We start from the raw sequence: 56,219 nt of genomic DNA, 5'->3' as shown, positions 1-56,219 counted from the left end.
CTGCTGCCGGATCCGATTGAAACCTTGAAGGCGTCCGAGGAGCTCTTAAAGGAAGGCTTCATTGTCCTTCCGTATATTTCAGATGATGTGATGCTGGCGAAAAGGCTGCAGGAAATGGGCGTGCATGCCATCATGCCGGGAGCATCACCAATCGGCTCAGGCCAGGGAATCATCAATCCCCTCAATCTCAGCTTTATCATCGAACAAGCTGAAGTCCCTGTCATAGTCGATGCCGGGATCGGCTCCCCTGCAGACGCGGCCCTGGCGATGGAGCTCGGAGCGGACGGCGTCCTGCTGAACACGGCTGTTTCTGCCGCCAAGGATCCGGTCAAGATGGCCGAAGCAATGAAGCTTGCCGTGGAGGCGGGGCGGCTTGGCTATGAAGCCGGACGCATGCCAAAGAAAAGGTATGCTTCTGCAAGCAGTCCGATGGAAGGATTGAGCACCGTTTGAACGGCAGATACTCAAGGCAGGAGCTATTTGCCCCGATCGGCGAAGAGGGGCAAGAGAAATTAAGCAGCAAACATGTTCTGATCATCGGCGCCGGGGCGCTCGGGAGCGGTAATGCCGAAGTGCTTGTGAGGGCTGGAGTTGGAAAAATCACAATCATCGACCGCGATTATGTAGAGTGGAGCAATCTGCAGAGGCAGCAGCTTTATACAGAAGAAGATGCGGCGGGGAGGGTCCCGAAGGCAATAGCTGCAGGCCGCCGTCTTCAAGCTGTCAATTCATCGGTTCAGGTTGAGAGTATCGTAGGTGATGCGGGGCCTGATGAGCTTGAGGCTCTCGCTGGCAGCATCGATCTGATCATGGACAGCACCGATAATTTTGACACGAGGATGGTCATCAATGACATTGCGGCCAAGTACTCAATCCCCTGGATCTACGGAGCCTGTGTAGGAAGCTATGGCATCAGCACAGCTTTCCTGCCCGGCGGCGAGACACCGTGCCTCAGCTGCCTGCTCGAGCAGGTGCCGGTCGGCGGGGCGACCTGTGATACAGCGGGGATCATTGCTCCCGCAGTCGGGATGGCCGTCGCCTATCAGACGGCCGAAGCGCTGAAAATATTGGTTGGAGATTTTAAGTCGGTGAGGCGGAAGCTAGTTACCTTTGATTTGTGGGAAAACCAGTTCTCAGCGGTGTCTACAAGCTCCTTGAAAAAAGAAGACTGCCCTTCCTGCGGGGTGAATGCTGTGTATCCATATCTTGCTTATGAAAATAGGATGAAGACAGCGGTTTTGTGCGGGAGGAATACCGTACAAATCCGTCCGGGTGCTGGAATGGTGATTAGCCTGGATGCTGCAGCAGAGCAGCTTCGGCTTGCAGGCGGGATAGTAGAAAGAAATCCATTCCTGCTTTCTTTTGAAAAAGACGGTCAGCGGCTTGTTCTTTTTAAAGACGGACGGGCGCTGGTTCACGGAACGAAGGATATCCAGGAGGCGAAGCGGTTTTATCATCGGTATTTGGGGTAGTTTGGGGGCTGATTTGGCTGCTTTTTCTATGAGGATGGGGTTAGCTGGGGTAGTTCAGGGGAGGATATTTGCTAGTTCTGGATTTTATTTGCGGGAATTTGAATATATTTGCGAGTTTCGGAGTTTATTTGCGACTTTTAAATTATATTTGCGACTCCTCCCAAGCGCAGGTTTATGCGGCAAACCGGTTATTAGCAACTTTTGGATTTTATTAGCAACTTTTTGAGTTTATTAGCAAGTTTTCAATTTTACTAGCAACTTTCGCAATATACTAGCAACTTCCCCATTTTATTAGCAACTCGCCCCTCCAACAGCCAATAAAAAGGAGCCCTGCCGTCGCAGAGCTCCTTTCTTTTCGCAAGTTAACCAGATTCCTGCGCCAGTCTCTCCTGAAGTCGCGAGTTTCAGCAGGTACAGCGCTGGAAGTTTGTAAGCTTACATCAGGTTTTCGAGTTCAAGACCAAGGTCAAGATCTAAACCTAATGAAGAGAAATCTTCCTCTTCATATTCGCTGGACATGCCTGCAAGGTGAAGGCCAAGCTTTGCCCATAAAATAGCTTCTTCTTCATCGCTTAAAGAGGCAAGTCCCAAATCAGTCATTGCATCCAGGCGGGAAGCAGAGTAATCTTCGTCATCATTATTCATGGCAGAAGCTGAAAGTCCAAGCTTGCTCCAAAGACCTGAATAATCTTCATCGTCTTGTGAAAATAAACCAAGATCGTTCATCAGATCAAAACGGGCAGAAGACTCATCATTTTCGTCATTGTTCATTGTAGAAGCATTCAAGCCTGTTTTGTGCCAAAATGAAGATTTATCTTCGTCATCTTCAGAAACGAAACCTAAATCATTTAAAAAATTTAAGCTGGCAGAAGATTCTTCATCATCCTTGTTCATCGCAAAAGCGTTCAAATCAGTGTTATTCCAAAAAGAAGTCATTTCATCTTCGTCTTCAGAAACAAAACCAAGCTTGTTCATTGCATCAAGATTAGCAGAAGATTCTTCGTCATCCTTGTTCATCGCAAAAGCGTTCAAACCAGTGTTATTCCAAAAAGAAGTCATTTCATCTTCGTCTTCAGAAACAAAACCGAGCTTGTTCATTGCATCAAGATTGGCAGAAGATTCTTCGTTATCCTTGTTCATCGCAAAAGCGTTCAAACCAGTGTTATTCCAAAAAGAAGTCACTTCGTCTTCGTCTTTAGAAACAAAACCTAGCTTGTTCATTGCGTCAAGATTAGCAGAAGACTCATCTTCGTCATCCTTGTTCATCGCAAAAGCATTCAAACCAGTGTTATTCCAAAAAGAAGTCATTTCATCTTCGTCTTCAGAAACAAAGCCCAGCTTGTTCATTGCATCAAGATTGGCAGAAGATTCTTCGTCATCCTTGTTCATCGCAAAAGCGTTCAAACCAGTGTTATTCCAAAAAGAAGTCATTTCATCTTCGTCTTCAGAAACAAAACCGAGCTTGTTCATTGCATCAAGATTGGCAGAAGATTCTTCATCTTCAGAAGTCATCGCACCAAGATCCAATCCAGTGTTCAAATCAGCAGAAGACTCTTCATCTTCATCTTTGTTCATAGCAGAAGCATCAACATCAGTATCCGCCCAAAGAGAAGATTCTTCATCTTCAGGAGTCATCGCACCAAGATCCAATCCAGTGATCAAATCAGCAGAAGACTCTTCATCTTTATCTTTGTTCATAGCAGAAGCATCAACATCAGCACCTGCCATAAGAGAAGACTCATCGTCAGAAGCAGTAGCCCCTAGATCCAATCCAGTGTTCAAATCAGCAGAAGACTCTTCATCTTCATCTTTGTTCATAGCAGAAGCATCAACATCAGTATCCGCCCAAAGAGAAGATTCTTCATCTTCAGAAGTCACCGCACCAAGATCCAATCCAGTGTTCAAATCAGCAGAAGACTCTTCGTCCTCGTCTTTGTTCATAGCAGAAGCATCAACATCAGTATCCGCCCAAAGAGAAGATTCTTCATCTTCAGGAGTCATCGCACCAAGATCCAATCCAGTGATCAAATCAGCAGAAGACTCTTCATCTTTATCTTTGTTCATAGCAGAAGCATCGACATCAGCACCTGCCATAAGAGAAGACTCATCATCAGAAGTGGAAGCACCAAGATCAAGATTAGTTCCAAGATTGGCAGAAGATTGCTCTTCTCCGTTGTCTTCACTTGAGGACGATTGTACATCTGCGTTTGTGTTTGCATCTAAAGATGAACCTTCTTCAGAGCTTTCGAGTCCCAGACCCAGGCCGAGATTGGTATCCAGGCTGCTTGAGTCTTCGGATTGTTCATGTCCATCGGAATTCACACTTTCTTGTCCATTAGCTGTTTTGGCAGCTGTTTCACCGTTTTCAGATGAACTTTCTCCATTGTTTAAATCAGTTGATTTAGACTTAAGATTCACGTTGGCCTTTAAGTTTGAAGTGAGTGAGGAGCTGTCATTCTCCTCGCTTGAATTCAAGCTTGTCAGTAGATTGGTTGAAAGTCCAACTGAATTTTGGTTAGTGTCTTCAGATGCCAGAGTGTAGGAGCCTCCTGCAAAAAGACCTGCTGCAGCAAAACCTGTGATCGCTAATGTTTTCAATAAGTGTTTGTTTTTCAATTGAATTCTCTCCTTCTTCTTTTTAGTTTTTTATATAAAAACGTGTAAGAAGAAGGTTGTTTGCGGCGGCTGTGAAGGAGGAGCATTTAACCATTGATCATGGAAAAAAGCAACTGCGCTATATCTGGCCGCTTTTTCAGACATTGCATCAATCATAGGAACACCGGCAAAGTATATGGAAGGGAGTGCTGCTCCGCTTGATGCGGATTGTCCTCCGCTTGCCGTTGTGCTGGTGCCATTTGTTCCGCTGTTGGCAGGTACGTAGGCAATTGCCGCTTGTACCGGCTTTTCAGCTGGTGCCTTATCAGTGGCCTTGTTTTGGAACTTGTTTCCGCTTTCAGCAGAAGGCGCTGTTCCAGTCTCTGCTGAAGAACCGAAGAACTGTTCAGAAGCGTCTGCTGCCAAAGGTTCTGGCTGAGACAATCCATCAGTTAAAACTCCATCAGACTTGACAGGTGTTTTATCATTAACCGAATCTGGCTCTGTTTGATTGGCCGGTGTGTCTGCTGCCGTCATACCATCCGGGACGTTTGTATCAGCAGGTGTTGTAATGCTGATAGAATCGGTCCTGCCATTATCGGCAGACGGCGTATTCACCTTGGTGGAATCGCCCGCTCCAATATCAGCCGCCGGAGTTTTAACAGAAATAGAATCAGACACATCTACATCTGCGGCCGGAGTATTCACTTTGATGGAATCGCCCACCTCGGCATCGACAACCGGAGTTTTAACAGAAATAGAATCAGACACATCTACATCCGCGACCGGAGTCTTCACCTTGATGGAATCGCCCACCTCGGCATCGACAACCGGAGTTTTAACAGAAATAGAATCAGACACATCTACATCTGCGACCGGCGTGTTCACCTTGATGGAGTCACCCACTTCAGCATTGACAACCGGTGTTTTAACAGAAATAGAATCAGACACGTCCACATCTGCGACCGGAGTCTTCACCTTGATGGAGTCGCCCACTTCAGCATCGGCCACCGGAGTTTTGACGGAAATGGAATCGGAAACGCTGGCTTCGGTAATCTTTGCGTCCACTTTTATGGAAGGGTCCTCGGAAAGGTTAATATTCACCAGGGATTTTTCTTCCGCATTTTCGTCCTTTTCCACAGTGATGATTGGCTTTGTCACCGTCTTGACTGTTTCTTCTACTGCACCGGTCACTGTGCCAAGAAGAGAGGCATCTTTTGGTTTGGCTTTGTCATTATTCTGTTGTCCGCTTTGATCCTGGCTTTTCTCGCTTCGCTGCAGGGGGACCGTTTCTTTAACGGTGCTTGTGACTTTTTCTGTCGCAGAGCCCAGCAGCCCGTCCGCCAGTGCAGTCGAAGGGATGAAGCAGAAAGCCGCAAGAACAAAGGCTTGTACGAATCTGGCTGACACTCGAATCGCTCACCTCCTTTCAAAATTCCGCCTGAATTGGAACTTATTCCATCCTTTTGTACCCGGCGGAAATGCTTATAAACTTTTCGGTGTTCTGCTGAACTAACGAAAAAGAATTCGTTTTGGATTACTTTTTCATAAAAAAATTTGAAGTTTTTTAGAAAATCCTTTTAGGAGTAAGGGACTGGGGTGATGGGCATATTTGGAAAGCGAAAAGTAAAATAAAATATTCCTGCCAAAAAAATTTTGGAATACTTTTCTGAAAAAACATGTTCCCTTCCTCAGGTAATAGGGTATATCCAAATAGATTCTGGATAGGAGTGTGAGAGATGAAAGCCGTAACTTACCAAGGTTCCAAAGATATTCAAGTCAAGGAAGTTGAAGATCCAAGGATTGAGAAAAATGATGATGTTATTGTCAAAATAACTTCCACAGCGATTTGCGGGTCAGATCTGCATATCTACCAGGGAAATATGCCCCTGAGGGAAGGCTATATTATCGGACATGAACCGATGGGCATTGTTGAAGAGGTTGGCCCTGAGGTTACGAAGGTGAAAAAAGGGGACAGGGTTGTCATTCCTTTTAACGTTTCCTGCGGGCAGTGCTTCTTCTGCCAGCATGACATGGAAAGCCAATGCGATAATTCCAATCCTCACCAGGATACAGGAGCTTACTTTGGCTATACAGAAAGATACGGAAACTACCCTGGCGGCCAGGCAGAGTATCTGCGCGTCCCTTATGGAAATTTTGTACCGTTTGTTGTACCCGAATCCAATGAAATGGAAGACGAGGAGCTGCTGTTCCTTTCCGATGTTCTCCCGACTGCTTATTGGAGCGTTCTTCATTCCGGCGTCAAAAAGGGCGATACAGTTGTTGTTCTTGGCTGTGGACCGATCGGCTTGATGGCACAGAAATTCGCCTGGATGAAAGGTGCTTCCCGAGTGATTGCAGTCGACCATCTTGACTACCGCCTGCAGCATGCCAAGCTCGTCAATAAGGTTGAAACCTTCAACTTCAGTGAACATGATGATATGGGTGATTATCTAAAGGAAATCACAAGCGGCGGTGCCGAGGTTGTCATCGACTGCGTCGGCATGGACGGGAAGAAATCAGCGATTGAAAAAATCGAGCAAAAGCTGAAGCTTCAGGGAGGAACACTCGGGCCTATCCAGATGGCAACGAAGGCTGTCAAGAAATTCGGAACAGTCCAGCTGACCGGCGTTTACGGTGCAACCTACAATATGTTCCCGCTTGAAGCTTTCTTCTCCAGGAACGTAACGATTAAAACAGGACAGGCACCAGTTATCCATCTGATGCCGGAAATCTATAATATGATTGAAGAGAAAAAGATTGATCCGACCCACATTGTCAGCCACAAACTGCCCCTCGCAGATGCGGCACGCGGCTACCATCTGTTCAATGAACATGAAGACGATTGCACAAAGGTTGTATTGAAGCCATAAACAGCAGGCAGGTCCTTTCCGGGCCTGCCTTTCCTTTTGGCATTTTGCAGGATATCCACCTGATGTCAGAGAAATGTAAGTATACTATTTCTTTTAAAGCAGGTGGAAAAATGAACAAACTGTTTTTGGAAAATGATGCCCTTGCGCTGGCAGAGCTGGTCAAAAAGAAAGAAGCTGCGCCGATTGAGCTGGCAGAAGCCGCCATTGAGAATATTGAAGCATTGAATCCTGGGCTTAATGCAGTAATCAATAAAATGTATGACCAGGCAAAAAAGGCTGCTTTATCTGCTGATCTGGAGGGAAGTTTTGCAGGAGTGCCGATGCTGCTGAAAGATATCACGCAGGAAATCGCGGGAGAAAGAATCACTTCCGGCTCAAAGGCGCTGCAGAATTACCGTGCAAAGAGCGATTCTGAATTTGTGGCCAGGCTCCGGCGGACGGGTGCCATTTTTATAGGGCAGACGAATGTTCCCGAGCTTGCCTTGATGGGGATTACAGAGCCTGAATTTTACGGACCGGCCAGGAATCCATGGAATCCTGATTACACTCCGGGCGGCTCAAGCGGCGGTTCCGCTGCAGCAGTGGCGAGCGGGATGGTGCCGATTGCAGGCGCCAATGACGGCGGCGGCTCGATCCGCATCCCTGCCGCTTATTGCGGCCTGTTCGGCCTGAAGCCGGGCAGGGGAAGGACACCGGCCGGCCCTGGGATTGGCCGGCATTGGCAGGGGGCTTCATCCGACCATGTGCTCACCCGTTCGGTCAGGGACAGCGCTGCCATGCTAGATGAGCTGCATGGACCGGAAAAAGGCGGCGCCTTCTACGCTATTCCCCCATCAGAATCGTATCTGGGCTGTCTGGAAAAGCCGCTCCCAAAAACCATGAAAATTGCTTATACCACAGCTTCCCCGCTTGGCACCGATGTCCATCCCGACTGCAGGGAAGCTGTGCTCCGCACGGCTGCTATCCTCGAAGATCTGGGGTACCGGACCGAAGAAGCTGAACCGGATATAGACGGGAAGAAGCTTGCCCAAAGCTATATCACCATGTACTTTGGAGAGGTGGCTGCGGCGCTGGCTGGAATGGAGGCAACACTCGGGCGGAAGGTGTCCAGGACGGATGTGGAAGCATCTACATGGCTCCTCGGGATGCTTGGAAAAACAATCTCTGCCGGGGATTTTGTCCTGAGCATGAGGGAATGGGACAAAGCCGCCTATGTGATGGATTCTTTCCATGAGACCTATGACTTTTATTTGACTCCTGCCACTGCTTTTCCGCCTGCAAGGATCGGCGAGCTCAGCCTTAGAAATGCAGAAAAAACAGCTGTCCGGCTGATCAGCATGCTGAAGCTGGGAAAGCTTGCCCAAAAGGCCGGGCTTGCCGGCCAGCTCGCTGAAAACAGCCTGAAGCGGACGCCGTTCACCCAGCTCGCCAACCTGACAGGGCAGCCGGCGATGAGCGTGCCCCTGCACAGTACAGCAGAGGGCTTGCCATGCGGTGTTCAGTTTATGGCAGCCAAAGGGCGGGAGGATCTTTTGTTCCGGCTTGCATTTGAACTGGAACAGACGCCTCATTGGCTAAGGAAATATTGAGAGGCAGTTAGGGGATTTTTTACTGTGGGACCCAGCTCAGCTGGCATGAAGGCTGGACATCTGGAACATCATAAGCTAGTATCAGAACGGTACACAACTTTTTGTAAAACTGGGCATGCTCTAAAAAAGCAGCTCTGAAATAGATGAGATTTTTTTGCAAAAGAAGGAGATAGTTATGACTGAAAATCAATCTGTAGTTACCGGCCTGAAGCCTTTTATCCAGGAAGTCTGGGAAAAATCCGGCTTTAATGAGCCAACCGCCGTTCAATCGAAGAGCATCCCCCTTATCCAGGAGGGCAGGGACGTGATCGCCGAATCGCCGACAGGGACAGGCAAGACGCTTGCTTACCTGCTGCCGCTTCTTGATAAAATCGATCCCGGCAAAAAAGCGGTTCAAGCCGTTATTGTGGCCCCTTCACAGGAGCTTGTTATGCAAATCTTCTCGGAGGTCCAAAAGTGGGCAGAAGGAAGCGGCATAAAAGGAGCCACCTTCATCGGCGGCGCCAATACGAAAAGACAGCTAGAAAAGCTGAAGAAGCACCCGCAGATCGCTTTGGGCACGCCTGGACGGATGCTCGAGCTGATCAAACAGAAAAAACTGAAGATGCATGAAGTCAAAACTGTTGTGCTCGATGAGGGAGATCAGCTCCTTGTTCCTGAGCATCTTGAGACAGTAAAGACCATTTTAAAGTCAACCCTTGCTGACAGGCAGCTTGCTTTCTTTTCAGCAACACTTCCTGAAAGCACCGCGAAGGTTGCACAGGAGCTCTCCGCTGATGCCGAGCTCATCCGCGTAGGGAAGGAAGAGGCAATCCCTTCAGATGTGGACCATATTTATTTTGCCTGTGAGCAGCGGGATAAAATTAAACTCCTTGAAAAGATCTCCCGTGTGAAGGATATCAAGGGGCTTGCCTTTGTAAAGGATATCGGCAATCTGGCTGTCCTTTCCGAAAAGCTTGATTTTAAAGGCGTGAAGGCCGGAATCCTGCATAGCGACCTGGACAAAATGGACAGGCAGAAGCATTTGAAAAATTTCCGCGAAGGAAAAAGCAGCCTGCTGTTCGCAACAGATGTGGCTGCAAGGGGCCTTGACATCCAGGGTGTCACTCATGTTGTGCACTATGATTTTCCGAAAGACATCAAGCAATATGTCCACCGCTCAGGGCGCACGGGCCGTTTCGGCGCAAGCGGGACGGTCATCTCGCTCGTCACCGAAAGGGAAGAACGCGAACTGAAGAAGTTTTGCCAGGAGCTTGGCATCACGCCGGAGAAGAAAGTGTTTTATTCCGGTGATATCGTTGACGCTGATAGAAGAAGATAATAGGGAGCTGACAACCCGGGTTTGGGTTGTCAGCTTTTTTTGTTGGGTTTTTTTGAAAAAATGTAAGGTGGAAAAAATATCGGCTGTTTTGGGTGGAATAAATGAAAAAGTAGGGTGAATAAACGGAAAAGTAGGATGAATTAACTTAAATTGACCGGGGATCCACCCTAAAGGAATCAGGATCCACTCTAAATTGGTCTGATTCAACAAGATGGAACAGCAGAATTAAACCTAGCCTTAAAGAAAAGAATCATTTCCTAGAAAAACACCACAAATCCACCAGCGAATATTCGATGTCCTCTCTAACCAACCTTCATTATAGTAAAGGATTCAGAAAATATGCTAAAATATGAAAGTAAACTCAATGTGAAAGGAATCGATTCCTATATGAAAAATCCAAGGCTGAAAAAGCTCCAGGAAGAATGGCTCCTGGAGGCCACTATAGATGAGATGCAGGAGAAATTGGAGAAGGGCGAGGTTTCTTCGAAAGAGCTTGTGCTGATGTACCTGCACAGGATTGCGCAGAAGGATAAGAACGGCCCGGCCATCAACTCTGTACTTGAGGTCAATCCGGATGCTGCCCAGATTGCGGCGGCACTGGATGCCGAACGTAAGCTGAAGGGCAGCCGCGGGCCGCTGCATGGCATTCCTGTACTGATCAAGGATAATATTGATACTGCTGATAAAATGCACACCAGTGCCGGATCTCTTGCACTGAAGGAGTCGGTTGCAAAAGAGGATTCCTATGTGGCTGAAGCTTTAAGAAAGGCCGGAGCCGTTATTCTCGGAAAAACGAATATGACGGAATGGGCCAATTTTATGACAGAGGGCATGCCGAGCGGCTACAGCTCAAGGGGCGGGCAGGTGCTGAATCCTTATGGGCCGGGTAATTTTGATGTCGGCGGCTCCAGTTCGGGTTCAGGTGCAGCCATCGCTTCGAACTTTGCGGCAGTGGCTGTCGGAACGGAGACGTCAGGCTCGATTCTCAGCCCGGCAAGCCAAAACTCGCTTGTAGGCATTAAGCCGACGGTCGGCCTGATCAGCAGAAGGGGGATCATCCCGATTGCGCATTCCCAGGATACGGCAGGCCCGATGGCAAGAACCGTCAGGGATGCCGTTTACCTTCTCGATGTGCTTGCCGGCAATGATGACAGGGATCCTGCTGTGCTGAACAATCCAGAGTCAGACTATACCGAGTTTGCTGGTTTTCTTGATGAAAACGGGCTGAAGGGCAAAAGGATCGGCATTGCACGTGAAGTGTATTTTGATTATTTGAGCGGGGACAAGCTTGAAGTGATGAACCATGCGGTTGAACAGCTGAAAGCTCTTGGTGCCGAGGTGGTTGACCCTGTAGAAATCCCTTCTACAAAAAATAATTGGAAGTATGATGTACTTACATACGAATTCAAAGCAGATCTAAACGCCTACCTGCGCGGGGTTGCTCCTCATATAAAAGTGAAATCCCTTGCCGATGTGATTGCCTTTAACCTCGAAAACAGTGATGCAGCCCTTAAGTACGGACAGACCATCCTGGAGGAAGCCGAAAGAACAAGCGGGACTCTGACTGAAGAGGCTTATATCAGCTCGCTTGAGGAGGATGTCTACTTTTCGACTGAGCAGGGAATTGATCATGTCCTGAAAGAGCATCATCTTGATGCAATCGTGACGCCGAACAATTTTGGAGCGGGCATTCCGGCAAAGGCAGGCTATCCTTCCATCACAGTACCGGCAGGCTATTCCTTAGAGAATGAGCCTGTGGGCATTACGTTTACCGGCACTGCTTTTTCAGAAGCCGGTCTGATCAGCATGGCCTATGCTTTCGAGCAGGGGACAAAAGTGAGGAAATCCCCTCTCCTGTAAGGCCGCCAAAGCAGAATAACACATAGTGAAAAGGCCCATACTACCAGAGAAAACGCCAGTAAAGGAGCGAGGCAGCATGGGCAGGACAAAGCTTGGAAATGCAAATGCACAGCGCAACAATAATAAAAAAAGAGAAGGCTGGACAAGCGAAGAGCTGGTGGAATTCAACACCGGCACGAAAAGCAAGAAAGAAAATCAGCCTAAAGACTAAGAAGAAGGCCCCTGTCATCAGGGGGCCTTTTTGTGTAAAAAATATCTTTATTTTTCCTGAAAAGTGATTATAATCAAATTAACAACTTACTGATAAAGGCAAACCTGTCGAAAGGCAGGGACGCAAAGCTATGGGCCTTCCCGCGGATATGCGGCTGGCTGCCAGGCTGCCGGGCTCCTTTTTATGGATGTCATGGCATCATACAAAGGAGAGTATACAATGACTATCAAATTTTTTAAGACAGCTCTTTTGGCTGTACTGCTCGTGTTTGCAGCCTGCCCCGTGAAAGGAGAGGCTGCTGATATGAACCGCTCAACCTGGCTGTGGGATACAGCAGCCATAAAGGACAGGTCTGATGAAATCATTCAATTCCTGGCGGACAGGCAGGCAGATCAGCTGTATCTGCAGATTGACCAGAGCCTGCCGGCCGCTGTCTACCAATCTTTTATAGAAAAAGCAAATGCCGGCGGAATCAGTGTCCATGCATTGGATGGAGCACCTAAATGGGCCACGGCAAAAGGTGAAGCAGCCATGCGCAGCTTCTTCTTCTGGGTAGCTGCTTATCAGGAGCAGGCAAGCCCTGCCCAGCAGTTTTCAGGCATCCACCTGGATATCGAGCCCTATCTTCTGCCAGGCTGGGAAAGCAATTATAAAAGCACTGTGGTGAATTATCAGACCCGGATGCTTCAGGCTGCTTCCTTGTCCGCAGAGCTCAGTCTTCCGTTGGGGGCAGATATGCCTTTCTGGTTTGATGAAATGATGTTCAGCAATAAATTCGGCAGAGATTCCCTCGCAGGCTGGGTCATAAAGAATACTGACAGTGTGACGATCATGGCCTACAGAGATACAGCAGCAGGCCCTAATGGGATGATTGAGCTGTCCAGGAACGAGGTTGAGCTTGCGGCACAATATGGGAAAAAGATAGAAATTGCCGCAGAAACAGGGGCTTCCTCTGAAGCTGCGTATATCACTTTTTATGAGGAAGGCACACTAAGAATGGAAGAACAGCTTTCACTTGTCCGTGACGCTTATTCCTCAGATTCCCATGTGGGATTCGCTGTCCATCATCTTCAAAGCTGGATGGATTTGAGGCCATAATCATCTTTGGAAAATGCCTATTTTTAAAAAATAGGTATTTTTTTACGTTCAGTACCTTGTAATGTTCAATAGTGTATTGTATGATGGGTTTGTGAATGAATGGAAGGATTTACATGACTACTGAATAATGTTCACTACCGGTGGAGGTGCAAGGATTGAATGTTCAATTCAAGAAGGGTGTTCTTGAGCTGTGCGTGCTGCTGCTGATTTCTAAGAAAGATCAGTATGGCTACGAGCTCGCGCAAAACATCTCGGATAAAATCGAGGTGGCTGAAGGGACGCTCTATCCTTTGCTCAGAAGACTGACAAAAGAAGAGTATTTAACAACCTATCTGGCAGAATCAACGGAAGGGCCTCCCAGAAAATACTATTCACTGACAGAAAAGGGCAGGGATTATATGAATATGCTGATCGAGGAATGGCAGCAGTTTTCATTGGCGGTTAATCAATTTGTTGAGGAGGGAAAGTCCAGTGGCAGGGAATGAGTTTTTAGCAAGGCTGGAAAAGCTGCTTGGTAAGGTGCCGGAATATGACCGGCGGGAAATGCTGTACGATTATGAGGAGCATTTTGAAATCGGGCTTGCAAACGGCAGGACGGAAAGGGAAATCATGGAGGAGCTCGGTGACCCGCATGTCATTGCGCGCGACCTGCTTGCAGACTACAGGATTGTCAAAGCGGAGAAAACGCAGTCGGTCTCCAATATTTTTCAAGCTGCGACAGCGGCGGTCAGCCTCAGCTTTTTCAATCTGGTCTTTATACTTGGGCCGCTGATCGGCCTCGCAGGCGTCTATATTTCACTATGTGCGGTGGCGCTCGTTTTGACATTGTCGCCATTTGCCTTGCTGGGGTCTTCGTTTTTTACGGGCTTTGAGGATATGACCCTGAATTTCTTTGCTTCGCTGGCACTGTTCAGCCTGGGCCTGCTGCTTAGCATCGGAATGATTTATGTCGGCAAATTTTTCTACCGGGTACTTCTCGGCTATATCAAATTCAATGTCAGGCTAGTCAAAGGAAAAGGAGAGAAGGCGGCATGAAGAAACTGGTGGCGGGTTTGGTCGTTTTATTCCTGATCGGTGTCGGCGGTTCAGCCATTACACTCAGCGCTTCGGGAGGTCTGAATTTTAACACGGTTGAGATTAATCAAAGCGAGACGATAAAAGCAGATTCCATCCAGCATATCTCAGTAAATAGCGCTTCTACAGATGTGGTCATCAGGGAAGCTGGCAGCGAGAAAGATATAAAGGTGGCACTAACGGGGAAAGTCAGCAAAAAGCTCAAAGATGATTATAAACTGAAGGTCAGCGAAGATAACGGCACCCTGAATGTCGACCTTGATGTGAAGAATATGTTCCGCATGGGAGTGGTTATCATCCGTGATGTGAAAATCGAGGTGCTTCTTCCGAAAAAGGAATATGAGGAACTGGCAGTACAGGTATTATCCGGCGATATCAAAGCGGAAAACATTCAAAGCAAGGACAGCATTTTTGAGACAAAGAGCGGTGATGTTGCGCTGAAGGGAATGGAAGCCGGAGGCCAAATGGAAATCCAGGTGGCGAGCGGCGATGTAAGGGTAGAAGATTCAAAGGCGAAGGAATTGAAGTTTAAGGCAGCAAGCGGGGACATGCAAATCGATGGGTCAGCCGCAGAGTCAGCAGATTTATATACAGCTTCAGGGGATATAAAAATCAGCGAACTTTCCGGGGATATCGCTGCAAAAATTACTTCGGGCGACCTGAACATCAGCAATGATCAGCTGGCAGCCAGCATTACTGCCGAAACGGCAAGCGGGGATGTCAATATTTCATTCAAAGAGGAGCCAAGCGATATGATGGTTGATTTTAAGGCAACCTCCGGGGAGGGCAATGTCCAGCTTGATGGATTTCTTTTTGAAGAAAAAGAAGAAGACAGGATTCTCGGCAAAATTGGTTCAGGCGAGCATGTGGTAAAGGTTCATACTGCGTCCGGGGATTTTAATCTAAACTAACAATAGCGTGTCCAGGCGGAAAGCCCGGGCACGCTTTTATTTTTGGACAGGAATCTGTGTCCTAGTATTCAGCAACCACCATATCCCAGTAGGTTAATGACGGCATGCTGAATATAACATTCCCGTTTTCCTGCCTGAACGGAAGCTCTTCAGGCCTGCCGCCTTTAATATCAGGGGAGGCAAACCATAGGTTTTTGACCTTCCGATCTTCCTCTAAACTAAATGTAAGGTCCCGCCGTTCCTTTGGCTTAGCTTGATCGGCATTTGTATCGCGCCATTCCATATGGACCGCATCCAGGAAGTTGATGAAATGGAGGATTTTCCTGTTTCCGGATTCTTTCGGCAGCACCCAGATCTTTTGCTGTTCAGGATCTCCCATCGCTAATGGCAGCCCTTCATGGGATATGATCGCTGCCTCAGAGTCCCGCGTATGATCTCGCAGGATATTCTCATAAGCTGTTAAAAAATCATAATAACTGGCCATTTCTTGCTGAAGGCCTTCGGACACCTGAAGTTGATTGTGAGGGAAATATTCCTTGGAAAGCATATGCTCGCCCAATTCCAGATGTGCTCCGCCATTGGAAAAGATAACAGCATCTGTAAGCAGGACGCCGGCTTCATTAAACATTCCCTGCTCATCAGAATGACGGTAATTCATATAAGCGGCCAGAACAGAGGCCTGTCCGTTATTTGTAAGGTTCCTATTTTCATCCAGTATCTTCTTGAGATCCCCATAATGCTTATACGGATCCCATACTTCGGTATACAGAAACGCAGCACCTGCTCTGCTGATGGCCGGCTGGCCATACTGATTCACGGCATTCATCACAATCTCTTTTTCAGGCAGCTTCTGTTTGATTTTCTCCAGGAAAGGCTGGAAGCTTTCTGCAAGGTGGATGCTGTCTCCAAGCTCATTAAAAACTTCTCCCCTGTCACCAAGCTGATCGATATGCCAGCCATCAAAGCCCAGGTATTGGTATACCATTTTCTGCTGTTCTATCAGATGGTCCTGCCACCATGGATTGGTGGGATTCATGATCAGCAGATTGCTTTTCCAGCCGCCAGGGAGGGGATGGATGTCAGGCTCCGGGCTGCTCTGATCCTTAAAAAGCTGCCATTCACGGGGCAAGCCGTTATCTTCAAAAGATCCGTACAGTAGATTATATGCCATGGTTTTTATGTTCCTCTGTTTGGCTTCGCCGATATACTGCTGTACTTTCTGCAATGAGATGCGGCGGTTTGCGACATCCTCCCAATGGCCCGCCGGCAGCTTATCCTCCATCTTCAGGGGCTCCTGATGCTCAAAATGCCAGTCATAGAATTGAAGCCCATTAAGATGATAGCGGTTCAAGTCGGATATGATAGCGGCAGCTGTTTCGGGGGAAGAGTCAGCAAAGTCAGACAGAAACCCGTAGCGGGGAAACCGGCTCCAGCTGCTTGAAACGTCTACAGCAATTGTTTCGGTCTGTATGCTGCCGCCATTTTCCACAGATACGACGGCCAAGTAGCCTTTATAATTCTTTTCCGGAGGATTCCAGCTCCATCTGTGGGTGCCGGGAGCCTTCAGTTCTGCAGCCACTGTGTCCAATGGGCGGCCAAGATGATAATAGGTGACCTCCACCGTGCTCCCAGCCTCTGCTTTTATTGAAAATTGGACAGAGTCCCCGGGATTATAGCGGGCTTTATCGGTCTGCAGATTGAAAAATAAATCTTTTGACTCCTGCAGGGAGGGAGCATCATGAGTGGTTTTCTCTTCCTTTTCTTTCAGGCAGAAGCTGGCAAGCGCCGCCAGCAGCAGAAGTCCGAGGATGGCTGCTTTGCCTTTCAATATGATCACCTCTTTCAAAAAAGAAGGGCTAATCCCTGTCAGATTAGCCCCCTAGATCTTTTAGAATTTAATTTGAACCTTTTTGCCTTCTGCTGCAGGCACATTTACATACAATGTTTTTGAGTTTGTTTCATAAAAATAAGATTCTTTTGTTTGTGTCATTTCTTCCAGTGAGAAGACGGCGCGGTATTTCTTGCCGGCTGCCTGGATGCGCTTAGGCGCTTTCTCATTATTAAGCTTCAATGTCACCTGCTGGAGAGCTGAATCGTAGTTATCAGTCTCTTTCTTTTGGGTGAATTCGATCTTATTCGGTTTTTCATTCAGTGTAAAGTTTGTGATATCAAATTCACCGTCCTGATGGTCGAGTGATTTGCCGTCATCTTCATAGAAGCTGTAGCTTGCTTCTTTGTCCAAATAGGTGTCGAGCACCAGGTTTGTCAGTTCCTTTTCTCCTGTATACTGCTGGACTTCACGTGTTGGAATGATGCTGTCTTTTTTCACGAAAATCGGCAGATGCTCTAATGGGGCGCTGACACTGATTGTCTGTCCGCCTTTATATTCCTTCTTGGTCCAGAAGTCCACCCATGTGTCGCCTTTTGGCAGATATACATCGCGGCGTGTCTGTCCTTCTTTTACGACAGGGGCAAGCATCATAGAGTCGCCGAACATGAACTGGTCAGCAATGTCATATGTGTTGGCATCTTCCTGGTAGTGATAAACAAGCGGCTGCTGGACCGGCTTGCCTGTCTCGGAGGAATCCTTGAAGGCATTATAAAGATAAGGCATCAGCTGGTAGCGCATTTCAATATACTTCTTGGCGATTCCTTCAACCTCAGGCCCGAATGCCCATGGCTCCTGTCCCTGCTTTACTTCTGCTTTGGCGTCTGAATCATAATGGATACGGGAGAAAGGAAGGAAGGCTCCAACCTCGATCCAGCGTGTATAAAGTTCTTTATCTGGGCGGGAAGCAAATCCGCCAATATCATTACCGACGAAGGAAACACCGGATAAGCCTAGGTTCATATTCATCGGCAGGCTCATCTGAAGATGCTCCCAATTGCTTTCATTATCTCCTGTCCACAGTGCTGCATAGCGCTGGGAGCCGGCAAACATGTCACGCGTCAGGACAAACGGACGCTCATTAGGCTTATGCATGGCCCAGGCATTGTATGTTGCTTCTGCCTCGTCATGGCCATAAAGATTATGGTATTCCGTGTGCATGATTTTGTCATCTTCATATCCGAAATAAGTATCAAGCGGCATTGTATGATTATACTCTCCGCCATCCACAAAGACTGCAGGCTCATTCATATCATTCCAGATGCCGTCGATTCCTGCATCGAACAGGACTTTATGGTTTTTGGCCCACCAGTCCCGCACTTCCTCTTTGGAGAAATCAGGGAAAGCAGAGTCGCCAGGCCAAACTGGGCCAATGAAGTTTGTGCCATCCGGATTTTTGCCCCAGAAGTCTTTGGCAGTGCCTTCCTGATAGATTTTGTAATTTTCATCCTGCTTGACCGCAGGGTCGTTGATGGCAATAGCATGGAAGCCTTCCATTGATTTCAGCTTTGAAAGGGCATCTTTATATTTCTGATCCCAAGTGAAGACCCTGTAGCCCTGCATATAATCGATATCAAAATGCATGGTATCAAGCGGAATATTCTTATCTCGGTAAGTTTGGGCCACATCGGTAATTTCATCGGCGGTATAGCCCCATTTGCTCTGGTGCAGTCCCAATGTCCATTCGGCAGGCATGTCCATTTTGCCTGTCAGTTCAGTATACCGGTCAAGGACATCCGAAATTTCCGGTCCATACATAAAGTAATAGGTAAGCGGTCCGCCGTTGGCATAGAAGTAGTAATAGTCATCCGACTCGCTTGCCATTTCATAGTAAGAACGGTAGGAGTTATCAAAAAGGATCCCGTAGGCTTTTTTATCTTTCAGGCCCATAAAGAATGGGATGCTTGTATAAACATATTTTGTATCCTTTGTATAAGCATAAGCATCAGTATTCCACATCCCGATGCTTTCGCCGCGCTGGTTCATATTCAGGCCGGCCTGTTCGCCGAAGCCGTAGAAGTTCTCGCCCTTTTCGGTTTTCTTGAAAACATATGGCTTTCCATCTTCATAGCCGGATGAGGCACCGTTTTGAAGATAATCTTCATTGATTACTTGGCCCTCTTTATCAAGGAATTTCACCCCGAATGGCGACTTGCTTACTTTAATGGTCAGCTCGCCGGTTTTGATGGTATATTCTTTTTTGCCGTCTTCAGTGCTGAAGAGAGGAGTTTTCCAATCCTTCTTTGCAATGGCAGGAGTTTCTTCTTCTTTCTGGCCGTCCTTTAAGACAGAAACTTTGACAAGGTCTTCTGAATAAATACGTATAAATGCTTCATAATCGCCAAGGTCGAATTGGACCCCGTTTTTAAGCTTTTTCACACTCTTGGCTGAAAGAGTCTGAAGGTTCTCCTTTTTGAGCGGAGTGTCAGCCTCAGGCTGTGTGACTGCAAGCGCACCTGGTATGCTTGCAGATAGTGCGACACCGGCAGCGATTGCCGCGGCAGCCAGCATCCGGAGGGTTTTCCTGGACTTTGCCATATGTATCTCCCCAATTCTGTATAGTTTTTACAACCTGACTTTAGAGGAGAACGTGGAGGTGGTCAATACTTGTATATACAACTAAACAGATGAAGTCATTGGACCCAGAAGCCCCAGAAATGCTGCTGTGAAATCGTTTGCGTCACTTCGTGAAAGCGTTTTGCTGATTGATGCAAAATGAATCCTTTACACTAAGCCTTTACAGTCTGTCATATTAAAGGGGACTTATGGGTCAAATCCTGTAATATAGTAAAAAAAGGATTGGAACAGAGGAGAAGAGGGAAAGAGTAGAATTTGTTTGATGCGGGAGTTGGAAGTGGAAAAGAAGTGCCGGATTATCTTTTTGAAGCCCCAGCCAGTACCCGATGGCAGGCAGAAAGCCCCCGCAGCAGCCAGCCGCAGGAGCTTCCCAAATCATTCACCCTGGATTTTTTTAAGCGGAATTTCTGCCGGGCCTTCGACAACTTCTCCTGTGTAAGAAAAGCGCGAGCCGTGGCACGGGCAGTCCCAGGTCCGTTCGCCATTATTCCATTCACATTCGCAGCCCATATGTGTACAGGTGGTGTCGACGATATGAAGGGCTCCTTCTTTATCCCGGTAGGCCCCGGCCCTTTTGCCATTTACGATGACAGGTGCACCGTGGTCCGGTTCAATATCATCGAGCTCGGCAGGGATATATTCGAGCTTCCCTTTAATCAGCTGGCCTGCAACATCGGTATTGAATTTAATGAATTCCTTGATGCTTGGATCGGCTTTAAATCGGGAAGGGGTGAATACTTCCTTATAAGGACTTTCCTTTTTGGCAATAAAATCATTCAGCAAATGGGCAGCCGCAATTCCGTTCGTCATCCCCCATTTACGGTAGCCGGTGGCAACATAAATGTTCGAGGCATTTTCAGTGATTGGGCCAACATACGGGATCTTATCCAATGTGATTAAATCCTGTGCAGACCATCTGTATGGATACTCCTCTATGCCCATAACCTCCTCTGCGAATTCCTCCAAAGCCTCGTAATGCTTAAGAGTATCCGATTCGTGCCCGGTTTTGTGGCTGTCACCGCTGATAAGGACCAGCTTCTCGCCATTTACCGGTGTATAACGCAGGGAGCGTGTCGGCTGATCGGCACTGTAGTACATCCCGCCCGGATATTCCTCACGTGTCTTCACAGCGACAATATAGGATCTTTCCGGCTCCATTCTCGCAAAATAAAAGCCCTTGCCATCATAGAATGGGAAGTGTGAGGCGACAATCACATGCTTGGCTGTAACGGTTTGGCCATTCCTTGTTTTAACTGAGGCAGGCTGTCCCTCCTCAATATCGACCGCTGTTGTATTTTCATACACTTTGCCGCCTGCTGCTGTAAATTCCTCAAGAAGCACCTTCAGGAATTTCAAGGGGTGAAATTGTGCCTGTCCCTTCATGACAGCTACCCCTTTGATGTCTATGTTAAATGGGATGCTATCAGCAAAGCTGCTGTCGATTCCAAGCTTCTGGTAGGCTTCATATTCCTTTTGCACCTTGCCGGCAGCCTGGTCGGAAACCGCATAGATATAAGCGTCCTCCATGCTGAAGTCACAGTCGATCTTTTTTTCCTCGACAAGGTTTTTTACAAAAGTGATTGCTTTTGCATTCGCCTGATAATAAAGCTTCGTTTTGTCTTCCCCAAAGTGGCTGATCAGCTCATCATAGATGACTCCGTGCTGGGCGGTCAGTTTGGCAGTTGTATGCCCCGTTGTTCCGTTGAGGACGTTTCCTGCTTCAAGGATCGCTACCTTAAATCCCTCTTTTGCGAGAAGGTAGGCAGCGGTGATTCCTGTAATTCCTCCGCCGACGATTGCGACATCAGTCTCGATATTTTCATTAAGCGCCTCATAGGATGAGAGCGGGGTTTCCCTCCAGTACGGTTCCGGAAACTGCGGCATTTGTGAATGATTCATATCTTTCCTCCTCAGGTTTTTCTTCTAGTAGATAATCTTTCCTTTCCAAGGGGGGCATATTCGTTCTTCTGCATAGCTGCTGTAAATTTCATACCCTTTTGGGCCGGAAGATAATCGCAGGAAAAAGAGTTGCGGCAGGGACGGAATTATTGGATAAAATAAGCAGCAAACTTAAATACTAGAAATGCAACTTTAAAATGGATGGGAAGATATGATGGTCACTCTTTCGTTTATATTGGTTTCCACAGGCTTGTTTGTGCTGACTCTTCTCTTTGATTTATTTGTTTTTAAAAGTACAGTCACTGAAGCAATTCTGAATATTTTTTATGCCGAAATTGCTGCAGGAAGGGTCATTGCATTGTTTGTTTTTTTCCTCGGCATGGGTTCCAGCCTGTTTATCGACATAAGGCTTTATAAAAATAAAAAAGCTGAAAAAGCACAGTCGAAGGGAAGTGGGAGCTGATGTTAAAAGAAAGTATATCGCTCAGCCAGCTGATGACGCTGGTCATCAATTTCCTGCTCGGCAGTGCGATTATCATTGGTGTCGGCAAAGGCGCAGAGCAGGATGCCTGGATAGCCATGGTCATTTCTACAGGCTTTGGAATGGGAATTGTCTACTTTTACTGGTTCCTGATCAGCCGACTTCCCGGAAAAAACCTTTATGAAATCATGGAGCACTGCTTTAAGCGCTATCTTGTCATTCCAATGGCATTACTATATGTCATTTATTTTCTCTACATATCCAGCAGGGTGGTGAGGGATTTTGGCGAGCTGATCGCGTCTGCCATTCTTCCCAATACGCCAATTGAAATGATATCCCTTACCATCGCTTTGACGATGGGCTATATCCTTTACCTTGGCATTGAAGTGCTTGGGCGGACATCTGAAATTTTCTCTCCTTATGTGGTGCTGTTTGTGCTATTGCTGACGATTTTCCTGCTGGCAAGCGGAAACCTGGAATTCAGCCGGATCGAGCCGGTCCTTGGCGAGGGCATCATGCCTGTGGCCAAAGCTGTTTTTCCTTCGCTGTTTGTATTTCCATTCGGCGAGCTTATCGCCTTTACGGTCATCCTCGGAAAAGTCACCAGCTTCAAATATGTCAAAAGAGTCTCATTAATGGGAACAGCGATTGCCGGGCTGCTGCTGACCCATGCGACCATTCTGATGGTCATGACGCTCGGTTCGGATGCGATGGTCCGATCCAATTTTCCGATGCTCAGTGCGGCAAGGCAGGTTTCCATCGGCAATTTCATTGAGCGGATCGATGCCCTCGTCGTTTTCATTATGATGCTCGGCATCCTGATAAAAGGCTCGGTCTTTCTTTTTGGCGCGCTGAAAGGGCTGGAATACGTTTTCCGGCTGCCCTATCGATACTTTGCCCTTCCTATGTCAGCGGTCGTGTCCCTGTTTTCTGTACTGATTTCGGTCAATTTTGCCGACCATCTGGAGGAAGGGCTTGTTGTAGTCCCTTATTTTGTTCATTTGCCGATGCAATTCGGCATTCCATCTGTCCTCCTGGCTGTCTTGCTGTGGAAAAACCGAAGCCGGAAGCGTTTCGGGAAAAATGGGGTGAAATGTTGAAACGCATTAAAACACTCAGCCGCATAAAAAGAGTCGAAAAAGAGAGGGAGGAAAAGACTGAAAGGGAAACTGGCGATAAGAGCCTAGACAGCTATGAGCTAGAAGAACTTAAAGAGGAATTATCCTGCCGTTTCGGGGCTTCAGCCGATCTGAAAATTGAAGAACTCAAGGCCGGAGCGGCTGATGCCCTTCTTTTTTATTTGGAAACCATGATCGACAGCAATGTGCTTAAGGAAATCATTCATTCAATTGCCAAAGAGCCAGGACCTGATTCAAAGGTAAAAACCATTGATGATGTCAAGGGCTACGGCAAAGAGCATTTCGGAGGATCAGGCTATAAGCTTGCAGAGACAGTCTCGCAAATGACTGACTTTATGCTTTCGGGAAGTATTATCCTTGCTTTTAAAGGTGTACCCCGGGCCATTTCCATTCCTGTTCCCACCACTGAAAGCCGGTCGATAGCTGAACCAAGCACTCAGACCGTCGTCAGGGGGCCTAAGGATGGATTTGTAGAAACTTTATCGGTAAACGTCAGTCTGATCCGCAGGAGGATCAAGAATCCCAGGCTTCAATTTGAGGAATTTACTATCGGAAATGACACGCGCACAACGGTCTTTATCAGTTATATGAAGGATATTGCCGACAGCGGGATTGTCGAGGAGGTCCGCAAACGGCTGAAAAAGATTGATACGGGCGCGATTTTTGAAACAGGGAATATTGAAGAACTGATTGCAGATAAAACGGCCACTCTATTTCCGTTGGCCCTCAACACCGAGAGGCCTGATGCAGTAGCGGCCAATCTGCTGGAGGGAAAAGTGGCCATCCTTTGTGACGGAACGCCATTTGTGCTGCTCGTGCCTGCGGTGCTGGTCGACTTTTTTTCCGTTTCAGAAGACTATTACCAAAACTTCCTGATGGGCACATTCATCCGTTTTATCCGCTATATTTCTTTTATGATTGCACTCATCACGCCTTCCCTGTATGTCGGCATTCTTACCTTTCATCATGAACTGCTTCCGACCACGCTGCTTTTGAGTGTAATCGCGCAGCGGGAAGGCGTGCCGTTCCCAGCTGTGATTGAAGTTCTGCTGATGGAAATCACCTTTGAAATCCTGCGTGAGGCAGGCGTCAGAATGCCGCGCGCTGTAGGGCAGACTGTATCAATCGTCGGAGCGCTCGTCATCGGGCAGGCTGCAGCCGAAGCGGGGATCATATCCAATATTATGGTCATTATCGTTGCCATCACAGCCATTGCCAATTTTGTTTCACCCACATACAGCTTCGCCAATGCCTCGAGGCTGCTGAGATTCCTGCTGATCATCACAGCTGCTTTCCTTGGCCTGTATGGAGTCCTGATTGTGCTTGTTCTGATGGTGGCTCACTTAAGCGCTCTCCGTTCCTTTGGAGTTCCTTATCTGGCCCCAGTAGCCCCGTTTATCATTGAAAGCCAGAAGGATGTGTTCTTCCGCTTTCCTTTCTGGAGCATGAATAAAAGGCCAAGCTATTTGAAGCCGCAAAAAGAAGAGAAGCAGCCTAAGACCGGCTCCCCTTCCCCGCCTCCGATGAATGGGGGTCATGGGAAATGAAAAAGATCATAGCTGTTATGGCTTTGTGCTGCCTGCTGACTGGATGCTGGGATCAAAAGGAGCTGGCAGAGGTTACCGTAATTACCGGTATGGCTGTGGACAAGGGGAAAGATGAAAAATACTACCTGTCTGTAGAAGGCATTAATGCTGCGGAGCTGAATAACCGGACTGCCGGCGGTAATGCACCTTCGATTGTGTATGGGAAGGAAGGGAATTCCCTGTCCGAATTGACGAACCAAATGAGTGAGGGCATTTCGCGAAACCTGGTGTATTCGCATATGAGGACTTTGATCATCAGTGAAGAAGTGGCGGAGGACGGGATGCTGGAGTTTCTGGATTACCTGGAGCGCAATAGGGAGATGCGGGATGATTTTAATATCGTAATTTCAAGGGGAGTAAGGGCCGAAGAAGTGCTGAAGGTGACGTACCAGTTCCAAAAGTCCACTTCCCTTAAGCTCCATACACAGCTGGACACGATGGAAGAAACCTGGGGAGGCGACCCCGGCGTGAGGCTGAATGATGTGATCAGCGCCTGGACGTCCCCTGGCCGGCAGCCAGTCATGGCTGCTGTTGCCATTAAGGGGGATCCGGAAAAGGGATCGAGTGTAGAGAATATGAAGAAAGTAACACCGGATGCGCTGGTTGTGCTGGATTCGCTTGCAATTTTTGAAGGCGGCAGGCTGGATGGTTTTCTAAGTCTTGAGGATGCTCGGAATTACCTCTGGACACAGGACAAGATTAAGAGTACAAGCCTAACAATAAGCTGCGGGGAAAACCGCTACATCGACATCAGAATCTATAATACAACAACAAAGACAAAAGCAAGGATTGAGGACGGCAAGGCGAAAGTTAAGATCGACATAAGAGGGGAGAGTTATTTGGAGGGCACCCAATGCGCTGATTCAGTCGACTCTGTATCTACTTATGAAGATTATGAGGAAAAGACAGAGAACCACATTGAAAGAATCGTTGCAGATACTATCAGAAGAGTGCAAAAAGAAGACAAAGCAGATATCTTCGGATTCGGCGATGTGGTCAGAAGAAAAGATTATAAACACTTCCACGAGATAGAAGCCGATTGGGACCAATACTTTTCTGAGGCGGATGTCGAGGTGACCGCTCTCATTAAAATGAGAAGGACGGGGATCAGAACCAAATCATTCTTATCAGAGACCAACTAGCTGATGTTTACAGGATGCGCCTGCGGGTAAAATCACTCTATAGGCTCGCCTGAAAAGCTTGTCTATTTATCTTAGCTTATTAAGGAGGCAAAAGATAATGGCAGAAGAACAGAAGCATATAGTAGGCGTTTATGATACACAAAGTGAAGCCATTGAAGCTGTAGAGGAATTAAGGGCCCAAGGCTATGACACAAAGGATATTTCAGTGGTAGGGAAAAATGATGATGACGTGGAAGCAGTAACAGAGCAGACAGGGACGAAGGCGGAAGAAGGCCTTGCTGCCGGAGCTGCTGCCGGAGGTACGCTCGGCGGACTTGCAGGATTGCTGGCAGGAGCCGGAGCCCTTGCCATCCCGGGCATCGGTCCGGTGCTCGCCGCAGGACCCCTTGCAGGAGCACTCACAGGGGCAGCTGCCGGAGCCGGACTTGGAGGGCTTACAGGAGCCCTCGTCGGTATGGGAATTCCGGAAGATGATGCCGAGCATTACAGCGGCCAAATCAAGGAAGGCAAAATACTGGTGTTTGTTGACGGCAGATCGGACAAGCTGCGTGAGCAGAAAATGAATCCTGGTGAAGCTGGCATGCCGGACAATGAACCAGTTATGCCGGTCGACAACGTCTATGTTCCCCCTCAAGGGACAAGGTCGCCTGTCTCAGATGACCCGGAAATTGTAAAAGACAGAATGAAGGTCGACAACAATAAAATGTATTAAAGAAAGGGCACCCGCTGCAAAGGGTGCCTTTTTCCTTATGTTGAAAAACGGAGCGGCCAGTAGTATAACTAAGAAAAAAGGGGGATCTATATGCAGAATCAGCCATGGAATGGAGAAGTGTCCATTGCTCCCCTTGAGGCGAGGGAACTCCTGTTGAGCCAGTTTCCCGAATTGGCGCCTGCTGAGGTGGAGCACTTTGGAGAAGGCTTTGATAACAGAGTGTTTTTAGTCAATGATGAATATGTATTCCGCTTTCCGCGGAAAGCGGCAGCAGAAGAGCTGCTGAAGACAGAAAGCCGGATACTGCCTGAGCTCCGAATTGCTGCCGGAGTCGATTATCCTGTGCCGGTATTTAGCGGAAAACCTGATAAAGGCTATCCGTGGTTTTTTTCCGGATACAGAAAAATCAGCGGATCAGCTCCAGCCGGGCCGGGCGGGACGAAGTCGGCCATCAGGCTGGCTGAATTCCTGAAACAGCACCACTCTTTTCCAATTGAAAGAGCCGAGGAGCTCGGTGTCCCATATGATACATATAACAGGCTTGATATGGAAACAAGGCTCGTGAAGATGGAAGAGTACGCCGAAAAAGGGAAAGCGGCTGGAATCCTTAAGGAGGAAGAAAGCCTTTTTTCTTATATCAAAAAAGCCATACCCATAAAAGTGGAATGTGATCCAGTTCTTGTGCACGGCGATCTGCATATAAGAAATATCCTGGCCGATCCTGAAGGGGAAATCAGCGGAATCATTGACTGGGGCGATGTTCATCTCGGCAATCCCAGCATTGACCTTTCCATTGCGTACAGTTATCTCCGGCCGGATGCCAGGGAAGAGTTTTTTGGGGCATATGGAGAACCTGGGCCCGAAGCAAGGGATCTCGCAAGATTCAAAGGCATCTATACAGCCTTGCTGCTTGCGGTATATGCCCATGACCGCGGGGATGCAGTTCTAGTTGGCGCTGCAAGTGACAGCCTGGCCCTGGCGCTGGCTGGCTGAACGGGTACATGAAGATCCCCTTTTCATTTCATACTAGTTATATGAAAGGGGGGCATCTTATGCCCGAGCTTCCTGAAATGGAAACCTACCGCCAGCTGCTGGGCCGTCAGCTGACGGGGCTTATGATCACAGAGGCCGAAATCAACAGAGAAAAATCTATCAATGTTCCGCCGGCAGAATTTATCAGGCAGGTGCAGAACAGCACAATCACAAGCATCGATAGGCGCGCCAAGCATCTGATCTTCCGGCTCAGCTCCGGAAAAAATCTTCTCCTCCATCTGATGCTTGGAGGATGGATGTATCTTGGCAATGACGAAGATAATCCTGACAGGACAAAGCAGGTGATCCTGTCATTTGGCAGCAGGAAGCTGTACTTCATCGGCCTGAGGCTCGGCTACCTGCATCTGCTGACTGCACAGGAGCTGGAGAAAGAATTCGAAGAGCTGGGACCGGAACCTTTGGATCCTGGATTTACGGCAGCCTCATTTGCCCAGTTATTGGAGAAAAAACGTGGAATGCTCAAGACATCGCTTGTGAACCAGCATTTCATTGCAGGAATCGGAAACTGCTATTCAGATGAAATCTGCCACCAGGCCGGACTTTTGCCGATGAGGAAAATCGAGGAGCTCAGCGAAATGGAGAAGAGCAGACTGTATCCGGCAATGAAAACAGTGTTTGCAAACGCAATCCAGAGCGGAGGCTATATGGATGAGCCGCTTTTTAAAGGCGATCTGATAACCGGCGGCTATAATGAACGCTGCATGGTATATGACAGAGAAGGGGAAAGCTGCCTCCGCTGCGGCTCACGGATCGTAAAGGAAGAAATTTCATCACGGAAAACCTTTTATTGTCCAGGCTGCCAGTCGTGAATTCTTTTTTATATGCGTAAAAATAGCCCAGGGAGGAGGTCCTTGGGCTTTTTTTGTTATTTACATGAATTGGCGGCCCGATTTTTATGGCAGGCTGGCGTTTTCTAATTGAAGAGCCGGTTAATTTACCAGCTTAAAGATTTTTTCGATCAATTCGCGGAATAATCTACCGAATTTCCGTCTTTTTTAATCAAATGAAAAGATAATCTACCAAGTCCAGCTTACAGCCTATTTCGCCGCCCTGAAGACTTGCATGATCCAGCCCGGCGCTGGACTATATGTCGAGCTGCCCCTTTATTTGATTTCCTCATTAGTTTCCTCCGGCGCCGGGTCGACCGTAACAGAATCATGGGTGTGCATGGCGGCGCGCAGATAATGGACGAACATGCCGCCAACAAGCCCCAGGCAAAGGATAAAGCCGGCAGTAATGATCCATGAAAGAAGCATATGTCCTCCCCCTTTCTTATAGTTGTCCTCACTGAACTATATGCAGGGGCATGAAAGATATTGCCTATCGGCCATAAGCTGCTTCAGAATCTGACAGGCTTCTCCTGAATACATATTTATGAAGAATAGAAATAAGGGGGCGGGCTGCATGCAGCTGGTGAAAAGCGAAATTGAACGGTTAAAGCAGCAGCTTTTAAGTGAGCAGACACCGGACGGTTCCTGGAATCATCCTTTTGATACAGGGTGTATGACCGATATTTATATGATTGTCCTTTTGCGGACGCTTGAGGAAGAGGATGAGGAAGAGCTGATCAAAGAGCTGGCAAAGGGAATCCTGAGCCGGCAGGGAAAGGACGGGGCATGGCGGCTTTTCCATGACCATCATGAAGGGAGCCTTTCACTAACGATTGAGGCCTATTATGCGCTCCTTTACTCAGGGTATTATGAGAAAAATCATCCTGCTCTGGTGAAGGCAAGAAGGTTTATTACAAAAGGAGGGGGCCTGAAGAAGGCAGGAATGTATACGAAAATCATGCTTGCCTTGACAGGGCAGTATCCATGGCCCCTTCTTTTTCCGGTCCCGATGGAAGTGATCCTCCTGCCGAGAAGCTTTCCGCTCAATATGTATGATATTTCGGTCTTTGGCCGCTCCAATCTGATTCCGGTCATTCTTCTGGGCAATAAAAAATTCAGCAGAAAGACGGCCTTGAGCCCGGATCTTGGCGATTTGTCCGTCAGGGATGATGATGATCCATGGCCGGAGCTGAGGAGTGCGGAATGGAGGAGCTTAACTTCTTTTCTTGCCGCCGGGGTTAAGGCGCTTGTGGGCATTCCGCGTCAGATCCGGGCATGGTCGATAGAAAAAGCGAGGGAATATATGCAGTCGCATACAGAGCCGGACGGGACGCTTTATAATTATTTCAGCAGCACATTTTATATGATTTTTGCTCTGCTGGCATTGGGAGGCGGCACGGAGGAACCCGCGATCAGAAATGCTGTTGCCGGCTTGAAGCGGATGACTGTAAAAGCCGACGGCCGTACGCATATTCAATATACAACGGCTGCTGTCTGGAATACAGCGCTGATCAGCCATGCCCTTCAGGAAGCAGGTGTCCCTCCGAAAGAGGATGCCATCCAAAAAGCCAACCAGTATTTGGCCGGCCAGCAGCATCGCCGGTTTGGGGACTGGATTGTCCACAATACAAAGGCAGAGCCGGGCGGCTGGGGATTTTCGCGTTTCAATACAATCAATCCTGATGTGGATGACACAACCGCCGCCCTGAGAAGCCTTCACCAGCCTGCCCGGGAAAAGCCGCATTATGATGATATATGGAAAAAAGGTCTTCTTTGGACACTGTCTATGCAGAACAGGGACGGGGGCTGGCCTGCGTTTGAAAGGAATGTCGATAAGAAGCTGCTGCATCTCCTTCCCATCCAGGGAGCAGAGTTTATCCTGACCGATCCCTCAACTGCCGACCTGACGGGGAGGACTCTTGAATTCCTTGGCAAGGCCGGCTATGCGGATGCTTCTCTTCCGCCTATCAAAAAAGCGGTCAAGTGGCTCAAAAAGCATCAGGAACCGAATGGATCCTGGTATGGCCGCTGGGGAATCTGCTATATATACGGAACCTGGGCGGCAGTAACCGGAATGGCGGCTGTTGGTGTCACATTAGAGGATAAAAGCATGAAAAAAGGGATCGACTGGCTTTTGTCCATCCAGAATGAAGATGGCGGCTGGGGAGAATCCTGCCGGAGCGATATGGAGAAAAAGTATATCCCGCTGAAGGAAAGCACCCTCACCCAGACCGCATGGGCCGTTGATGCCCTTGCTGCTGCCGGCATGGCGGATAGCACGCCATCAAGGAAAGGGGCTGCCTTCCTGGTGAGGGAAGGCAAGCGCAAGGATTGGACTGCCGATTATCCAATGGGTCAGGGGATGGCCAATTTCTTTTATATTCATTACCACAGCTACCGCTGTATATGGCCGCTCCTGGCCTTGAGCCATTATATAGAAAAAAGTGAAGCCCCGGACTGAAATCCGGGGCTTTATCTATTCAACCTTCCATTGGCAATCATCAGTAGAATCAACCTTCTTGTCTCTGATAATCCGGTAAAAGGCTTTGCCGTCACTTGGATTGCCGTCAGGGAAATCCATCGGGAATAGAGCGAAGAACACAAAATAAAAAGAGAAATAGATAAATTGGTACCAAAGCAAAGAAGCCTCAAGTACGCCGGAGCCGATCAGGTAATTGATTAGAAAGATACTGATCATGTTGAAGAGTGTGCCGCCAAGATATATAAAAGAGAGGCTGATTTTATTTTCGTACTTCAGGCTTTGGAACTCGCAGCCGCTATACCAGAAGTAGAAGCGCTTTACCTCAAGGTATTTAAAAGAAAATAAACTTTTACCACAGCCGATAATGACTTTAAGGCTCTTCCCTCCAAAGATTCCGGCGAAAAAAACATGTCCGGCCACATGGATGAGTGTCACGATAGGAAGAACAATAAAAAATGCCTGCATAAACTTTACAAAATCATCGAAGCCAAACACATTGGTGTCCTCCTGATTGTCTCAATTGTAATTCCTCCTTTATCTACCCTTCCTGCCAGCACAATAACAGGTTTTCCCCTTCCAATATTTACGCCTTCCGCAAAGTCTGACCAGCTCCTAAGCCCCAGGTCCTATATGAAAATAAAGCTCAGGCTCGTTATAGGATTTTGGCTGGAAAGGTAAGATGGAAACATGAAAGGAGGAAACGTACATGAAAAAATTTGGCTTACTTTTAGCAGGGGGAATCGCAGGGCTGGTGCTTCTATCCAATTTGGGGCCGATGATCGGCCTGGCCATCTCATTGCTGATTCTATACTTCGTATTCAAGCAGTTCCTGAAGGCTGATTCAACAGGGGCAAAAATCGGCTGGGGCATTGTCGGGGTGTTCGCCCTTACGGCAGCTGCCTCCAATATTCCGGCCATCCTCGGAATTGCCGCTGCTTACATCCTTTATGTGATCTATAAAAAGTGGAATGACAAGAAAACCTTTGTCAAAGAAGACCAGGACCCATTCACTAACTTTGAAAAAGAATGGTCAAAAATCAATCAATATTAATCTGAAAACGAAAGGGAGATTATTATGGCAAACTTATTTACCAGACTGAAAAATACCATCATGGCAGATCTGCACGAGGCAATGGACCAGAAAGAGCAGAAGAATCCGGTATCACTTCTTAACCAGTACCTGCGCCAATGCGAGCAGGAAACAGAGAAAGTCCGCAAGCTCCTTGAGCGCCAGTATTCTCTGAAAGAGGAATTTGCAAAAGAATATAAGGGAGCGGCTGAATTGGCTGAAAAGCGCAAGCGCCAGGCAGAAGTTGCTTCAGAGGCAGGGGAGACAGAATTATCCCAATTTGCAGTCCAGGAACAGCTTCAATATGAAGAGCGGGCTGTAAGGCTGAAGCAGGCCCTCGAGCAGGCTTCCCAGCAGCTGGTTGAGCTGGAAAGAAAATATGAAGAGATGAAGCATAAGCTGAAGGATATGCATATCCGCCGCCTTGAGCTCATGGGAAGGGAAAATGTGACCAGGGCCAACCGCAAGATGGACCAGGTGATTGACAGCAGCTCCCAATCAGGCAAAGCTGAATCCAGGTTTGAAAATATCGAGTCATATCTTGACCGGCTTGAGCAGAAGGTGAACGATGCCTACTATCAGAGCACAATCGATTCAAAAATCGCCCAGCTTGAAAAAGATATGAAAAAGAAAGAAACTCATTCTATTTCATAAAACAAACTGGTATTCTAAAGAGGCGTAGAGTTCCTGCGCCTTTTTTCGCCATTATGCTGAAACAGCTTACAATAGAGAACCGCGTACATCATGCGCCAGTCATCATGAAGGGAGGAAATGATCAATGCTTAAAAAAATCAAAAGCGAATATATCAGCTGGATTCTATTGCTTGGTGCCCTTGTCCTTTTTCTGGAGGTATCTTTTTTTAATCACGGGCTGATTTTCTCCCTTCTGGTTTCGATTGGAATGGTGTATTTCGGAAGGAAACGCCTTCCCCACAGCTCCGGAAAAATCCTCTTCTGGGCAGGACTTGCCTTCTTTGTCATCAGTGTCTTCAATATGATGACCTTCAAATTTTTCCTGCTGGCCATCCTGATCCATTTTGTCATCCAATATGCGCAGTCCAAACGGGACGCCGACCGCATCAGGCCGGTCATCAAGGAAGCAGATCCTTTTGATTCAAAGCCGAGTGAAGAGATCATCAAAGGGCGCCCGCTTTTTGAAAACATTCTGTTCGGGCGGCAGAAAACGCCTGAGCATGTATATGAATGGAGCGACATCAATATCCAGGCCGGCATCGGCGATACGATCATCGATTTGAGCTATACGGTGCTCCCAAAAGGGGAGACGGTCATATTCATCCGCAATTTTATCGGTAATATACAGATCCTTGTTCCGTATGATCTCGAAGTGAATGTGTATCATTCTGTGATTGCCGGATCTGCCGGTATTTTTGATAAACGAGAGCCGCAGATGTTCAATCAGACACTGCAGTTCAAAACACCAGGCTATGAAGAAGCAGAGCAGAAGATTAAGATCTTTACTTCGCTCCTTGTTGGGGATATCGAGGTGAAGCGTGTATGAAGACAATCCAGCGGCAGATTGCGTTAGGACTGTCGGTTGCTCTCCTTGTGTCCATCTTTCTTGGCGTTTCCTATTTTACCGTCTTTCCGCTGGCCGATTGGAGCGGGCTTTGGGAACGGGAGATCATGGATATTCCCTTTCTCCTGTTTGCAGCAAGCATCTGTGCGGCAATCGGCATTCTCTCTGGGCTTGTATCCGGCATCTACAGGAAAAAACAGCTCCAGACGGTTGACGACTGGCTTTACCAGCTGGAGGAAGGCAGGGCCATCAGCCTTCATGATGATAACACCCCTTCAGAGCTTCAGCCCCTATGGATGAGGGTAGGCAAAATCCAGCGGCAGATTTCGGAGCAGGCAAAGATTTCGCAGAAGCTTGCGACAGAAAAGGCAGAGGATCTGGAAAGCCGGATCCAGGAAATCATTTCCCAGGAGCGCAACCGGCTGGCGCGCGAGCTTCATGACTCTGTGAGCCAGCAGCTGTTCGCGGCCTCCATGCTGATGTCTGCCATCAATGAAACACGGATCCAGGAAGACAGGGAAACCAAGCAGCTGAAGATGGTCGAAGCGATGATCCATCAATCCCAGCTTGAGATGCGCGCCCTGCTCCTCCACTTGCGTCCGGCCGCCCTGAAGGGAAAAACACTGCAGGAGGGCATAGAAGAGCTGCTGCTTGAGCTCTCCCAGAAAGTCACCATGAAAATCCAGTGGAAGGTTGAAGAGTTTTTGATGGATAAAGGAGTCGAGGACCATCTGTTCCGGATCCTCCAGGAATCTGTCTCCAATACGCTGCGCCATGCCAAGTCGACCCAGCTTGAAGTGCTGCTGATCCAGCGGGACGGGCTGATCATCATGCGGATTGCCGATGACGGGATCGGATTTGACGTCGAGGAAACAAAGGCAGGCTCATATGGCATGCAGAATATGTATGAGCGTGCAGTGGAGATCGGCGGCTCCCTGAAAATCATCAGCCTCAAGAATAAAGGAACGCGCCTTGAAGTGAAGGTGCCAATGATGAAGAGTGAGGGTGAAGAGAATGATTAAAGTATTATTTGTGGATGATCATGAAATGGTTAGGATCGGTGTATCTTCCTATCTTTCCGCCCAGCCGGATATCGAGGTGATCGGGGAAGCGGATAACGGCCGGACGGCGATTGATCTGGCCCTTGAGCTCCGGCCGGATATTATCCTGATGGACCTGGTGATGAAGGAAATGGACGGGATCGAGGCAACACGGGGAATCATTGAAGCATGGCCGGAAGCAAAGGTGATTATCGTGACAAGCTTCCTGGATGATGAAAAGGTCTATCCGGCACTTGAAGCAGGCGCATCCAGCTATATGCTGAAAACCTCGAAGGCAAGCGAGATTGCCGATGCGGTCCGAGCAACTTTCCATGGCCAATCGGTGCTTGAGCCTGAGGTCACAGGAAAAATGATGGTGAAGATGCGGCAGAAGCAGACTGTGCTTCCCCATGAAGAGCTCACGAGCAGGGAAATGGAAATCCTGCTGCTGATGACAGAAGGGAAGACGAACCAGGAAATTGCGGATGAGCTTTTTATTGCCTTAAAGACAGTGAAGACGCATGTCAGCAATATCCTCAGCAAGCTTCAGGTCCAGGACCGGACACAGGCTGTGATATATGCGTTTAAGCATTCGCTGGCGAACTAATTGGAGGTTTGTTCTGCCTGGCTAGGTTTTAATGCTGAAAAAGGTAATGAAAGCCCGCTGATTGCAGTGGAAGGCACGCAGACTCCTGCGGGATTGCAGCGGCAGAGCTGAGACCCCGCAGGAGGTACGACGAGGAGGCTCAGCGCCGCCCCGCGGAAAGCGAAGTGCCTGGAACGGAAATCAGCGGCCCCATATGAAAGCCAAACAAAACTCCTGCCCACCACCGGGCAGGAGTTTTCATCAATCCCTCTTAAAAGGAATGACTGCAAAAACCAAGATAACCGCTGCCAATCCCAGCGCTATATAAGATACAGCAGCATGATCACCCCAGTTTCTGACGGCGATGCCGATGAAGGCCCAGACAAAGACGAGCGGGTATATGCGGTCGCTGTTTTTGATCCGGAATATGATGGCTAGGGCTGAAGCCACGGAGAGCATGATGATCGTCCAGGCGGCATCCGGCAGGCCGAAGCCGCCCCAGCCGATATACTCGAGATAATAGCTGATATTCGCAATCACTGCGACGCTGACCCAGCCGAGATAAACGGAGAAGGGCAGCCTGTCGAAGAAGGATGGGCTGGCAGCCTGCAGACGGATATAAAGAAAGATCAAATTTAGCAGAAGTCCGATCAGCAGCAGGACTGATACAAGGAAGAATTCATAATGCCAGGCAAAAATCCACGCGCTGTTCAGCAGGCAGCTGAGGATAAAGAACAAGCTGGTATTCTCGTAAAGCGGAAGGTTCCGCCGGTCCTTTGGAAATTCCCTCAGTACCCAGATCCCCAGCAGTATATAAATAAGTCCCCATATTGAAAATACATAGCCGGCAGGGGTCAACAGCACATCGAGCCGATCCGAGATTTCCCCGGTGGTCTGCCCATTCAAAGGAAGCGCATTTGCCAGTATATTAACGCCCACAACAAGTAAAAAGAAAATAACATGCAGGATGGCACGAAGCATCAATATTTCTCCTCTCTCTATAAATTGAGCATGGTGGCAGGCACCAGCTGCCTATTTACCTTATTCCTCACAGAGGGAGAAGATAACCACTGGGGAGAGCGCTGATCTATGCAAAAGAATGAAAAAGCCCTCAATATCATGCTCCAGCCGGGTGTGGCCGGTCAGCTACTGCTGCACAAGGGAATGTATACCCCTAATAATCAGGCTTGCAAAATGATTCTGACAACGGTAAAATATAGCTAACTATATCAAAGGGAGGTGGAGAAGAGATGAATAACGCTGTTTTGCTGCGCGGAGACTGGATGTCATACCTGTCGATCTGCCGTGCAATTTTTCATGAAGCTGCTGTTAACGGGACAAGTCTGTCCATTTTCAGCAGCTTCATATGGAAAACAAAACGGTGAGAAACATCTCTGATCCGCTTATTTATGAACGGGCAAAAGGGGAGCTTCTTATGGATGCTCCCCTTTTTTTGGCTTTGTCCTGCTATCAGGACGGGTCTGTCATAAAAGCAGGGCCATGGGTGAATTTTTCCCATGGCTTTTTATTATGCAAAAAAATAACTGAAATTTGGAGGAAATGAAAAATGATCGCATGCAGCGGAAATGATATAGCAAAAATGTACGCAGGCACAACAATCTTTGAGGAAGTGGCTTTTGAGATTCATGAAGGGGACCGCGTCGGCCTTGTAGGTAGGAATGGCAGCGGCAAGACAACTTTATTCAAGCTGCTGGCCGGCATCGAAACACCTGATAAAGGCCAGGTCCATTGGAAAAAAGGCACGAGGATTGGCTATCTCTCGCAGATCCCTGAATATCCTGAGCATTTTTCAGGCAGGGATGTACTCCTTCAGGCATTCAAGGAACTGACAGTGGTTGAGAGGAAGATGAAAGAGTGCGAGCAGGCAATGGCCGAGGAAAAAGATGCTAGCAGGCTGGAGCGGTATATCGCAGAGTATGGCGTGCTTCAGGAGCAATTTGCCCACGGCGGCGGCTATGAAATGGAGGCAAGTCTGGCCAGGGTGGCATCTGGCCTGAAGATTGAAGATTTGCTGAGCAAAAGCTTTTCGTCCTTGAGCGGCGGGGAAAAAACAAAAGTATCCCTCGGCTTCACCCTTCTCCAAAATCCTGATTTCCTCCTGCTCGATGAGCCGACTAATCATCTGGATATCGATGCGGTAGAGTGGCTGGGGGTATTTTTAAAAGAATACGATGGAACGGTGATTGTTGTATCCCACGACCGCTATTTCCTGGATGAAATCGCCAATAGGATTTTTGACCTTGAAGATGGGGAGCTCACTTCTTATCAGACCGGCTACAGCGGATTTGTAAAAGAAAAAGAAGAAAGGCTTTTGAGGGAATTCCAGCAGTACGAAGAGCAGCAGAAGAAAATCAAGAAAATGAAGGAAGCCATCAAACGCCTGCGTGAATGGGCCAATCAGGCCAACCCGCCGAATGAGGGGCTGCACAAAAGGGCGAGAAGCATGGAAAGAGCGCTTGAACGGATGGAAAAGCTCGACCGTCCCATCCTGAACCGGAAGAAAATGAATATGGAACTTGATTCTGCCCAGCGGAGCGGCAAGGATGTAGTGGTGGTGAAAGGGGCTTCCAAGCATTTTGGCAGTCAGACGCTTTTTGAAGATGCCTATCTCCATATCCAGTTTCAGGAAAGGACAGCGATTGTCGGCAGCAACGGCAGCGGCAAGTCGACACTCTTGAAAATGATCCTCGGCGAGGTGCCGGCAGATGCAGGCGAGGTGCGGATTGGGAGCAATGTGAAAATAGGCTATCTTTCGCAGCATATCCAGCCTGGCTCGGAAGATGAAACCGTCCTTGAAGCATTCCGGAATGAGGTTTCTGTGGCAGAAGGGGAGGCGCGTAATATCCTGGCAGGCTTCCTGTTCTACGGCCATGCGGTCTTCCGCAGGGTGTCCAAATTGAGCGGCGGTGAAAAAATGCGCCTGCGGCTCGCCCAGCTGATGTACCAGGATATCAACTTTCTGATTCTGGATGAGCCGACAAACCATCTCGACATTGAATCCCGGGAGGTGCTGGAGGAGGCGCTGCAGGACTATAAAGGGACCATTCTCGCAGTCTCGCATGACCGCTATTTCCTGAATAAGCTGTTCACCAGGATCAGCTGGATTGAAAACCGGCAGCTGCTTACCTTTGCTGGCAGCTATGATTGGGCTAAGGGGAAGAAGGCAGAAAAAAAGCAGGCGTCCTTTACAAAAGAAAAGCTTGCGAAAAAGAAGCCGGCAGTGCATCGTGCAGTCCAAAAGGTGAGCAGTGAGAATCCTGAGCAGACCGAAAAAGACATTATGCTGATAGAAGCGGAAATCTCTGCACTGGACGGCAGACTGGAGGCTGAAAAGGATTTGTCTGCCCTGCAAAATATGTTCAGGGAGAAAGAAGAGCTGGAACAAAGAAGAGAAGAATTGTATAGGAAGCTGGAAGAATGCCTTTCATAACAGACAGAAGCCGGATGAGGATCCGGCTTCTTCATTTTGGATCTATTAGAATATCTTCTTTTTATCACGCTCATCCTTCAGGATCTCCACCGCTTCACGGAAGCGCATGCTGTGGACGATTTCCCTTTCCCTCAGGAAGCGGAGGCTGTCATTCAGATCAGGGTCGTCAGAAATGTCGATCAGCCATTGATAGGTTGCCCGCGCTTTTTCCTCTGCCGCGATATCCTCGTACAGGTCGGCAATCGGGTCCCCTTTCGCCTGTATGTAGGAGGCGGTCCATGGGACACCGGCGGCATTATGATAAAACAGTGCACTGTCGTGATTAACATAATGCTCGCCAAGACCCGCTTCCTTCAGCTGTTCAGGGGTGGCGTCCTTGGTCAGCTTGTAAATCATAGTAGCGATCATCTCAAGATGGGCGAATTCCTCTGTTCCGATGTCTGTGAGGAGTCCGATCACTTTTTCCGGGATGGTATAGCGCTGATTCAAGTAGCGGAGGGCAGCCGCCAGCTCGCCGTCTGCTCCGCCGTACTGCTCGATTAAGTACTTCGCCAATGTCGGATTGCATGTGCTTACTTTCACTGGATATTGCAGTTTTTTCTCATAAACCCACATGAAGGATCCTCCTTATACTTGCCAGGGCCAGGGTCCCTGGCTCCATTTCCAGGTGTCGCCGGGGTTGTTGCTGACCCCGAATTGCAGGAGCGGCCCGAATTCTTTTTCGTATCGCTTCTTCAGTTTTCGTGAATAGTCGGAGAACTGCTGGAACTGCTGCAGAGCCTGCCTGTCGCCGGGATGAGTATCGAGGTATAATGTCAGCTCCACAAGCACGAAATCGGCAGCCTGAATCTCATGCATCAGCTGGTAATAGTCACTGCCCATCTGTTTAGCCATGGCCATGGATTCCTTTCTTATAAGGATTATCATAATAATCATAGAGAGGCTTCCAGAGCGTTCCCCTCATCAGGGCTTCGTGGGGCGGGAATTGCTCAAGATTCGGCGGCTGAAAATGCATATATAATTGAGGCGGTGTACTGTAGTATTTGATTTTCAAAGGCGGGCAGGGATCATAAGGGCTGTGGTAGGGACTATAGGCTTTCATGGGGGTAAAATGCACTTCATTCTGATAGTTCAAGCCTTTAACCTCCTTCAGGATAAAACTCGTCATTTCATCTTATGCGGAAAATGGGAGGATATAACTGATGCGAACGGGAAGGCAGGCTCCTTCCTGTTAAAAAGCGGAATCACCAGCGTAATCCTGCATGAGGATAATAATTCATAGACTTGTCTCATATCTTTTAAAAGTATGGCTGCCTGCCAAAGATCGAGAGACAAGGAGAATCTGAACAATGAATTCGTTTTTAAAGGGAACACTCGTGTTGGTAATTGCCTCTTTTTTGGGGGAGTGCATAGAATTTCTGGTCAATATGGTGCTGGCACGGGAATTGGGCGAACAGGGGCTTGGGATGTATATGTCGATTCTTCCAACGATATTCCTTGTAATGCTGCTTGCCAGTTTTGAGCTGCCTATTTCCGTTTCTAAATTCGTCGCGGAAAAAGAAGAAAAATATCATCGGAGCATGCTGGGGCATGCCATCAGGCTGACCATCGTTTTTTCCTCGGTGCTATTTCTTGCCGCGATCGCCATTCTGCCTTTTGTCCCGGTTTTCCAGCACTTCTCTCCGCTGCTCAGATGGCTGGTCATCCTCCTGATCCCGATCATTTCTTTTTCATCGATTGCCCGCGGATTTTTTATGGGGAAGAACGAGATGGGGAAAATTGCCTACACCAGCCTGCTGCGGAAGCTGGTCCAGCTGCTGCTGCTTGTTTTTCTGTATCAGCTCTTTGACTTTAATACAGAAACAGCGATGCTGGTCGCCATCTGTACGTTCATCGGCAGTGAAATCGTCATTTTCCTGTATCTGCTTCATGTGTTTTTTATTCAGTATCATCAGCTGAAGGGACGTCCTTCGGAAAGCCTGAAGGGGGCGGCGGTTAGGAAGAATCTGATGGCTGTGTCCATCCCGACGACTGCTTTGCGTGTATTCCATTCTATTACACATGCCATACAGCCTTTTTTAATAAAAGCTGCACTTGTGCAGGCCGGCCTCAGCCAGGAGATGGCACTCGGGCAATTTGGGATGCTGACGGGAATCGCCATGGCCATCGGCTTTTTTCCTGCTTTTATTGCCCATTCCTTTTTGATCATGCTGATTCCGGCAGTGTCCAAGGCCCAGGCACGCAGCGAAACGGGTGTGCTCATCGGGCTGCTGAAGCAGGTGATGCAGATTACGGCCATCTATGGCATTCCTGCAGCTGCTGCCATCTATTTCTTTGCGGAGCCGCTGACAGAAACATTTTTCCATTCCTCGGATGCCGCTGTATATCTGATGCTGCTGTGCCCTTATTTCCTGCTCCATTATTTTGTCATTCCCATGCAGGCTTACCTGATCGGACTCGGTCTGATGAAGGATGCTTTTGTCCATACCGTCTGGTCCACGCTCGTTTCGTTTTCGATCATGTATTTCCTCGGCGGGAGGCTTGGGATGGACGGCATTATCATCGGCATGAATACAGGGATTATGCTGCTGACATTCATGCATTACCTGACCATCTGCAAAAGAATCGGCATCACCTTCTGGACCCTTAAGGCTGACAGGACGGGGATTCTCTAAAAGGATTTTCCAGCACAATGGAGAATTGATAGATGGAAGGGAGAGAAGCTTATGGATCGAACGCTCAGAGGCCACCATTTATTATGTGTCCACGGTTTCCGCGGGATGGGCTACAGTCAGGGATTCGTTGAAAATATGGCAGAAATTGTGGAGGATATCCGCAATGACCGCAAGCAATTCCGAATAAAGGCAGTGGCTGATTTCGACCACGCCTGTCAGGCTTGCCCGCATAAGGGAAAGGTGATTTGCGAGGCAAGCGAGGGGTCTAACGCCCATGTGCTGTCCATGGATGCAAAGGTGATCGAGCATCTTGGCATAGAGGAAAACAGGGAGTATGATAAGCATCTGCTGCTCAGCCTGACAGCTGCAAAGGTCCATCCGGACGACCTGGATTATTTATGTGAAGGCTGCTCATGGCTTCCCTATGGAGTATGCAAGGAGGGAATCTCCCGCTTGAGGGAAAAGTACAGGCATGAGTCAATGACATAATTTTTTTTTCAAAACTGTAGGGGAGGCATTCCTTTTATGCGTTTATTAAATGAAAACGCAAATGGGGAAAGGAGAAGAAAGCATGCTGCCCCAATATCATGAAAACACAAACGGCCACAGCCGTTTTGACCAGCTGATCAAGGAAAACGGACTATTTATCTATAAATATATTTATTCGCTGATTCGCCATAAAGAGCAGACAGAAGACCTTTATCAGGAGGTTCTGATATCTGCCTTCCTCGCTTTTCCGGCCTTCAAGGAAGAAGCTAAATTCAGGAGCTGGCTGTACAGGATTGCCATCAATAAGTGCAGAGACTTCTGGAGAAAAGAGAAAAAGGAAAAGAGATTCTGGGAAGAAGAAGCTTATAAATATCCCATGGAAGCAGAAAAAAGCCCGGAGCCCGAGGAGGAATTCCTCCATAAATCCGAACGTGAGGAAATGGTGGAAACGATAAGCTCACTGCCGGATATGTACCGGGATCCGCTTCTGCTATTCTACTATCATAACCGGACATTGATGGAAATCAGCGCTGAAGTGGATGCGCCGATGTCCACTGTCAAAACAAGAATGAAAAGAGGGAAAGAAAGGCTTAAAGCCAGGCTGGGCAGCGAGTAGATGTCAGCCCTCTTTTTTGACCTCTTTTCCTTCTGAATCGTCCCCGAAGGTTTTTTTGATGGTTTTTTCATCCCCGTAAACGACTATATCATCACCCTCCTGTATTTCAGTGGACAGGCATTCCTTCCGGATCGTAATTTCGCCTCTGCTGACATACAGGACAACCACATCATCCTTCTCGGGATCTATGATCTCACTCAGTTTTTTGCCGGCGAACGGAGAATCCTCCAGTACCGGATATTTTAAAATATAATCCTCTTCATTTGTCAAAAGGACATCTTTAATGGGCAGATCAGTAAAGTCGTAATGCTCTTCCACATCGTGTTTCAGCCAGTCAATGAATTTGTTTTTGACAGACGGCATTTTTAATATAAGGATAATCAAGAAAAGTGCGGCGGCAATATAACCGACTTCCTTTGTAAGGAAGTCGTCTGACAGAATGCTGCTTATGGTTGATATAATGACGGCAAGGGAGAACGCCCCGAATAATATCAGGAAGGCACTGATCTTTCTCCTCAATGGATGCTCGAGGATCAGCTCAGATTCCCCGGTCGTGAACCCGGTCCCGGTCATCATGGATATAACCTGAAAGCGGGCGATCTGCTTATCAAGCCCTGTATAAATAAAGAGCAGGGCACTGATCTCAATGACCGCCAGAATGATTAAAATATAAATAAAAATAAACAGATAGGCCATAATATCCCCCTAATTTCCTCTGGACAAAAATAAGCCTGAAGGATAAAAATCGCTTCAGGCCTGCTCTTTCTCGTTGTAGTAATTTACAGCGTACATGGATCCTTCATCCACCATTTTATTATCCTGGACATCATATGGATCTGGATGCCCGCCTTTTTCAACAGGTACCACCCGGTGGTTCTTCGCTTTCGAAGGTAGTACTTTGTTTGTAACATTCACTGTAAATGTCTGGATTCTCTTTCTGCTCTTCAAAGCCAGCAAGAGGATACTGCTGATGCCGACTCCGGCAAGGATATACGAATTCAATGGACGAGTATTCATGGTTAAAAGCTCCTCCTTAAAAAATGATTTAAATTTGACTTGCTTTATATGTACCCTTTTGAACCCTGCTCAAACCCGGCCCGCAGCATCAGTATTTGGAGAAACTGGCAAAACCTTTATCTGCTTCCTTGCTAAATTGGTTTAAGGAAGCCTTTGAGCAGGGAAACAGGAAAAGAAAGGCGGGGGATAATATGAAGTATAAATTGAATGATAATAAATGGGCTTGGCATAATTTTCATACAATAGATGAATCATTGAGTTTGAATGAGGTACATTTTGAAAAAGCGATCAAGGAGTGGAGGGACTCGTCGAGCGATAATGATACGAACTGCCTCCAAATGGATACACTGATCCCTGGCAGGGAGCATATCCGCGGCTCCCTGATCTACCAGCAGACGCTGGAGGACCAGAAGGATTACAATTTTTTTCATTTCTTTCTAACTCGTGATTTCTTAATTACCGTTAATTTTAAATTTGATGCGATTGAATCTGTCCGTGAGGATTTGCTCCTGAAGCAGATGGACGATGCGGATAACGCTATTGAAGGTTTTTTTGTCTTTTTGGGGCAGATACTGGACTCCAATTTAACGAAGATAGATGGTTATGAGAAAAAACTGAACGATCTTCTCTGGAAGGTTAAACAAAGAAACAGCCTCAGTACTTTTGAGGAAATCTATGAATCCCGCCATGAGCTTCTTGTCTGGAAAAACCTCACGGTGCCTTTCGAGGAGCTGAAAATGGCGGCTGAAGAGGCATTTGGGGACTTTGCGCTCGAAGGAAGGCAATTTAAGCGGACCGCCAAGAGGACGGACCGGGCCCTGATGCTGATCAGGGAATACCAGCAGGAAATCGCGACGCTTGTCCACATTGAGGAAGTCGTTTCCGCCCACAGGGGAAATGAAATCATGAAGACACTCACCGTGCTTACCACCCTCTTTACCCCGATAACCGCTCTCGGGGCAATCTGGGGAATGAACTTTAAGCTGATGCCGGAGCTGGAGTGGAAATGGGGTTATTTATTCGCCATCGTCCTTATGATTGTCTCCACCATCGGCATCTATCTGATTCTGCGCAGCAAAGGCTGGATGGGCGATATCCTTAAAGGCAGGAAAAAGAATTCGTTTTTTAAATAAGATATGCCTTTGGTGTGATCCCTTTCAGGCAGACAGTAGGAAAATGTCTGCCTGGAGGGATTTTTTTTATGGACGTGATTTCTTTTGGGAAATGGAGGGTCTTTGATGAAGTCGTTGGGGGCTCTGAATGTCTTTTTGGAGGATAGGGGGTCTTTAGTTGGCCCGACTAAAACCCTCTGAATCTCTTTTTTGAGGATAGACGGTCATAGTTGGCTCGCCTAGAACCCTCTGAATCACATTTTGGAGGATAGAGGGTCTTAGTTCGCTGGACTAGAACCCTCTGAATCTCTTTTTTAAGAATAGAGGGTGTTAGTCCGGTCGACTAGAACCCCCTGAATCACATTTTGGAGGATAGAGGGTCTTAGTTCGCTGGACTAGAACCCTCTGAAGCCACATTTTGGAGAATAGAGGGTCTTAGTCCGCTCGACTAGAACCTTCTGAATCACATTTTGGAGGATAGAGGGTCTTAGTTCGGTTGACTAGAACCCTCTGAATCACATTTTGGAGAATAGAGGGTCTTAGTCCGCTCGACTAGAACCCCCTGAATCACATTTTCGAGGATAGGGGGTCTTAGTTCGCTCGACTAGAACCTTCTGAATCACATTTTCGAGAATAGGGGGTCTCAGTTCGCTGGACTAGAACCCTCTGAAGCCACATTTTCTAAAGTAGAGAGCTTCAAATCCACACCTGAACCCTCTAAATCTCATGATCTATCATGAGAAGTTCTCAGTTCACCCTGCAAAACCAAAAACCTGCCAGCCAAGAGCAGCCATCTCATTATTATCGTGCAGCGGGCTGGGACTCGAGCTGCCGCAGTGCCGCGGTTATCCCCTCGCTATAAGGAGTCCTTGGAATAGGAGCAATCAGGCGTTCATATTTGGAGCCATCCAGAATAACGGGCGTTTCGTTCAGATACATCATTTCGGCGTATTCCCTCATGAAGGGATCAAAGAGGCCAATGGACTGGATCATCCAGCGTGAGATGGGCCACAGCTTGATTGGCCTTCCGAAGTACCCGGCCAGGACTGCTTCAATCTCCTTGCCGGTGATGGTGCCGGATCCGGGAATATTCCAGTCCTCACCGTATGCCTCCTCATGCAGCGCAAGCTCTGCCAGTGCTTCGGCGGCATCTTTAATAAAAATGAATTCCCGTTCCAGATCAGTTTTGCCGAGAAAGCCTGCCTTGTTCTTGGCCATGGCCTGCCTAAACGTATAGTCAAGCAGGGTGTTACTTGTGTCAGGTCCATAGAAATCAGGGAAATGGGCGATGATGTAGCGGGTGCCTGACTTCCGGATCTGTTCAAGCAGCTCCAGGCGGATTCTGCCTTTTTTCGTATGCGGGTTCTTAACCGCACTTTCATTGACAGGGGATGCTTGCCTGCCGTAAGCATAGATATTATCTGTGTAGATGAAAGGCTTGTTCTGGATGCGGCATTCTTCGAGGATGTTGGTCATGATGGTAGATAGGTTGCCCCATTCCTGATAAGGGATATTGATGCTGTGAAAAATAAGGTCTGCCTGGGAAACGGCCTTCTTTACCTGAGCCCTGTCCATGGCATCGCATGCGATGATATCAGGCGGTATCCCCGGAATTCTGCGCAGTTTTTCCAGATTTTCGAGCGATCTTGAAGCAGCAATGACATGAAAGCCCTTATTAAGCAGCGCTTCCGTGAGGGAATAGCCCATTCCGCCGGCAGCGCCTAATACTAATGCAGTTTTCATAATGATTCTCTCCCTTTCATTTATTGACCAGTGTTCAATTGTTCGTTTTAAAAAAAGAAATGGATTCCATTTCTTTTTATGATTTAGCTGCAGCCTCTAATCCGCCAATGATAAAGCGCACATGTGTGCGGGCAAGGCCTTGTGTTTCCTCAAACTCAGCCTCTGAGCGGCTGAAGTGGGTGACAAATCCGTGCAGGCTGATAAAAGCGGACCAGATTTGCTGGGCAGCAGGCGGCTTTGAAAGAAGGGCGGCAACCGCTTCGGCAAAGTGCCGGTAGCTTTCATAAGGAGCTTCCTGCATATAGCAGTCCAGTTCTTCATCACGGATCAGAAACATCACTTCATAATGCTTTTGATGGGTCAATCCGAAACGGATATAGCCGAGAAGGATCTCAAACAGCTTTTCTTCATTCGACAACCCTGTGCGGCCCATGATTTCCTTCAGCAGAGCATTTAATTTTTCAAACCCCTGCTCCGCTATGCCGTAGAAAAGCTCAGCTTTATTTTTAAAATGATAATAAAGGGCGCCATGGCTGCAGTTCAGGGCCTGGGCCACCTTCCTCATAGAGGCGGAGCTGTAGCCTTGTGATACAAATAGTTCTCTTGCGGCGTCCAGGATTGCTTCTTTTGTCAGCTCAGACTGGGCAGATTTTCTTGGAGACATGATGATCACCTTTGCTGAATATATTTTATTGAACAGTGGTTAATTAAATTATATGCATTCAAAAAGGAATTTTCAACCATATTAATAAAAAGCAGCCAGTTTTTATTAAAACTTCACACAAGAAAAGGATTCCCGGGCCGCTAAAGAGGGAATCTGATAAGATGGATACATAAGTTTATTTTTGCAAAGGGGTACTATCATGGAAAATAAAAAATTTTGCCGGGAGTCTTTTGTCGTAAAAACGAGCATTGTGCTCCCGCCGGATACAAATAATTATGGAACTTTATTTGGCGGCAGGCTGATGGCCTATATTGATGATGTTGCAGCCATCTCGGCTATGCGCCATGCCAGGATGAATGTGCTGACAGCTTCTACTGACTCTGTCGATTTCCTCCATCCGATCTATGAAAGCAATTCCGTCTGTCTGGAATCTTTCGTCACTTATACAGGAAGATCTTCAATGGAAATCTTCGTCAAGGTCATTGCCGAGGACCTGATCACAGGAGAGAGGAATGTCTGCGCCGTCTCATTCCTGACTTTTGTCGCAATAGATGATCAGGGCAAGCCGACTGCAGTGCCGCAGGTTGTCCCGGAAACAGAAGAAGAGAAAAGTCTTCATGAATCAGCCAAGGAGCGCCTCGAAATCCGCAAAAAACGCCGGAAAGACAGCGAAGCGCGGGCAAATAAATATGGTGCAGACCTTCCCTGGCAGCGGGACAGGGGATGATTGGCACACGAAGGAGCAGCTGGAAGAGCTGCTTCTTTTTTTTGCCAAGATTAGAGCAAAAGGAAGAAAGAAAATGGTAGAATATAGGAAAAGTCTATATTGAAGGAGAGAATAGGAGCTTGAATAAACGGGGAATTTTAGTTCTTGTTGTTCTTTTATTGGCAGCAGCGGGCGGCGGCTGGACGTATGCAAGGGGAAATATGCATGAATATGACTACACACAGGAAACCAAGCAGCTAAAAAGGGAAAAGCTGCCGATGGCAATCAAGCTGCCGGAAAGAATGCCTTTCCCTGACATGAAAGTATGGGAAACCTATTCAGACGGTGTTGGCCAGGTGGAAATGACTTTTATGAATAAAAACAAAAACACCGTGGAGCTGGTCATTAAAAAAGAAGAATTTGAGTACCAGGAAGGGTTAAAGCAGGAAGAGGTCCGAATCGGAGACCTGGAAGGCTTATTTATTCCAGATGATGGCGATAAAAGGATTCTGTACTGGGAGGATGAAGGCATCCACTATCAAATTACATATATACCATTATTGACGCCTGGCGAAGTCAGCCGAACCCAGATGATCAAGATGGCAGAGTCTTTTAATTAAGATAAATTTAGGAAGCTGGTTAAGCGGAGGGGTTGAATTGGAAGTTATCATAAAGGCTTCAACTGAGCATATTGAGAGTATCTTAAATTTAAGGATTCTTCTCTTAAAAGAGCTGGGTGAGCTGGCATCGCCTAAAGAGGAAGACATACTCTCCGAGGCAACAAGGGATTATCTTCAAGTAGCTTTAGCTAACGGGGAATTTATCTCTTATCTCGCGGAGAGAGAAGGAAAAATGGCAGCCTCCAGCGGGATTGCTATTTTCCGTAGGCCTCCTTATCCGGGGAACATCAAAGGAGTGGAAGCTTATATTCTGAACATGTATACACTGCCGGAATTCCGCGGACTTGGCATTGGGAAGAGGCTTTTGCAGGAATGTTTGGATGAATGCAGGGCCAGGGGAGTCAAGAGGGTTTGGCTCCATGCTTCCCAGGACGGCGAGCCGCTCTACAGAAAAGCTGGCTTCACTGGAAATAAAGGAGAATTGGAGCTGCTGCTCTAAAAATTCCGAGATGTTTTTGTAAAGATGATGTTAGGATAGAGACACTAACCTCACACAAGGCGGCTGCAAGGCTTTGTGTGTTTTCTGGAGCTCCCAGTATACTGGGCGGCTTTTTTTCTGCACGCAGTTAATTTTCCTCCAGCCAACTTACTTGCTTGCTTCTTAATTAGTTAAGGGGACACAATAAGATTGCTCTAGACCCACCCGATTCCTGCCTGCTATTATAGTCAAGTGCTAAAAAGGAGGTCCGGGATGGAAGAACAAAAGTATAAGGATCTGAAGCTTGGGGAGCGCGGGGCCATCATAAGCATCATCGCTTACATATGCCTTTCGGTCCTTAAGCTCGCAGTAGGATATATAAGTGACTCGGCTGCCCTGAAGGCAGACGGTTTAAATAATACAACGGATATTATCGCATCTATCGCCGTATTGATCGGACTGAAGATATCGCAGCGGCCGCCTGACCAGAATCATGGCTATGGCCATTGGAAGAGCGAGACGATCGCCTCCATGGTTGCTTCGTTCATCATGGCTGCTGTCGGACTGCAGGTGTTAATAGAAGGAGCAGCTTCCATTTTTGATGGGGGGAAGGAAACGCCGCCTGATATCATCGCGGCCTATACAGGCATCTTTTCAGCGCTAGCCATGTATTTTGTCTACCGGTATAATAAGCGGCTGGCTGATAAAATAAAAAGCAAAGCGGTCATGGCTGCGGCGAAGGATAATTTATCCGATGCCTGGGTGAGTATCGGTACGGCCATCGGGATTTTTGGTTCGCAATTGAAGATGCCTTGGCTTGATACCGTAACAGCCATCATTGTCGGGCTGCTGATCTGCAAGACTGCCTGGGATATATTCATACAGGCCTCACATGACCTGTCCGACGGATTTGATGAAAATTTGCTCCTCAAATACAGCGACGAAATCCTGAAGGTGTCCGGCGTAAAGGGCATTAAAGCAATCAAGGGAAGGAATTACGGCAATAATGAAGTATTGGATGTAGTCATCCTGGTCAATTCGACCCTGGATATCAGGGAAGCGCATGATATCGCCACACATGTGGAAAAAGTGCTGATGAAGGATCACGGGGTTTATGATGTCCATGTTCATGTGGAACCTAATTAAGGGAAGAAAGGGGCAGTTTAGACTGTCTCTTTTTTTACGTATGAAAGATGAGGCCTTGTGAAGGGACGAGGGCGCCCAATTATCTATCCGGCAGGCGCAAATTAAAAAGGAGGCACGGAAAATCTTCCGTATCTCCTTTTGTTGATATATAAATTTAATGGATCTTTTGGAGTACAAATTTGCCCAAAAAAGTTCAAAGAACCTGTTGATTGCAGTGCAAGGCACGTAGACTCCTGCGGGAGATAGCGGAAGAGTTGAGACCCCACAGGAGCTTGCTCCGAGGAGGCTCAACTCCGCCCCGCGGAAAGCGAAGTGCCTGGAACGGAAATCAACAGCCCCATCCAAAATATTATCCTAATCTATTAAGCAGTCCTAACAATTTCCTGGTCTATCAAGCAGCCCCATCCGCAAATTTCAAAAGCAGATGTGACAGTTTCTCTTTTTCTTCCTCATTTCCGGCTTTCCATAATTCCTTCAGCAGTTTTTCTTCGCGGTTTTGCGGGTCGACATTTTGAGCAAGATATTCTGCGATCTTTTTTGCTGTAGCGGCAAGCTGCTCTTCATTTAAACCGATCTTCTTGCCAAGCTCGATCCGCTCCGCCAGGTAGCCTCGGAACTCGTCAAAGCTGCTTAAGATATCCGCTGCCTTGTCTTCTGAAATCCTGCTGACAGTATCCTCAATATTATTCTCGTTCAGTTCGCCATTCTCATTTACCATATGGTTTTGTTCTGACATTCCTGATCCCTCCGTGTGATGAAGTCTATGATTCTTCAATACCTCGCCCATTCGTCTTTTAAACTAGCAGGCTTTAAACCTCTGTTGCCTGCAGTGCTGCTTCCTGCCTGAGGATTTTGCGGAATGACAGCTTTGACAGCAGGATGCCGACTTCATATAATCCGATCAGCGGAATGAGGACGATCATCTGCGAAAACAGATCAGGCGGTGTGATCAAGGCAGAAACGACTGCAAGTACGAGATAGGCATACTTGCGCATCGAGCTTAACTGCTTTGGTGTGACGATATTGATGGTGGTCAGGAACATCAGCATCAGCGGCACCTCGAACAGGAAGCCGAATGGAATGGTGGACATCATCATGAATGAAAAATATTCCCTCGCTGTGATCATCATATCAAAATGATGATTGCCCAAATTGATCAGAAACCGGTAGACAGTCGGGAAGATGATGTAAAACCCGAATGCAATGCCTCCGGCGAAGCTTAAAAAGATGGCCGGAAGGTACATGACGGTGGTTTTGCTTTCTTTCTCAGTCAATGCCGGCTTCACAAAGATCCACAGCTGGTAAGCGATGAAAGGGAGGGAGAGGCCGAGGCTGATGCAGCCGGCAATCCCGGTGTACAGCCTCACCACATCCAGCGGCCCCAGCATGACCAGCTTATATTCCTGGGAAAGGAGGGGGAGCAGCTTGTTAATGAACACGAACGACAAGATAAAGCAGGCTAGGAAAAAGATCAGTGACCGGATGATTGCTTTCCTGAGATCGGTTATATGTTCAACAAGAGTTTGCTCATCGGTTTTCATTGTAATCCCTCCCTGCTGTTAGATCTGCTGGTTCTTATCCTTGGACAGATCTGCTTTTTTTGCTTTGTCTTCTTCATCGTCATCATTCATCAGGCTGTTGGCAGATTTCTTGAACTCGGATAAAGTCTTCCCGAAGGCTGAGCCGATTTCAGGCAGTTTTTTCGGACCAAAGATGATCAGGGTGATGACGAGAATGATGATTAAGCCGGGAATGCCGATATTAGTGAATCCCATTTCTTTTCACTCCTTTTCATTTATACAAGGGCTCCGCCTTGTTTGCTGTATTTGATGATACCTTCTGCGGCACGGTAGGCAAATGCGCCGACAGTCCCGGTAGGATTGTAGCCGCCATTATGGGCAAATGCGGATGCTCCGACTACAAAGACGTTCTCTGCATCCCACATCTGCAGATAATTGTTCACTGCTGACGTTTCCGGTTCAGCCCCCATGATGACACCGCCCGTGTTATGTGTGGTCTGGTAAGGGACGATATCATAATGCTCAAGCGGGCTGCGGTCATTGACCAGGTTTGCGCCCATTTCCTTCATGATATTGTCGGTGATCTTGCCGATATAGTTATACAAATTCTTGTCCTGCTGGGTAAAGTCATACGTCAGCCTCAATAGCGGAAGCCCGAATGCATCTTTGTAGGATGGATCAAGATCAAGATAATTGTACTGTGTCGGCATAGATGCACCCTGGGTCCCGATATTCAGGTGGCGTGTATAATATTTAACAGACTGCTGCTTGAATTCTTTACCCCATCTTGGCGTATCCTGCGGCACCGGATTTGTCTGGATCGGGCGCTTTCCTGATTGGTTCAGTGAAATGGAGCCCCCATGGATAAAGTCGACTTCAGAATGGTCGAAATTGTCTCCGTTATAATCATCGACAGAGGCACCGAGTGCGCCTGCTCCCATGAATGTATTGAACTGCTCTTCATCAAAGAATCCGGTTGAGCCTGGCAGGATCTGATAGCAGTAATTTTTCCCGATAACGCCCTGTCCGGTTTCCGGATTATAAGGCCTGCCAAGGTTTGAAGACAGCAGCAGGCGTGCATTATTCATGACATAGCTTGTCAGAACGACGATGTCTGCTGGCTGGATGAATTCTTCCTTTGTCAGCACATCGACATATCTGACTCCGGTTGCCTTCGTTCCGTCATGAAGGACCTCGGTTACATTGGAATAGGTGCGGAGCTCGAAGTTTCCAGTATCCTTTGCATAAGGGATGACTGAAACTGTTGGATCCGCTTTTGCGCCATATTCACAGCCGAAGCGCTCGCAGAAAGCACAGTACTGGCAGGCTGCCATTTTGGCGCCATATTGGTTCTCATAAGCCTGGCTCATGTTGGCAGAAGGCATGTGGTAAGGCTTCATTCCCAGGTTCTTAGCCGCATCCTTGAAGCGCTTGGTGAGAGGCGTTTCCTTCATTGGCGGGTTTGGATAGGGATTGGACCTTTTGCCGCCGAACGGATTTTCCTCGCCGCCGATGCCGGCTGTTTTTTCAAAAGTATCGTAATATGGTTCAAGTTCATCATAGGTGATGCCCCAGTCCTGTACCTGGAGGCCCTTTATTTTGTTTTCGCCGTACTTTGCCACCGTTTGTGACTTGATTTCAAAATCATAAGGCAGGAAACGGAAGGTATGGCCATTCCAGTGCACACCTGAACCGCCAAGCCCCTCCCCAAGCAGGAACGATCCAAGCTGGCGCATCGGCAAAGCCCGTTCCTTTGCAGTGTTTCGGAAAGTGAGTGTTTCTTTTGATAAATCCTGCATCAATTCGTAGCGGATCGCGTAGCGCAGCTCATCGTGGACAACATAATAGTCCTTGACGCCCCTTTCCTTACCGCGTTCAAGCCCGACAACCTTCATGCCCTGTTTAGCGAGCTCGGCGGAAATGATGCCGCCTGCCCATCCTACTCCGACTACCACTACATCTGTCTTTGGTAAAGTTTTTGCCATGATATCCCCCGATTTCTATCTAGTTTGTATAAGAATGAAGTGCTTTTGGTTCGATTTCCATAAATTCGTCTGATTCGATTTTGTCTATGTAGCTCATCTGATGCCCCGGGAAGTCCTTCATCTTCCAGCCTTCCATGCCGATGTTTCCGCTGTAAGCCGGATCCGCATAGACTCCTTCTATCGTTGCGGCCCTGAGCTGATTGAAAAAGGTCTTGGAAGACACGCCGCGTATTTTAACTTTATCAGCCTCAAAATCTTTCAGAATCTCATCCTGCTGATCTCCTTCCAGATCGGCGAAGCCCTTCGTGAACTTCTCCTGGCTGTAGGATTCAATCCGGTCAATCCCGGTATCAAACATTTCATTCCTCTTAAGAGGCGATTGATAGCCCTGGAAATTGGAGCCTGGGAAAAATGGGCCCTGCATATACTCCCGTGCATTATTGCCCCACGCACCTGCCAGCTGATGGTCGATGAAAAAGGGCACCCCGAGTTCGATTGCGCCAGGACCGGTTTCGTCCTGTGGATAAATGCGCTCGACTGCCTGCTGCAGCACTTCGAATTTCTGCGGGTTTGTAAAATAAAGCGGTGCCTGCTGATGTGAATTGGACGAGCTGTGTCCTTCAGAGTTGGAGCTGGACGCCTGTTCAGAACCGTTCATCCTGGATCCGATCAGTCCCCCGAGCAGCCCGCCACCAACCAATCCACCTGCAACATAGCTGGAATTGCGTATGAATTTACGTCTCGACATTTTTGAACCAGTCGATTGGTCAGCCATAATTGTTCCTCCTTCTTGAAAAAAATATATTAAATAGGAAAGAAAATACTCTATCAAGCTTCCACTCTTGTTTTTCTACTAAACATAGAATGCAGGATTCTTTTTTGAATTGATACTTTAGTCCTAAATAACTGGGATAACAATTACATTTTTGGAGAAAGAAGTGCCGCGGGTTTTTAAGCCAAGGATGTCACCTTAAAAATTCAGGTTTAGCTTAAAAGTCAAAGTGGAACTGTTATATGTAATCAGCAGAAAGAAAGAGGGAGATAGAATGTTAAAAAGAGCGATGGTTGTTTCCGGTCTTGTACTCAGCTTGGCAGCCTGCGGCGGCGGGGAAGAAAGCAGCGGCGGCGAAAGCAATGGAGGCGGCGGTGAGGTAGATACGGCAGCTGCAGAGGAAACCTTCCAGCAGAGCTGCGCATCCTGCCATGGCGGTGATCTCAGCGGCGGAGCTGGTCCTGCCCTGGAGAATGTTGGAAGTGATTTAAGTGAAGAAGAAATCCGCACTAAGATTGAAGAAGGCGGCGGCGGAATGCCGGCTAACCTGATTGAAGGCGAGAAGGCTGACAATGTTGCAGCTTGGCTGGCAGAAAAAAAATAATAAAATATCATAAAAAAAGCTGGCATTCCGGGAGGGAGGCCAGCTTTTCTGGTTGTTTTTTTACAAAAATAAAAAAGGCAGGCCATCCAGCCTGCCTTTTTTCTCAGCACTTCAAAGTACATGGGGGAAATCGGTTCTAAGTATATCGGTTATATACTGTAGTGCCTTTTGTCCTCCTTGCAAAATCCGTGCCTTTTGCATCGCCAATGTCTAACGGTGAAGTCGCTGTTAACCTTTTCATCGTTTACCAGTCCCTTCTGTTTGTTATTGGCTTTGCATTATACATATACCCGGGTGTACAAGGTTAAAACATTTAAACCGCAGAAATATCTGGAAATAATTCTAGCTGCCGAAGCTGTTGATCATGACGAGCATGGTCACAAGGCCAAGGATGAAGGAATAGGTCGAGAACCGTTCGTTTCCATCCCCATGGCTTTCCGGTATTAATTCCTTGTAGATGATGAACAGCATCGCGCCGGCTGCAAAGCTCAGCCCATAAGGAACAAGTCCCTCAATATTGCGGGAAAGGAAGTATCCGATAATGGCTGTCACGATCTCTACCATCCCGGTCAGTGTGGCAACGGCCAAAGCCTTCCATCTGGAAATATTCTGATTGACGAGAAAAAGAGCGACCAGAAATCCTTCCGGCGCATTCTGCAGGCCGATGGCAAATGCGATCAGCGGACCAAGCTCACCGCCGTCAGATGCATAGCTGACACCGACCGACAGGCCCTCGGGCAGATTGTGGAGTGTAATGGCTGCGACAATCAGCACGGCCTTTTGCTCCAGTTTCATATTCAGCTTGGTATGCTCCAGATCGATATGCGGTGTATGCTTTTCCAGAAAGTTCAGCACAAACGTCCCCAGGAGGAGACCGATGGTCAGAACAATCATATTGGAGGATTCAAGCGCCTGCGGTATCAAACTGAAGGTGGACGCCGCCATCATGATGCCTGCCGTATAGGCCAATAGCACATCCCGCCACTTGTGTGTGACGCTTTTGAAAAAAAGGATCGGAATCGCTCCGGCCCCTGTTGCCATGGCAGAAAGAATGCTGCCGATAATTGCCTCTTGCATGATAAGCCCCCTGATCTTTGCCAGACTGAAAATATGCAGACGTTTAACACAGATAATTTGTGTTAAGTATACAGCCAACCATAAGGCAAATAAAGTATTTTAATTCGGGCATGCACAAATTTTGCTTTTGGGCAAAAAAAATAACGCCCTCCAAATGTGATAACGGGTTTAGTCCAGGAGTGCAAACATGATATAACACATAGGAAAACCCACATGAATTCACAATATCATTCACAGTGCGTTTTTATTGATATACCAATATATTTGCGAGTTTAAGTCATTCACTTTTTCCCAATTCACATATCAAATCATAGTATGTAATGATTATTGTGCGAAAATTTTAGTGAGTGCATTATGTTGCAATCACGAAGGTTGTTGGGAATATATGTTAAAGTAATATTAGAAATATATATCAGAGTTTATGAAAAGATTTACTTATGCTAATGGGGCAGCATTCCTGTAATGAAGGAAAATGGGGTTTGAACAAAAAAATAACCTCTTGGTAGAATGAGAGAGTCC

At 47.6% G+C, this 56,219-nt stretch carries 57 protein-coding genes and 1 riboswitch (1 of these 58 running past the window's edge); of the genes, 36 read left to right on the top strand and 21 right to left on the bottom strand.

Going from position 1 to position 56,219, the window contains the following annotated elements:
* Together CYJ37_RS21755 and CYJ37_RS21750 are read left to right on the top strand one after the other, a co-directional pair.
* A protein-coding gene (locus CYJ37_RS21755) for a thiazole synthase (RefSeq protein ID WP_101551819.1) crosses the window boundary here: on the top strand, positions 1-453 show its 3' portion. It extends 315 nt beyond the left edge of the window; 453 of the gene's 768 nt are visible here — the last part of the coding sequence; its start codon lies beyond the left edge, outside the window; it ends in the stop codon at positions 451-453.
* Positions 450-1,472, top strand: coding sequence for a thiazole biosynthesis adenylyltransferase ThiF (locus CYJ37_RS21750; RefSeq protein WP_101551817.1), 1,023 nt, complete (start codon positions 450-452; stop codon positions 1,470-1,472). The genes CYJ37_RS21755 and CYJ37_RS21750 overlap by 4 nt, the downstream gene beginning before the upstream one ends.
* 435 nt (positions 1,473-1,907) lie before the next feature.
* Here CYJ37_RS21750 and CYJ37_RS21740 read toward each other — a convergent pair whose 3' ends face one another.
* Both CYJ37_RS21740 and CYJ37_RS21735 read right to left on the bottom strand, forming a co-directional pair.
* Positions 1,908-4,088 carry a hypothetical protein gene (locus tag CYJ37_RS21740; RefSeq protein ID WP_101551813.1) on the bottom strand — a complete coding sequence of 727 codons (2,181 nt, stop codon included), beginning with the start codon at positions 4,086-4,088 and terminating at the stop codon, positions 1,908-1,910.
* A gap of 30 nt (positions 4,089-4,118) precedes the next feature.
* Positions 4,119-5,477, bottom strand: a complete 1,359-nt coding sequence (locus CYJ37_RS21735; protein ID WP_101551811.1) for a hypothetical protein — start codon at positions 5,475-5,477, stop codon at positions 4,119-4,121.
* Between the two features lie 329 nt (positions 5,478-5,806).
* Here CYJ37_RS21735 and CYJ37_RS21730 point away from each other — a divergent pair, with 329 nt between their 5' ends.
* The 9 genes from CYJ37_RS21730 (at position 5,807) to CYJ37_RS21700 (ending at position 15,004) form a co-directional block, all read left to right on the top strand.
* Positions 5,807-6,940: a zinc-dependent alcohol dehydrogenase gene (locus tag CYJ37_RS21730; protein ID WP_009792256.1), complete on the top strand. Its 1,134-nt coding sequence runs from the start codon at positions 5,807-5,809 to the stop codon at positions 6,938-6,940.
* Between the two features lie 110 nt (positions 6,941-7,050).
* Positions 7,051-8,529 carry an amidase gene (locus tag CYJ37_RS21725; RefSeq protein ID WP_101552130.1) on the top strand — a complete coding sequence of 493 codons (1,479 nt, stop codon included), beginning with the start codon at positions 7,051-7,053 and terminating at the stop codon, positions 8,527-8,529.
* A gap of 175 nt (positions 8,530-8,704) precedes the next feature.
* Positions 8,705-9,850 carry a DEAD/DEAH box helicase gene (locus CYJ37_RS21720; RefSeq protein ID WP_094768136.1) on the top strand — a complete coding sequence of 382 codons (1,146 nt, stop codon included), beginning with the start codon at positions 8,705-8,707 and terminating at the stop codon, positions 9,848-9,850.
* A 387-nt stretch (positions 9,851-10,237) separates the two neighbouring features.
* Positions 10,238-11,710: an amidase gene (locus CYJ37_RS21715; protein ID WP_101552128.1), complete on the top strand. Its 1,473-nt coding sequence runs from the start codon at positions 10,238-10,240 to the stop codon at positions 11,708-11,710.
* Positions 11,711-11,786: 76 nt separating this feature from the next.
* Complete coding sequence (locus CYJ37_RS27845) at positions 11,787-11,921, top strand: hypothetical protein (RefSeq protein WP_009792252.1); 135 nt, start codon at positions 11,787-11,789, stop codon at positions 11,919-11,921.
* 87 nt (positions 11,922-12,008) lie between these two features.
* A riboswitch (cyclic di-GMP riboswitch) is annotated at positions 12,009-12,095 on the top strand.
* A 45-nt stretch (positions 12,096-12,140) separates the two neighbouring features.
* On the top strand, positions 12,141-13,019 hold the full coding sequence (locus tag CYJ37_RS26930; protein WP_142385290.1) for an amidase: 879 nt from the start codon (positions 12,141-12,143) through the stop codon (positions 13,017-13,019).
* A 155-nt stretch (positions 13,020-13,174) separates the two neighbouring features.
* The gene (locus tag CYJ37_RS21710) at positions 13,175-13,504 is read left to right on the top strand and encodes a PadR family transcriptional regulator (RefSeq protein WP_022543345.1); all 330 of its coding nucleotides are present in this window, start codon (positions 13,175-13,177) and stop codon (positions 13,502-13,504) included.
* Positions 13,491-14,054, top strand: a complete 564-nt coding sequence (locus tag CYJ37_RS21705) for a DUF1700 domain-containing protein (protein ID WP_180827413.1) — start codon at positions 13,491-13,493, stop codon at positions 14,052-14,054. The genes CYJ37_RS21710 and CYJ37_RS21705 overlap by 14 nt, the downstream gene beginning before the upstream one ends.
* Entirely contained in the window at positions 14,051-15,004 is a 954-nt protein-coding gene (locus CYJ37_RS21700) for a DUF4097 domain-containing protein (RefSeq protein WP_101551807.1), read from the top strand. The genes CYJ37_RS21705 and CYJ37_RS21700 overlap by 4 nt, the downstream gene beginning before the upstream one ends.
* A gap of 61 nt (positions 15,005-15,065) precedes the next feature.
* On the opposite strand, the gene CYJ37_RS21695 is transcribed toward CYJ37_RS21700, so the two are convergent.
* The 3 genes from CYJ37_RS21695 to CYJ37_RS21680 all read right to left on the bottom strand — a co-directional run bounded on the left by CYJ37_RS21695 (position 15,066) and on the right by CYJ37_RS21680 (position 21,368).
* Entirely contained in the window at positions 15,066-16,832 is a 1,767-nt protein-coding gene (locus CYJ37_RS21695; protein WP_180827412.1) for a glycoside hydrolase family 66 protein, read from the bottom strand.
* A 60-nt stretch (positions 16,833-16,892) separates the two neighbouring features.
* Positions 16,893-19,430, bottom strand: a complete 2,538-nt coding sequence (locus CYJ37_RS21690) for a glycoside hydrolase family 31 protein (protein WP_101551803.1) — start codon at positions 19,428-19,430, stop codon at positions 16,893-16,895.
* Positions 19,431-19,844: 414 nt separating this feature from the next.
* The gene (locus CYJ37_RS21680) at positions 19,845-21,368 is read right to left on the bottom strand and encodes an FAD-dependent oxidoreductase (RefSeq protein ID WP_101551800.1); all 1,524 of its coding nucleotides are present in this window, start codon (positions 21,366-21,368) and stop codon (positions 19,845-19,847) included.
* 211 nt (positions 21,369-21,579) lie between these two features.
* Here CYJ37_RS21680 and CYJ37_RS21675 point away from each other — a divergent pair, with 211 nt between their 5' ends.
* The 7 genes from CYJ37_RS21675 to CYJ37_RS21645 all read left to right on the top strand — a co-directional run bounded on the left by CYJ37_RS21675 (position 21,580) and on the right by CYJ37_RS21645 (position 28,290).
* Positions 21,580-21,831 (top strand): hypothetical protein, encoded by a 252-nt coding sequence (locus tag CYJ37_RS21675; RefSeq protein ID WP_009792243.1) that lies wholly within the window; start codon positions 21,580-21,582, stop codon positions 21,829-21,831.
* Entirely contained in the window at positions 21,831-22,949 is a 1,119-nt protein-coding gene (locus CYJ37_RS21670; RefSeq protein ID WP_101551799.1) for a GerAB/ArcD/ProY family transporter, read from the top strand. Before CYJ37_RS21675 ends, CYJ37_RS21670 begins: the two co-directional genes overlap by 1 nt.
* Positions 22,943-24,535, top strand: coding sequence for a spore germination protein (locus CYJ37_RS21665; protein WP_257964283.1), 1,593 nt, complete (start codon positions 22,943-22,945; stop codon positions 24,533-24,535). Before CYJ37_RS21670 ends, CYJ37_RS21665 begins: the two co-directional genes overlap by 7 nt.
* Positions 24,532-25,716 carry a Ger(x)C family spore germination protein gene (locus tag CYJ37_RS21660; RefSeq protein ID WP_094768144.1) on the top strand — a complete coding sequence of 395 codons (1,185 nt, stop codon included), beginning with the start codon at positions 24,532-24,534 and terminating at the stop codon, positions 25,714-25,716. Before CYJ37_RS21665 ends, CYJ37_RS21660 begins: the two co-directional genes overlap by 4 nt.
* Positions 25,717-25,813: 97 nt before the next feature.
* Complete coding sequence (locus tag CYJ37_RS21655; RefSeq protein WP_009792239.1) at positions 25,814-26,428, top strand: general stress protein; 615 nt, start codon at positions 25,814-25,816, stop codon at positions 26,426-26,428.
* Positions 26,429-26,518: 90 nt separating this feature from the next.
* Positions 26,519-27,421, top strand: a complete 903-nt coding sequence (locus CYJ37_RS21650; protein ID WP_094768145.1) for a phosphotransferase — start codon at positions 26,519-26,521, stop codon at positions 27,419-27,421.
* A 59-nt stretch (positions 27,422-27,480) separates the two neighbouring features.
* Complete coding sequence (locus CYJ37_RS21645; RefSeq protein ID WP_094768146.1) at positions 27,481-28,290, top strand: Fpg/Nei family DNA glycosylase; 810 nt, start codon at positions 27,481-27,483, stop codon at positions 28,288-28,290.
* A 294-nt stretch (positions 28,291-28,584) separates the two neighbouring features.
* Here the strand turns inward: CYJ37_RS21645 and CYJ37_RS27440 are convergent, their stop codons facing one another.
* Complete coding sequence (locus tag CYJ37_RS27440) at positions 28,585-28,737, bottom strand: hypothetical protein (RefSeq protein ID WP_180827411.1); 153 nt, start codon at positions 28,735-28,737, stop codon at positions 28,585-28,587.
* A gap of 148 nt (positions 28,738-28,885) precedes the next feature.
* Here CYJ37_RS27440 and shc point away from each other — a divergent pair, with 148 nt between their 5' ends.
* Positions 28,886-30,772, top strand: a complete 1,887-nt coding sequence (shc, locus tag CYJ37_RS21640) for a squalene--hopene cyclase (protein WP_257964282.1) — start codon at positions 28,886-28,888, stop codon at positions 30,770-30,772.
* Between the two features lie 15 nt (positions 30,773-30,787).
* Here shc and CYJ37_RS21635 read toward each other — a convergent pair whose 3' ends face one another.
* On the bottom strand, positions 30,788-31,288 hold the full coding sequence (locus CYJ37_RS21635) for a hypothetical protein (RefSeq protein WP_101551793.1): 501 nt from the start codon (positions 31,286-31,288) through the stop codon (positions 30,788-30,790).
* 211 nt (positions 31,289-31,499) lie between these two features.
* Between CYJ37_RS21635 and CYJ37_RS21630 the strand changes: the two genes are divergently transcribed.
* The 5 genes from CYJ37_RS21630 to CYJ37_RS21610 all read left to right on the top strand — a co-directional run bounded on the left by CYJ37_RS21630 (position 31,500) and on the right by CYJ37_RS21610 (position 35,046).
* Complete coding sequence (locus CYJ37_RS21630) at positions 31,500-31,844, top strand: lmo0954 family membrane protein (RefSeq protein ID WP_009792231.1); 345 nt, start codon at positions 31,500-31,502, stop codon at positions 31,842-31,844.
* 24 nt (positions 31,845-31,868) lie between these two features.
* Complete coding sequence (locus CYJ37_RS21625) at positions 31,869-32,516, top strand: PspA/IM30 family protein (protein WP_009792230.1); 648 nt, start codon at positions 31,869-31,871, stop codon at positions 32,514-32,516.
* A gap of 124 nt (positions 32,517-32,640) precedes the next feature.
* The gene (gene liaF, locus CYJ37_RS21620; protein ID WP_009792229.1) at positions 32,641-33,381 is read left to right on the top strand and encodes a cell wall-active antibiotics response protein LiaF; all 741 of its coding nucleotides are present in this window, start codon (positions 32,641-32,643) and stop codon (positions 33,379-33,381) included.
* A complete protein-coding gene (locus CYJ37_RS21615) occupies positions 33,378-34,421 on the top strand; it encodes a sensor histidine kinase (RefSeq protein WP_101551791.1) in 1,044 nt (347 codons plus the stop codon). The genes liaF and CYJ37_RS21615 overlap by 4 nt, the downstream gene beginning before the upstream one ends.
* On the top strand, positions 34,414-35,046 hold the full coding sequence (locus CYJ37_RS21610) for a response regulator transcription factor (RefSeq protein ID WP_009792227.1): 633 nt from the start codon (positions 34,414-34,416) through the stop codon (positions 35,044-35,046). The genes CYJ37_RS21615 and CYJ37_RS21610 overlap by 8 nt, the downstream gene beginning before the upstream one ends.
* Before the next feature lie 240 nt (positions 35,047-35,286).
* On the opposite strand, the gene CYJ37_RS21605 is transcribed toward CYJ37_RS21610, so the two are convergent.
* Positions 35,287-36,006, bottom strand: coding sequence for a hypothetical protein (locus CYJ37_RS21605; protein ID WP_101551789.1), 720 nt, complete (start codon positions 36,004-36,006; stop codon positions 35,287-35,289).
* Positions 36,007-36,114: 108 nt separating this feature from the next.
* Here CYJ37_RS21605 and CYJ37_RS27840 point away from each other — a divergent pair, with 108 nt between their 5' ends.
* The 3 genes from CYJ37_RS27840 to abc-f all read left to right on the top strand — a co-directional run bounded on the left by CYJ37_RS27840 (position 36,115) and on the right by abc-f (position 38,476).
* Positions 36,115-36,249, top strand: coding sequence for a hypothetical protein (locus CYJ37_RS27840; RefSeq protein WP_009792224.1), 135 nt, complete (start codon positions 36,115-36,117; stop codon positions 36,247-36,249).
* Positions 36,250-36,275: 26 nt separating this feature from the next.
* Entirely contained in the window at positions 36,276-36,410 is a 135-nt protein-coding gene (locus CYJ37_RS27835) for an RAxF-45 family protein (RefSeq protein ID WP_009792223.1), read from the top strand.
* Positions 36,411-36,592: 182 nt separating this feature from the next.
* Positions 36,593-38,476, top strand: coding sequence for a ribosomal protection-like ABC-F family protein (gene abc-f, locus CYJ37_RS21595; RefSeq protein ID WP_009792221.1), 1,884 nt, complete (start codon positions 36,593-36,595; stop codon positions 38,474-38,476).
* A gap of 45 nt (positions 38,477-38,521) precedes the next feature.
* On the opposite strand, the gene cotJC is transcribed toward abc-f, so the two are convergent.
* Genes cotJC through CYJ37_RS21580 form a run of 3 tightly spaced genes read right to left on the bottom strand, consistent with a single transcriptional unit; the run spans position 38,522 to position 39,578 of the window.
* On the bottom strand, positions 38,522-39,091 hold the full coding sequence (gene cotJC, locus CYJ37_RS21590) for a spore coat protein CotJC (protein ID WP_009792220.1): 570 nt from the start codon (positions 39,089-39,091) through the stop codon (positions 38,522-38,524).
* Positions 39,092-39,103: 12 nt separating this feature from the next.
* Entirely contained in the window at positions 39,104-39,370 is a 267-nt protein-coding gene (locus CYJ37_RS21585) for a spore coat protein CotJB (protein ID WP_022543351.1), read from the bottom strand.
* Entirely contained in the window at positions 39,363-39,578 is a 216-nt protein-coding gene (locus CYJ37_RS21580) for a spore coat associated protein CotJA (RefSeq protein WP_035401830.1), read from the bottom strand. The genes CYJ37_RS21585 and CYJ37_RS21580 overlap by 8 nt, the downstream gene beginning before the upstream one ends.
* A 247-nt stretch (positions 39,579-39,825) precedes the next feature.
* Here CYJ37_RS21580 and CYJ37_RS21575 point away from each other — a divergent pair, with 247 nt between their 5' ends.
* From CYJ37_RS21575 to CYJ37_RS21565, 3 genes are all read left to right on the top strand, one after another.
* Positions 39,826-41,151: a polysaccharide biosynthesis protein gene (locus tag CYJ37_RS21575; RefSeq protein ID WP_101551786.1), complete on the top strand. Its 1,326-nt coding sequence runs from the start codon at positions 39,826-39,828 to the stop codon at positions 41,149-41,151.
* A gap of 51 nt (positions 41,152-41,202) precedes the next feature.
* A complete protein-coding gene (locus CYJ37_RS21570) occupies positions 41,203-41,640 on the top strand; it encodes a DUF1284 domain-containing protein (RefSeq protein ID WP_101551784.1) in 438 nt (145 codons plus the stop codon).
* Between the two features lie 82 nt (positions 41,641-41,722).
* Positions 41,723-42,256, top strand: a complete 534-nt coding sequence (locus tag CYJ37_RS21565) for an RNA polymerase sigma factor (RefSeq protein ID WP_224950953.1) — start codon at positions 41,723-41,725, stop codon at positions 42,254-42,256.
* Between the two features lie 3 nt (positions 42,257-42,259).
* On the opposite strand, the gene CYJ37_RS21560 is transcribed toward CYJ37_RS21565, so the two are convergent.
* Together CYJ37_RS21560 and CYJ37_RS21555 are read right to left on the bottom strand one after the other, a co-directional pair.
* Positions 42,260-42,952, bottom strand: coding sequence for a TrkA C-terminal domain-containing protein (locus tag CYJ37_RS21560; protein WP_101551783.1), 693 nt, complete (start codon positions 42,950-42,952; stop codon positions 42,260-42,262).
* A gap of 54 nt (positions 42,953-43,006) precedes the next feature.
* Positions 43,007-43,273, bottom strand: coding sequence for a hypothetical protein (locus CYJ37_RS21555; RefSeq protein WP_022543355.1), 267 nt, complete (start codon positions 43,271-43,273; stop codon positions 43,007-43,009).
* A 191-nt stretch (positions 43,274-43,464) separates the two neighbouring features.
* On the opposite strand from CYJ37_RS21555, the gene CYJ37_RS21550 reads away from it, so the two are divergent.
* Positions 43,465-44,406 (top strand): magnesium transporter CorA family protein, encoded by a 942-nt coding sequence (locus CYJ37_RS21550; RefSeq protein WP_257964281.1) that lies wholly within the window; start codon positions 43,465-43,467, stop codon positions 44,404-44,406.
* A 780-nt stretch (positions 44,407-45,186) separates the two neighbouring features.
* Here CYJ37_RS21550 and CYJ37_RS21545 read toward each other — a convergent pair.
* Positions 45,187-46,128, bottom strand: a complete 942-nt coding sequence (locus CYJ37_RS21545; protein ID WP_180827410.1) for an SDR family NAD(P)-dependent oxidoreductase — start codon at positions 46,126-46,128, stop codon at positions 45,187-45,189.
* 76 nt (positions 46,129-46,204) lie between these two features.
* Positions 46,205-46,792, bottom strand: a complete 588-nt coding sequence (locus CYJ37_RS21540) for a TetR/AcrR family transcriptional regulator (protein WP_101551777.1) — start codon at positions 46,790-46,792, stop codon at positions 46,205-46,207.
* Between the two features lie 199 nt (positions 46,793-46,991).
* On the opposite strand from CYJ37_RS21540, the gene CYJ37_RS21535 reads away from it, so the two are divergent.
* The 4 genes from CYJ37_RS21535 to CYJ37_RS21520 all read left to right on the top strand — a co-directional run bounded on the left by CYJ37_RS21535 (position 46,992) and on the right by CYJ37_RS21520 (position 49,742).
* Entirely contained in the window at positions 46,992-47,519 is a 528-nt protein-coding gene (locus CYJ37_RS21535) for an acyl-CoA thioesterase (RefSeq protein ID WP_009792208.1), read from the top strand.
* Positions 47,520-47,638: 119 nt separating this feature from the next.
* The gene (locus CYJ37_RS21530) at positions 47,639-48,118 is read left to right on the top strand and encodes a DUF4367 domain-containing protein (protein WP_101551775.1); all 480 of its coding nucleotides are present in this window, start codon (positions 47,639-47,641) and stop codon (positions 48,116-48,118) included.
* A gap of 37 nt (positions 48,119-48,155) precedes the next feature.
* Positions 48,156-48,617 (top strand): GNAT family N-acetyltransferase, encoded by a 462-nt coding sequence (locus CYJ37_RS21525; RefSeq protein WP_101551773.1) that lies wholly within the window; start codon positions 48,156-48,158, stop codon positions 48,615-48,617.
* Positions 48,618-48,869: 252 nt separating this feature from the next.
* Positions 48,870-49,742, top strand: coding sequence for a cation diffusion facilitator family transporter (locus CYJ37_RS21520; protein ID WP_094768158.1), 873 nt, complete (start codon positions 48,870-48,872; stop codon positions 49,740-49,742).
* A gap of 391 nt (positions 49,743-50,133) precedes the next feature.
* On the opposite strand, the gene CYJ37_RS21515 is transcribed toward CYJ37_RS21520, so the two are convergent.
* The 5 genes from CYJ37_RS21515 to CYJ37_RS21495 all read right to left on the bottom strand — a co-directional run bounded on the left by CYJ37_RS21515 (position 50,134) and on the right by CYJ37_RS21495 (position 54,022).
* Entirely contained in the window at positions 50,134-50,478 is a 345-nt protein-coding gene (locus CYJ37_RS21515) for a DUF3243 domain-containing protein (RefSeq protein ID WP_101551771.1), read from the bottom strand.
* Positions 50,479-50,551: 73 nt separating this feature from the next.
* Complete coding sequence (gene tatC, locus CYJ37_RS21510) at positions 50,552-51,283, bottom strand: twin-arginine translocase subunit TatC (protein WP_009792202.1); 732 nt, start codon at positions 51,281-51,283, stop codon at positions 50,552-50,554.
* A gap of 18 nt (positions 51,284-51,301) precedes the next feature.
* Positions 51,302-51,517: a twin-arginine translocase TatA/TatE family subunit gene (gene tatA / locus CYJ37_RS21505; RefSeq protein ID WP_101551768.1), complete on the bottom strand. Its 216-nt coding sequence runs from the start codon at positions 51,515-51,517 to the stop codon at positions 51,302-51,304.
* Between the two features lie 20 nt (positions 51,518-51,537).
* Positions 51,538-53,247, bottom strand: a complete 1,710-nt coding sequence (locus tag CYJ37_RS21500; RefSeq protein ID WP_009792200.1) for a GMC family oxidoreductase — start codon at positions 53,245-53,247, stop codon at positions 51,538-51,540.
* Positions 53,248-53,266: 19 nt separating this feature from the next.
* The gene (locus CYJ37_RS21495; RefSeq protein WP_101551766.1) at positions 53,267-54,022 is read right to left on the bottom strand and encodes a gluconate 2-dehydrogenase subunit 3 family protein; all 756 of its coding nucleotides are present in this window, start codon (positions 54,020-54,022) and stop codon (positions 53,267-53,269) included.
* A 271-nt stretch (positions 54,023-54,293) separates the two neighbouring features.
* Here CYJ37_RS21495 and cccB point away from each other — a divergent pair, with 271 nt between their 5' ends.
* On the top strand, positions 54,294-54,623 hold the full coding sequence (gene cccB / locus CYJ37_RS21490) for a cytochrome c551 (protein ID WP_022543358.1): 330 nt from the start codon (positions 54,294-54,296) through the stop codon (positions 54,621-54,623).
* 342 nt (positions 54,624-54,965) lie between these two features.
* Here the strand turns inward: cccB and CYJ37_RS21485 are convergent, their stop codons facing one another.
* A complete protein-coding gene (locus CYJ37_RS21485; protein WP_094768163.1) occupies positions 54,966-55,700 on the bottom strand; it encodes a ZIP family metal transporter in 735 nt (244 codons plus the stop codon).
* Between the last annotated feature and the right edge of the window lie 519 nt (positions 55,701-56,219).

The organism is Bacillus sp. UMB0728, assembly GCF_002858875.1.
In the GTDB taxonomy this organism is placed as follows: Bacteria; Bacillota; Bacilli; order Bacillales; family Cytobacillaceae; genus Bacillus_AB; species Bacillus_AB infantis.
This window is presented reverse-complemented; position numbering and strand designations above follow the sequence as displayed.

Excerpts from the sequence above, each read along its gene's own strand:
- CYJ37_RS21575 (WP_101551786.1), top strand. The coding sequence starts at position 39,826 with ATGAATTCGTTTTTAAAGGGAACACTCGTGTTGGTAATTGCCTCTTTT.
- CYJ37_RS21730 (WP_009792256.1), top strand. The coding sequence starts at position 5,807 with ATGAAAGCCGTAACTTACCAAGGTTCCAAAGATATTCAAGTCAAGGAA.
- tatA (WP_101551768.1), bottom strand. The coding sequence starts at position 51,517 with ATGGGATTCACTAATATCGGCATTCCCGGCTTAATCATCATTCTCGTC.
- CYJ37_RS21725 (WP_101552130.1), top strand. The coding sequence starts at position 7,051 with ATGAACAAACTGTTTTTGGAAAATGATGCCCTTGCGCTGGCAGAGCTG.
- CYJ37_RS21570 (WP_101551784.1), top strand. The coding sequence starts at position 41,203 with ATGGATCGAACGCTCAGAGGCCACCATTTATTATGTGTCCACGGTTTC.
- CYJ37_RS21720 (WP_094768136.1), top strand. The coding sequence starts at position 8,705 with ATGACTGAAAATCAATCTGTAGTTACCGGCCTGAAGCCTTTTATCCAG.
- CYJ37_RS21555 (WP_022543355.1), bottom strand. The coding sequence starts at position 43,273 with ATGAATACTCGTCCATTGAATTCGTATATCCTTGCCGGAGTCGGCATC.
- CYJ37_RS21715 (WP_101552128.1), top strand. The coding sequence starts at position 10,238 with ATGAAAAATCCAAGGCTGAAAAAGCTCCAGGAAGAATGGCTCCTGGAG.
- CYJ37_RS27845 (WP_009792252.1), top strand. The coding sequence starts at position 11,787 with ATGGGCAGGACAAAGCTTGGAAATGCAAATGCACAGCGCAACAATAAT.
- CYJ37_RS21625 (WP_009792230.1), top strand. The coding sequence starts at position 31,869 with ATGGCAAACTTATTTACCAGACTGAAAAATACCATCATGGCAGATCTG.
- CYJ37_RS21545 (WP_180827410.1), bottom strand. The coding sequence starts at position 46,128 with ATGAAAACTGCATTAGTATTAGGCGCTGCCGGCGGAATGGGCTATTCC.
- CYJ37_RS21535 (WP_009792208.1), top strand. The coding sequence starts at position 46,992 with ATGGAAAATAAAAAATTTTGCCGGGAGTCTTTTGTCGTAAAAACGAGC.
- CYJ37_RS21680 (WP_101551800.1), bottom strand. The coding sequence starts at position 21,368 with ATGAATCATTCACAAATGCCGCAGTTTCCGGAACCGTACTGGAGGGAA.
- tatC (WP_009792202.1), bottom strand. The coding sequence starts at position 51,283 with ATGAAAACCGATGAGCAAACTCTTGTTGAACATATAACCGATCTCAGG.
- CYJ37_RS21485 (WP_094768163.1), bottom strand. The coding sequence starts at position 55,700 with ATGCAAGAGGCAATTATCGGCAGCATTCTTTCTGCCATGGCAACAGGG.
- CYJ37_RS21650 (WP_094768145.1), top strand. The coding sequence starts at position 26,519 with ATGCAGAATCAGCCATGGAATGGAGAAGTGTCCATTGCTCCCCTTGAG.
- CYJ37_RS21630 (WP_009792231.1), top strand. The coding sequence starts at position 31,500 with ATGAAAAAATTTGGCTTACTTTTAGCAGGGGGAATCGCAGGGCTGGTG.
- CYJ37_RS21560 (WP_101551783.1), bottom strand. The coding sequence starts at position 42,952 with ATGGCCTATCTGTTTATTTTTATTTATATTTTAATCATTCTGGCGGTC.
- shc (WP_257964282.1), top strand. The coding sequence starts at position 28,886 with ATGCAGCTGGTGAAAAGCGAAATTGAACGGTTAAAGCAGCAGCTTTTA.
- CYJ37_RS21605 (WP_101551789.1), bottom strand. The coding sequence starts at position 36,006 with ATGCTTCGTGCCATCCTGCATGTTATTTTCTTTTTACTTGTTGTGGGC.
- CYJ37_RS21670 (WP_101551799.1), top strand. The coding sequence starts at position 21,831 with ATGTTAAAAGAAAGTATATCGCTCAGCCAGCTGATGACGCTGGTCATC.
- CYJ37_RS21660 (WP_094768144.1), top strand. The coding sequence starts at position 24,532 with ATGAAAAAGATCATAGCTGTTATGGCTTTGTGCTGCCTGCTGACTGGA.
- CYJ37_RS21565 (WP_224950953.1), top strand. The coding sequence starts at position 41,723 with ATGCTGCCCCAATATCATGAAAACACAAACGGCCACAGCCGTTTTGAC.
- CYJ37_RS21615 (WP_101551791.1), top strand. The coding sequence starts at position 33,378 with ATGAAGACAATCCAGCGGCAGATTGCGTTAGGACTGTCGGTTGCTCTC.
- CYJ37_RS21580 (WP_035401830.1), bottom strand. The coding sequence starts at position 39,578 with ATGAAAGCCTATAGTCCCTACCACAGCCCTTATGATCCCTGCCCGCCT.
- CYJ37_RS21655 (WP_009792239.1), top strand. The coding sequence starts at position 25,814 with ATGGCAGAAGAACAGAAGCATATAGTAGGCGTTTATGATACACAAAGT.
- CYJ37_RS21700 (WP_101551807.1), top strand. The coding sequence starts at position 14,051 with ATGAAGAAACTGGTGGCGGGTTTGGTCGTTTTATTCCTGATCGGTGTC.
- CYJ37_RS27835 (WP_009792223.1), top strand. The coding sequence starts at position 36,276 with ATGAATAACGCTGTTTTGCTGCGCGGAGACTGGATGTCATACCTGTCG.
- CYJ37_RS21550 (WP_257964281.1), top strand. The coding sequence starts at position 43,465 with ATGAAGTATAAATTGAATGATAATAAATGGGCTTGGCATAATTTTCAT.
- CYJ37_RS21690 (WP_101551803.1), bottom strand. The coding sequence starts at position 19,430 with ATGGCAAAGTCCAGGAAAACCCTCCGGATGCTGGCTGCCGCGGCAATC.
- cccB (WP_022543358.1), top strand. The coding sequence starts at position 54,294 with ATGTTAAAAAGAGCGATGGTTGTTTCCGGTCTTGTACTCAGCTTGGCA.
- liaF (WP_009792229.1), top strand. The coding sequence starts at position 32,641 with ATGCTTAAAAAAATCAAAAGCGAATATATCAGCTGGATTCTATTGCTT.
- CYJ37_RS21500 (WP_009792200.1), bottom strand. The coding sequence starts at position 53,247 with ATGGCAAAAACTTTACCAAAGACAGATGTAGTGGTAGTCGGAGTAGGA.
- CYJ37_RS21515 (WP_101551771.1), bottom strand. The coding sequence starts at position 50,478 with ATGTCAGAACAAAACCATATGGTAAATGAGAATGGCGAACTGAACGAG.
- CYJ37_RS27840 (WP_009792224.1), top strand. The coding sequence starts at position 36,115 with ATGCAAAAGAATGAAAAAGCCCTCAATATCATGCTCCAGCCGGGTGTG.
- CYJ37_RS21585 (WP_022543351.1), bottom strand. The coding sequence starts at position 39,370 with ATGGCTAAACAGATGGGCAGTGACTATTACCAGCTGATGCATGAGATT.
- abc-f (WP_009792221.1), top strand. The coding sequence starts at position 36,593 with ATGATCGCATGCAGCGGAAATGATATAGCAAAAATGTACGCAGGCACA.
- cotJC (WP_009792220.1), bottom strand. The coding sequence starts at position 39,091 with ATGTGGGTTTATGAGAAAAAACTGCAATATCCAGTGAAAGTAAGCACA.
- CYJ37_RS21610 (WP_009792227.1), top strand. The coding sequence starts at position 34,414 with ATGATTAAAGTATTATTTGTGGATGATCATGAAATGGTTAGGATCGGT.
- CYJ37_RS21675 (WP_009792243.1), top strand. The coding sequence starts at position 21,580 with ATGATGGTCACTCTTTCGTTTATATTGGTTTCCACAGGCTTGTTTGTG.
- CYJ37_RS21645 (WP_094768146.1), top strand. The coding sequence starts at position 27,481 with ATGCCCGAGCTTCCTGAAATGGAAACCTACCGCCAGCTGCTGGGCCGT.
- CYJ37_RS21495 (WP_101551766.1), bottom strand. The coding sequence starts at position 54,022 with ATGGCTGACCAATCGACTGGTTCAAAAATGTCGAGACGTAAATTCATA.
- CYJ37_RS26930 (WP_142385290.1), top strand. The coding sequence starts at position 12,141 with ATGACTATCAAATTTTTTAAGACAGCTCTTTTGGCTGTACTGCTCGTG.
- CYJ37_RS21520 (WP_094768158.1), top strand. The coding sequence starts at position 48,870 with ATGGAAGAACAAAAGTATAAGGATCTGAAGCTTGGGGAGCGCGGGGCC.
- CYJ37_RS21665 (WP_257964283.1), top strand. The coding sequence starts at position 22,943 with ATGTTGAAACGCATTAAAACACTCAGCCGCATAAAAAGAGTCGAAAAA.
- CYJ37_RS27440 (WP_180827411.1), bottom strand. The coding sequence starts at position 28,737 with ATGCTTCTTTCATGGATCATTACTGCCGGCTTTATCCTTTGCCTGGGG.
- CYJ37_RS21540 (WP_101551777.1), bottom strand. The coding sequence starts at position 46,792 with ATGTCTCCAAGAAAATCTGCCCAGTCTGAGCTGACAAAAGAAGCAATC.